Origin of the sequence: Pantoea sp. A4, assembly GCF_000295955.2 — a bacterium.
Classification (GTDB): domain Bacteria; phylum Pseudomonadota; class Gammaproteobacteria; order Enterobacterales; family Enterobacteriaceae; genus Pantoea; species Pantoea multigeneris.
In genome coordinates this window covers 1-57,671 of record NZ_ALXE01000023.1, presented here as the reverse complement: position 1 = coordinate 57,671, position 57,671 = coordinate 1, and the positions used below count along the sequence as shown (strand labels likewise).

Genomic DNA, 57,671 nt, shown 5'->3' with positions numbered 1-57,671 from the left:
GTCTCATTAATGTCTGTTTCTACTAAGGCTAATCAGTTAAATGGCGTTGAGCAGGCGTTTGTCGCAATGGCGACAGAGATGAACAAAGGCGTCCTGAACAATCTTGGGCTGATGACGCCTGAGCTGGAAGCTGCACGCAATGGCGACCTGATGATTATCATCAAAGGCCACAGCGATGAGGCTAATGAAGAGAATCTGCTGGCAATCGAAGCGCTGTTCACCCAGAAAGGGGGCAACAGCGGCAGCCATGAAGCAAGTTTTGCCACTCTAAGCAGCGCAAAAGCGCATAACCCAGACAGTAATCTTGCGGTTATCGCGGTGAATGGCCTGTTTGCGGCCCGTGAAGCCCGCCTGGCGCTGGAAAACGATCTCAACGTCATGCTGTTTTCTGACAACGTCTCGCTGGCTGACGAATTGGCCCTCAAACAGTTAGCCCACGAAAAAGGCTTATTGATGATGGGGCCAGACTGCGGCACAGCCATTATCAACGGTGCTGCACTCTGCTTTGGCAATGCAGTACGCCGCGGCAACATTGGTATTGTGGGCGCTTCCGGCACGGGTAGTCAGGAGCTGAGCGTACGTATTCATGAGTTTGGCGGCGGTATTTCACAGCTCATCGGTACCGGTGGACGCGATCTCAGTGAGCAGATCGGCGGCCTGATGATGCTGGATGCCATAGCAATGCTGGAAGCCGACGCGCAAACCGAAGTGATCGTGCTGATCTCCAAGCCCCCTGCCCCAGCAGTGGCAGAGAAAGTGCTGGCTCGCGCTCGCCTGTGCCATAAGCCGGTGGTGGTTTGCTTCCTTGGTCGTCAGCCACAGCCTGAAGATGAAGTGGGCTTACAGTTTGCCCGTGCCACCAAACAAGCGGCACTGAAAGCGATTCTGCTGACAGGTGTTAAGGAATCCAGTCTCGATCTTCATCCGTTGAATCTGCCACTGATTGAAGAGGTGCGTGCGCGTCTGACCCCACAACAGAAGTACATCCGTGGCCTGTTCTGCGGTGGCACGCTGTGTGATGAAGCGATGTTTGCTGCCATGGAAAAACATCCAGAGGTTTACAGCAATATTCACCCCGATCCCGCCTTCCGCCTGCAAGACGTCAACCAGAGCCAGGGGCACACCTTCCTTGACTTCGGTGATGATGACTTCACCAACGGCAAACCCCATCCCATGATCGATCCTACCAATCGCATCAGCCGCCTGATCCAGGAAGCGCGCGATCCCGAAGTCGCCGTGATCGTGATGGATTTTGTACTCGGTTTTGGATCGCACACCGATCCGGTCGGCGTGATGATCGAGGCGATCCACGAAGCAAAAGCGATCGCCGCAGCGGATCAACGCCCACTGGAGATCCTCGGTTACGTGCTCGGCACCGACCTGGATACCCCGTCTCTGCACCAGCAGTGCCAGCTATTAACCGATGCGGGTGTTATCTGGGCCAGCAGCAGTACCAATACCGGTCTGCTGGCGCGTGAATTTGTCTGTAAAGGGGAGAACGCCTGATGAGCCAGACACTGTTTAATCAACCACTAAACGTTATTAATGTCGGCATCGCGCTGTTTCGTGACGATCTGAAAAGCCAGCATATTGCTGTGACACATCTCGACTGGACACCGCCAGGTCAGGGCAACATGCAGGTGGTTGAAGCGTTGGATCAAATCGCCGATCCCCGCCTTGCGGATAAAATTGCGGCCGCGAACCAGCAGGCGCTGGAGCGGATTATCCAGTCTCATCCGGTTCTGGTGGGTTTTGACCAGGCGATCAACGTGGTTCCAGGCATGACGCCTACCACCATTTTGCACGCCGGGCCTCCCGTCAGTTGGGAAAAAATGTGTGGTGCGATGCGCGGAGCTGTGACCGGGGCGCTGGTGTTTGAAGGACTGGCGCAGAATGTGGAAGAGGCGGCTATCCTGGCAGCTTCGGGGGCAATCACCTTCTCCCCTTGCCACGAACATGACTGTGTAGGGTCAATGGCGGGCGTGACCTCCGCTTCAATGTTCATGCATATCGTGGAAAACAAAACCTACGGCAACCGCTCCTTCACCAACCTCAGCGAGCAGATGGCCAAAATCCTGCGCATGGGTGCTAACGATCAGAGCGTTATCGATCGTCTGATTTGGATGCGTGATGTGCTTGGCCCAATGTTACGTGATGCCATGAAACTGGCAGGTGAAATCGACCTGCGTCTGATGCTTTCTCAGGCCCTGCACATGGGTGATGAGTGCCACAACCGTAACAATGCGGGCACAACGCTGCTGATTCAGGCATTAACGCCGTGGCTGATTCAGACCGGTTATCCGGTCGCACAGCAGCGCGAAGTGTTTGAGTTTGTTGCCAGCAGTGACTACTTCTCTGGCCCCACCTGGATGGCAATGTGTAAAGCCGCAATGGATGCAGCACACGGTATTGAATACAGCACCGTGGTCACCACCATGGCGCGTAACGGCGTGGAGTTTGGCTTGCGTATCAGCGGTTTGCCAGGCCAGTGGTTTACCGGCCCCGCCCAGCAGGTGATTGGCCCGATGTTTGCGGGCTATAAGCCGGAAGATTCAGGCCTGGATATTGGCGACAGCGCCATCACCGAGACATACGGCATTGGTGGGTTTGCGATGGCAACCGCGCCAGCCATTGTGGCGCTGGTGGGAGGAACAGTGGATGAAGCGATTGATTTCTCGCGCAAAATGCAGGAAATCACGCTTGGCACCAATCCGAACGTCACGATCCCCCTGCTCTCCTTTACCGGTGTGCCTACCGCCATCGATATCACTAAAGTGGGCAGCAGCGGCATTTTGCCGGTGATCAACACCGCTATCGCCCACAAAGATGCCGGGATCGGCATGATCGGCGCGGGTATTGTCTACCCACCGTTTGCCTGCTTTGAACAGGCTTTGTTGCACTACCGCGATCGCTACTGCCAGTAAGAGCAGCCGGGGCGATAACACGCCCCTTTTATAACGCATCGCGCATGTTGTTCACCTGCAGGACCGGGTTAACCGCCCGGCACATATGACCCTGTGAAGGACACTCTTTCATGAACCGTTTAAAACTCCAGTGGACACGAGGCGATTGGGCGGGCTATTTCGGCCTGATGACCAATAACCTCACTAACTTGCTGACGATGATGGGACTGCTGATTTTTGTGGTCGGCATTCCAACTGAGATCGTCTACGGCCGTATTGCGCCTGCCTTTGGTCTGGCCGTAATGACAGCGGCGATTTGCTACACCTGGTTTGGTATCCAGATGGCAAAACACACCGGCCGCAGTGATGTGACCGCACTGCCTTCCGGCCCAAGCGCACCCTCCATCTTCACCGTTACGTTTCTCGTGTTGATGCCGGTGTATCAAACCACTGGTGATGCTGAGTTTGCGATCCAGATTGGTCTGGTGTGGTGCTTTGTTGAAGCGCTGATCCTGATCGGGGGATCATTCCTCGGTGAATCGATCCGCCGAATGATCCCACGTACCGTGCTGCTCTCTTGCCTGTCTGGTCTGGGCCTGCTGCTGCTGGCGATGAACCCGATGCTCCAGGCCTTTGAAGCACCGACTGTTTCTTTCATCGTACTGCTGCTGATCTTCATCAACTGGTTTGGTAAAAAGCCGATATTTGCCCGCATCCCAACCGGGCTGCTGCTGCTGATTGCCGGTGCGGCGTTGGCCTGGATTTCTGGCCTGCAAAGCCCGGAGGCGATTAAAGCCTCTATTGCTTCATTTGGTTTCCATCCACCTACAATTCAGATCTCCAGCTTTATGGATGGCTTACCTCATGCGTTGCCTTATCTCGCTTCTGCCGTGCCTCTGGGTCTGGCGAACTATATCTTCGATCTGGAGAACATTGAGAGTGCACATGCCGCAGGGGATGAGTACAACACTCGTAACGTGATGTTAACCAATGGCTTAGCCTCAATTCTCGGCTGCCTGATGGGCAATCCTTTCCCGGTCACGGTGTATGTCGGCCATGCCGGATGGAAGCAGATGGGCGCACGCATCGGTTATACCCTGGCTTCTGGTGTGACGATGTTTATCGTACCGCTGTTTGGCCTGGGCGCCTTTATGCTCTCCATCATCCCGATGACCGCCATCGTGCCGATTCTGGTATTTATCGGCGTGGTGACCGCCAATCAGGTGGTACGGGAAACCCCGAAAGCAGAAGTGCCGGTGATCTTTATCTGTCTGTTCCCGTGGATTGCTAACTGGGCGCTGACCATGATGAAGAGCGTACTGAGTGCCGCGGGCACCTCTGCCAGCGAAATCGGCACCGATGTGCTGCACAGCAAAGGCGTCTACTGGGATGGCTTAGTGCATCTCGGCAGCGGTGCCCCGCTGGCCAGTATGCTCTGGGGCTGTATCGCTATCTTCGCCATCATGAATAAACCACTGCGTGGCGCAATTGCTGCGGCTTGTGGCGCCTTCCTCGCGCTGCTCGGCATTATTCATGCGCCTGCTTTGGGCCTGGCCCAGGGGACTTCCATGCTGTTTGTGATCGCCTATCTGATGATGGCCGCCATGCTGGTCGTAAAACACTTCCTTGATAGCCGTGAAACCGCTGTCACACAGCCCGCTGATAAAACCGCATAACACCTCGGGCGAGCTCATGCTCGCCCCAGTACTGGAAACAGAGATGAAACAACTCGTTGTGGTTGCCATTGGTGGCAACAGTATTGTGAAAGATAACCAGAGTCAGTCGGTTGCTCACCAGGCCGAGGCCGTCAAACAGGTGGCGGATACCGTGCTGGAGATGCTGGGCAACAATATTGATGTGGTGTTGACCCACGGTAACGGCCCACAGGTGGGGCTGGATCTGCGTCGCGCCGAGCTGGCACATCAGCATGAAGGTCTGCCTTTGACGCCACTCGCCAACTGCGTGGCTGATACTCAGGGCGGCATTGGTTATCTGATCCAGCAGGCCCTGAATAATCGCCTCCAGACACTCAACGGTAAAAAAGCCGTGACGGTGGTCACTCAGGTCGAAGTCGATGCCGAAGATGCTGGCTTTATCACCCCAACCAAGCCGATTGGGGCATTTTTCACGGCCGAAGAGCGCGATGCTTTACTAGAAGCCAACCCCGACTGGCACTTTATTGAAGATGCCGGACGCGGTTTCCGTCGCGTGGTCGCTTCGCCGCAGCCACAGCGTATTGTGGAAGCCGATGCGATCAAAGCTCTGGCGCAACAGGGCTTTGTAGTGATTGGCGTGGGCGGCGGCGGTATTCCCGTGCTGCGCGCTGCCAATGGCGATTACCGCAGCATCGATGCCGTGATCGACAAAGATCTCTCCACGGCCTTGCTGGCAGAAGAGATCAAGGCCGATGTGCTGGTGATCACCACTGGCGTAGAAAAAGTGTGCATACACTTTGGCAAGCCAGAGCAGCAGGCATTGGGTGAAGTCACCGCGAGCGAAATGCAACGCTACAGCCAGGAAGGACATTTCCCACCAGGCAGTATGCTGCCAAAAATCGAGGCCAGCCTGGCCTTTTTACGGCAGGGTGGAAAACGCGTCATCATCACCACGCCGGAATGTCTGCCAGCCGCACTACGTGGTGAAACCGGCACGCATATTGTGATCGGTTGATTTTGAAGCGGTAGAAAAATGGCAGTTGGCCGGGTTCCTGAACGTAATCCGCAGACTGCCAGACATGAAAAAACCTCGTCCTGTGAGGTTTTTTCATGTCAATCATGGTCACGCATAAGAGTTTATCAAAGGTGTTTGTGTGCTGTTTCTTTCGCTTTCCACAGGGCAAACAGCGTGATGGCCAGCGCCAAACTGACATACAGCGACACCCACAGCGTGCTACCCATTTCCTTAAACAGCGTCGTGATAATCAACGGTGCAAAGCCACCACCGATAATGCCAGCCAGGGTATAGGCCAGTGACGATCCGGCATAACGCACATGACTGGGGAACTGTTCAGTGACAAAGGCTGCCTGCGGACCATACATCATCGCATGGATCAGCAACCCGCCGATGACCGCCAGCACAATCAATACCGGTTGGGTGCTGTCGAGCAATACGAAGAACACAAACGACCAGACAATCGCCAGCAATGCCCCGGTGATATAGACCGGACGGCGGCCCCACTTATCTGACAGCGCGCCAAACATCGGTACAGTAATTGCGTTACCGATCGCCCCCAACATCGTTGCCATTAATGCCAAAGGACGCGGCAGTTCTAGTACCGTGGTGACATAAGTCAGGGTAAACACCACCACCAGTGCGTAGAGCACATCAGAACCAATACGTGAACCACCGGCAATCAGCAGCTGTTTCGGATAACGCACAAACACCTCTTTTAACGGGGTATGCGTCGTTTTCTCCGCAGCCTGCATAGCGACAAAAGTCGGCGTCTCTTCCACACCGCGACGCAGCCACAAACCAAACATCACCAACAGCAGGCTGAGCAGGAAGGGAATGCGCCAACCCCAGGCCTGGAACTGCTCGGCACTCATCAATACCGTCACTAAGGTAATAAAGCCCGTCCCAATAAGCGTTCCGCAAGATGGCCCAACTTGCGCAAAGGAGGCATTGCGCCCGCGCTTGTCAGGATCGCCATGCTCCATCGAAAGCAATACCGCACCTGCCCATTCGCCCCCTAACGCAATACCTTGCACAAAACGCAGCGCGACCAGCAGCACAGGACTCCAGATCCCCCAAACGGCATAGCCTGGCAGTAATCCCATGAGCGCGGTGGTCACACCCATGATCACCAACGTGATGATCAGCACCGCTTTACGACCGGCCACATCCCCTAAATGACCAAAGACAAATCCACCAAGCGGACGTGAAATGTAGCCAACCGCATAGGTCGAGAAAGCCAGAATGGTACCGACCAGCGGATCGAAGCTGGGGAAAAAGACATGATTGAACACCAGGGCTGCCATGATGTTGTAAACCGTAAAGTCATACCATTCCAGCGCGGTTCCAATCGAACTGGCCGCAGCCAGTCGACCGGTTTTCGAAGTGGTGCGCTTAGCGCGCACCGTCTGCTGCAAAGAGGAATCTGTATTAGCCATGTGCCAACTCCTGTTTAGTGAGCTGCCAGCTCAGGGCATAACGTTGACTTACGCCTGAAAGTGCTGCGGCTGCGGTCGTCGCCAGTTGATCACAAGTTTGCGCGTCACTGCAGTGAATCAGCAGCATGGGGAGCATCTTACGCGGTGTTTTGGGCTCCATCGGCAAAGGTGAGCTGAGTTCAGCATCCGGGGTCAGTAAGCTGGACGAGATATAGCCTGGCGTCTGGCTGACCTGTTGCTGCCATGCGATTAACATGTCGCTATCGAAGCTGCTTAACGTCACCACCGCCAGATTATTGCCACTACCCTGACCATGGCGATGGGTAACGGCACTGACCCGGCGCATCGGGTTCACCATTTTTTGCAGATTTTTCACGGACCACTCAGTTTGGCGAGTGAACGCCGCGTGATAGTCCGCGCTGGTGAACGCTTCCAACGATTCGGTTTCATACAAGCCAAGATATTTGCGCTCAGCGTTGATCGCCTGATAGCGCGTTCCACTTAAGAACCCACTGATCGCCACGCGCTCTTCAACGTGTTCATGGTCATACCACTGGTTAAAATCAGCTTCATCTTCAGCGCTAATGTTAGTGGCGACAAACAGCATGCCGTGAGGTTGAGTCATTATCAGGATCTCCAGTTGAGGGCAGTTTCCACGGCAAGAGACCAGCTGATTAAGCGGGCATCGTCACCATGAACAGAAGCAAGGCTTAGGCCAACCGGCGCACTGCCGGCGGTGTGGCAAGGTAAAGAGAGCGCACAGCCATCCAGCATGTTGATTACGCTGGTGTTGCGCAGCATCAGGGCATTGATCTCCATGTAACGCTGTGGGTCATCCAGTGAAGCAATGCCAGGCGCGATACAGGGCACCGTTGGCATCAGTAAAGCGTCAAAGCCGACCAGGGCAGCATTTACACGGCGCTGCCAGGCTTGCCGTTGTTGATAAAGCACTTCCGCATCCTGAGCGGTGAGATGGCTGCCCCGCTGTACGCGAACCAGTACTTGAGGATCGTAAGCTTCCGGCTGCGCCAGCGCGGTTTGTTGGTGCCACTGCCACGCCTCATACGCCGTAATACCGCCACGGGCATTCATGCTGTTCAGTTCATCCAACTCAGTGAGTGGAACATCGATTAGCGTTGCGCCTGCCTGCTGCAGGGTGTGAATTGCCTTTTTCCAGGCATCAGCCACATCGTTATCTAATCCGTCCAGTACACGCGTCTGTGGGATAGCAAAGCGCGCTCTGTGCAAATCAACCTCTTGCATCTCCAGCGGCTGTTGCGCAATGACGCTATCGAGCAGCCAGCAGCTGCGAACGTCATGGGCAATCACGCCAATACTGTCGAGAGAGGTAGAGAGCGGCAAAGTTCCTGCCTGATTTATCCGACTGGCTGTAGGTTTAAAGCCGGTCAATCCGCACAGTGCAGCAGGGATGCGCACCGATCCCCCTGTATCCGTGCCAATTGCGCCGAGACACATGCCATCAGCTACGGCGACGGCCGCACCGGAGGAAGATCCGCCCGGAATACGTTGTTCTGCTCGCTTCCAGGGATTAGCCGGTGTGCCGAAATGTGGGTTGATACCCAGCCCTGAGAAGGCAAACTCGGTCATATTGGTTTTGCCAACCACCGCGGCACCCGCCTGTTGCAGGCGATCGACCACACTGGCGTTAGCCACGGCTGGCGCTGCATTCAGGAGAAGATGAGAACCCGCCGTCGTTGCCTCGCCCTGAACATCAAAGAGATCTTTGATACTGACAGGTAAACCATCAATTGCACTGCGAGATTGCTGCTTCTGCCAGCGCTGTGCCGCGTCAGTCGCCTGTTGTGCTGCCTGAGATACATAGCGCCTGGTAAAAACGCGTGCGCCCTCTTTCGCCGGATCTTGTGCTGCATGCAGTGCCGATGCGGTGAAGCTTTCAGGACCCGTTTCACCGGCCAGCAGTTGCTGACTGGCTTGCCAGAGTGTGGTCATCAGCGAGCTCCTTATGCCACCACCGGCAGTGCACCGGTTTGATAAGCGTGTTCCAGCGTGCGCTTCAACACGGGATCGTGCAGAGACATACGGAATTCACTGGCTGGGCGAATGCCGCCAATAGCCCCTAAGGTGCCGCAGGACATCGCCATTCCTTCTCTCGCTTCAGCTCCCTCCAGATAACGCGCCAACAGGTCCTGTGGCGTAAGCAGTGAGGCAAGCGTACCTTGCTGATAAACCACCCACTCATCGTGCTCTTTAATCCATGAGGTCAGCACCAGTGAATCCCAGTGCTCAATCACCTCCGCCATACGCCAGGCAGTGCGGGCAACGGGTTTAATACAGGCTTGCTTGGAGAGCGCTACGCTAAATGTCTCCAGATAGCGGTCAGTGTGGTCAGAGGTGAGAGAAACCCACCACTCTCCGCGATGGAAGAACACGAAAGGCTCGGCTTCACCGGAGGTTTCATTTCCCACCACTTCCAGCTGCTGCAGCTGACTTAGCTGGTTAGTTGCAACACGATAGAACAGAGGCACTGCACCAGGAGCGGGCACGCCTAAGGCCTCAAGTTCCCTGATGTGGTGCAAAACAGCGTCTTTATCGCGTCCTGCCCAACCCGCAATAATGAAATGAGTAACCTCAACATCGAGGGTCGTGGCGGTTTGATCGCCGAGAGTGAACTGAAGGTGCATGCGATAATCCTCTCTTTAAAAATCACAGTGAAATTTCACAGTGTTTTCAAACTAGCGATTTTCATGCCACTTTTTTGTGTAATATGTCTCACAGGCAAAAAAAGGAATGTCGTGATGAGTGAGTCAGTTACTGAAAGTGTGAACCCGGCCAACCCAGAGAAGAGTCTTTCGTTAAATGAACAGGCCTATCTGGCGTTCAGATACCGGCTGACCACCCTGCGTTACAAGCCCGGGGAATATTTAAATACTGCTCAAGTCATGGATGATTTAGAAATGGGACGCACCCCCATCAACCAGGCGATTCACCGTCTGGCAACCGAGGGGCTGTTGCAGATCATTCCACGTAAAGGCGTAATGGTTGCCCCTCTGTCGATTGACGATGCGTTGGAATTGATTGAGGTTCGATTGGTAAACGAGACGCTCTGTGCTGAGCTTGCCAGCCAGAAAGCCAGCGAGTCACATATTCAACAACTGCGTGACCTGAATCAGCAAATTGCTCTGGCAGGTAAGTCACGTAACCGCGAAAAAATGATGTTATTAGACCGCGAGTTTCATCAGGTACTGGCTGATATCGCAGGCAATCGCCGTCTCTCAGATATTCTTAGCGTCATACATGCTCAGACCCAACGTTTCTGGGCAACGACCCTGTCTAATCGTGACCATATTGATGAAGTGATTGATGAGCATAACGAGATTATCAATGCACTCGCTTCCGGTGATAAACAGCACGCAGCCAGCGCTACCCAGGCACACATTTTTTCCTTTAAGCGCGCGCTAATCCTCACTTAATGTTGAGGAGTGCCCTCGCTTTGATGGTAATTGTTATGTTACCTCCCGGCTACTGACGCAGAGTCCACAGGCTGTAGCGCAGCACATTGTTTGAAATCGCAGTCCTCGCTTTTACAGCACTCGCGCAATAAACATTCACGCAGGCAGCGGAAAATAAAAAAGCCCTGCGAATGTTGCACACTCGCAGGGCTCTAAATTGCTTTTTCTTTTAAAGACAACCGGTTAAAACATTACATCAAGCATGATTTAACGGCGGTGGCTTTATTCCACTCAGAATGGAATGTCGTCATCAAAGTCCATCGGCGGTTCGTTATTCGCCGGGGCACTCTGCTGTTGTGGCTGCGGACGAGACTGCGCGCCGCCGCTGAACTGATTGCCGCCCTGTGGCTGCTGTGGCTGGCCCCAACCGTTGTTGTTGTTGCTCTGGCCCTGACCGCCGCCCATAGGAGCGCCTGCGTTACCGCCCTGCTGACGGCCGCCCAGCATCTGCATGGTGCCGCCAACGTTAACCACGACTTCGGTGGTGTATTTTTCCTGACCGCTCTGGTCCTGCCATTTGCGGGTACGCAGCTGGCCTTCAATGTAAACCTGTGAGCCTTTACGCAGGTATTCACCGGCTACTTCGGCTAACTTGCCAAACAGCACAACACGGTGCCATTCGGTGATCTCTTTGTTCTCACCGGTTTGCTTGTCACGCCAGCTTTCTGACGTTGCCAGCGTAATGTTCGCCACCGCGCCACCATTTGGCATGTAACGTACTTCCGGATCCTGACCCAGATTCCCGACTAGAATCACTTTGTTAACGCCACGACTGGCCATGTTGGTGTCTCCCGATGAGTTGATGCTTAAAGTCTAAACCGTGAATTCTACCACGTCACACGTGGAGTTCCCACTTTCCGAGCAGGGTTCCATTTTCGCCTGGTTTGTCACCAAATTGCAAAGAGTACTGGATATTTATTCAGCTTTTTTTTTGTGCCATAATGATGCGTTCTGCTGGTCATGTCAGCAAGGCATGGCGAGTGTTGCTAATCCGGGAAATGTGAATGGATAAGATCGAAGTTCGCGGTGCTCGCACCCATAATTTGAAAAACATTAACCTGACCATTCCGCGTGACAAACTGATTGTGATCACCGGTCTGTCTGGCTCAGGAAAATCCTCGCTCGCCTTCGATACCCTGTACGCTGAAGGCCAGCGCCGTTACGTAGAATCGCTCTCTGCGTACGCACGTCAGTTTCTGTCGCTGATGGAAAAACCCGATGTAGACCACATCGAAGGGCTCTCTCCTGCCATTTCCATCGAACAGAAATCCACGTCGCACAACCCACGCTCAACCGTGGGCACCATCACTGAAATTCACGATTACCTGCGCCTGCTGTTTGCACGCGTGGGTGAACCCCGCTGCCCGGACCACGACGTCACGTTAGCCGCACAGACGGTCAGCCAGATGGTCGATCAGGTCCTGGAGCAGGATGAAGGCCGCCGCCTGATGTTGCTGGCACCGGTGGTGAAAGATCGCAAAGGTGAACACACCAAGACGCTGGAGAATCTGGCATCTCAGGGCTACATTCGCGCCAGGATCGACGGCGAAGTGTGCGATCTCTCCGATCCCCCTAAGCTCGAACTGCAAAAGAAGCACACCATCGAAGTGGTGATTGATCGTTTCAAAGTGCGTGACGATCTGGCAACCCGCCTGGCCGAATCTTTTGAAACTGCGCTGGAGCTGTCTGGTGGCACCGCGATTGTGGCCGATATGGACGACAAAGAGGCAGAAGAACTGCTGTTTTCGGCCAACTTTGCCTGCCCGGTTTGCGGCTATAGCATGCGTGAACTGGAACCTCGCCTGTTCTCCTTTAATAACCCAGCCGGTGCTTGCCCAACCTGTGACGGGCTTGGCGTGCAGCAATATTTCGATCCCGATCGCGTGGTACAAAACCCAGAGCTTTCGTTGGCTGGCGGCGCGATTCGCGGCTGGGACCGTCGTAACTTTTACTATTTCCAGATGCTGCGCTCACTGTCTGAGCACCTCAATTTTGACGTTGAAGCGCCGTTCAACAGCCTCGACGATAAAACCCAACAGGTGATTTTGTACGGTTCTGGCAAAGAGAGCATCGAGTTCAAATACATCAACGATCGCGGCGATACCTCGGTCAGACGCCATCCGTTCGAAGGCGTACTGCATAACATGGAGCGCCGCTACAAAGAGACTGAGTCTGCCGCCGTCCGCGAAGATCTGGCGAAATACATCAGCAACCGCTCCTGCACCAGCTGCGAAGGCACACGTCTGCGTCGTGAAGCGCGCCATGTGTTTGTCGAGAACACCACGCTGCCGACGATTTCAGATATGAGCATCGGCCATGCAATGGACTTTTTCCGCAACCTGAAACTCAGCGGACAACGCGCCAAAATTGCCGAAAAAGTCCTGAAAGAGATTGGCGATCGTCTGAGCTTCCTGGTCAATGTGGGCCTGAACTACCTCTCAATGTCCCGCTCGGCAGAAACCCTCTCCGGCGGCGAAGCGCAGCGTATTCGCCTTGCCAGCCAGATTGGTGCTGGCTTAGTCGGCGTGATGTATGTGCTGGATGAGCCATCGATTGGCCTGCACCAGCGCGATAACGAACGTCTGCTGGAAACCCTGATTCACCTGCGTAATCTCGGTAATACCGTGATCGTCGTGGAACATGACGAAGATGCCATTCGCGCCGCAGACCATGTGATTGATATTGGCCCAGGTGCCGGGGTGCACGGCGGGCAAATCGTTGCAGAGGGTACGGTGCATGAAATTATGGCGCAAGAGGCTTCGCTGACGGGCCAGTTCCTCAGCGGCAAGCGCGAGATCGCCGTTCCCCAGGAGCGCGTTAAAGGTGATCCGAGCAAAGTCCTGAAGCTGAGCGGCGCGCGCGGTAACAACCTTAAAGATGTCACTCTGACGCTGCCCGTCGGCCTGTTTACCTGCATTACCGGCGTATCCGGCTCAGGCAAATCGACCTTGATCAACGATACGCTGTTCCCGATCGCTCAGCGCCAGCTTAATGGCGCAGTGAACAGCGAACCGGCTCCATATCGCGAGGTCTCCGGGCTGGAACACTTTGACAAAGTCATCGATATCGACCAAAGCCCGATTGGCCGTACACCACGTTCCAACCCGGCCACCTATACCGGCATTTTCACCCCGGTGCGTGAGCTGTTTGCCGGTGTGCCTGAATCACGTTCGCGCGGCTATAACCCAGGGCGTTTCAGCTTTAACGTGCGCGGCGGACGTTGTGAGGCCTGTCAGGGTGATGGCGTGCTGAAAGTGGAAATGCACTTCCTGCCAGATATCTACGTTCCCTGCGATCAGTGCAAAGGCAAACGCTATAACCGTGAAACGCTGGAGATCAAATACAAAGGCAAAAGCATTCACGAAGTGCTGGAGATGACGATTGAAGAAGCACGCGAGTTCTTCGATGTGGTGCCAGCACTGGCGCGTAAGCTGCAAACGCTGATTGACGTGGGCCTGTCCTATATTCGCCTTGGGCAGTCCGCCACGACGCTGTCCGGTGGTGAAGCACAGCGTGTGAAACTGGCGCGTGAACTGTCCAAGCGCGGCACCGGTCAGACCATCTATATTCTGGATGAACCGACTACCGGCCTGCACTTTGCCGATATTCAGCAACTGCTGGAAGTCCTGCATCAGCTGCGCGATCAGGGTAATACCATCGTGGTGATTGAGCACAACCTCGATGTAATCAAAACCGCAGACTGGATTGTCGATCTCGGCCCAGAAGGCGGCAGCGGCGGTGGCCAAATCCTGGTGGCTGGCACACCGGAAACCGTTGCCGAGTGTGAGCAGTCACACACGGCACGCTTCCTCAAACCGTTGCTGAACAAAGCGTAAACCGTTCTCCTGTATCTGTTTCTTCTCGCCTGTTTCCCCGCAGGTGTGGAGAAACAGGCAAGATTTCGACACATACAGGCATATACGCTATGCCGCTCAGTGACTATCCTTTCTCCTGTTCCCCTTTGGCACGCTACTGGCGTTGCCGCGTTTTGCGGTGATCTCTCACCGCCTACTCTTCGAAGATACTCACGACACATCAAACTGGAGACACCATGAATATTTCGCACGCCTATGCCGCTCAGGATGCTAAATCTGCGCTGGTACCGTTTGACTACAAGCCGCGTGAACTGCGCGCCCATGATGTACAAATTGAAGTGTTATTCTGTGGCGTCTGCCACTCGGATCTCCACCAGGCTCGCAATGAGTGGAAGAACACCATTTTCCCTGTAGTGCCAGGCCATGAAATTGTTGGTCGTGTTACCGCTGTAGGTGCACATACCGGTAAATATAAAGTGGGCGATCTGGTGGGCGTTGGCTGTATGGTCGACTCTTGCCGTAGCTGTCCAAGCTGCGCTCAGGGACTGGAGCAGTACTGCGAGAATGGCTTTGTTGGCACCTATAACGGTGAAGATCGCGAAACGGGCGCTATCACCTTCGGCGGCTACTCCACTTCTATCGTGGTCGATGAAAACTTCGTGCTGCGCGTCCCGGAGAATCTTGACCTCGCGGGTGTAGCTCCCCTGCTGTGCGCCGGTATCACCACCTACTCACCGCTGCGTCACTGGAACGTTGGCCCAGGTAAAAAAGTGGGTATTGTTGGACTGGGTGGCCTTGGTCATATGGGCGTGAAAATTGCCCATGCGATGGGCGCGCATGTTGTGTTGTTCACCACTTCGCCGGGCAAAATCGAAGATGGTAAACGTCTGGGCGCAGATGAAGTGGTTATCTCTAAAGATGCCGCTCAAATGGCGGCTCATGCCAACAGCTTTGACTTCATCCTGAATACGGTTGCAGCACAGCATGACCTGAACCCGTTTATCACCCTGCTGAAACTGGATGGCAACATGACGCTGGTGGGTGCACCAGAGCACGATCACCCAGCACCGCAGGTGTTTAACCTGATCTTCAAACGCCGCAGCATTGCAGGCTCGCTGATTGGTGGCATCGCGGAAACGCAAGAGATGCTAGATTTCTGCGGCCAGCACAATATCGTGTCGGATATTGAGCTGATTGATATGCAGCAAATCAATGAAGCCTACGAGCGCATGCTGAAAAGCGATGTGAAATACCGCTTCGTGATCGATCTCGATTCACTGCGTAACTAATCCCCGGCGGGCGGGTCACTGACCTGCCCGCAGTTCCGCCTCTTTAGCCGCCACCGCCTGCTGATATGACGCTTCTGCCAGCGCGTAGAGCTGAGAATCCTTTAACGATCCATCCAGATAGACGGTACTCCAGTGCGCCTTATTTAAACGCTGGCTGGGAAGTACATCGCTGTGCTGTTCCCGGAGCAGATCGGCCAGGGCTTGCGTCGATTTCAGCGATACGGCCGGGCGTCCTTCCACTTCATGTACCATGGCAAACAGTATGCCATCATACTGAATTTGCGTGGCTTTCCAGTCGTTGTGCACCTGCTGTTCTGCCCCAGGTTTCGTCATGCAGTACGAAAGCAAATCCGAAAGCGTCATTCTTCTTCTCCTTGCAGCGTTGCCACAATGCGCCGTGCTCCGCCACGAATACGATGTTCACCTAACCAAATGCCTTGCCAGGTGCCCAGCTGGAGCTTGCCCCGACTAACCGGCAAGCACAGTGAAACACCTAACAGGGAAGACTTGATGTGTGCAGGCATATCATCCCGCCCCTCATAATCGTGCTCATAGGGCGCATTTTCTGGGACGTAGCGCAAAAAATGTTGTTCCATATCGCTGCGTACCGTGGGATCACAATTTTCATTCAGCGTTAAAGAAGCAGACGTGTGCTGGAGCAGCAGATGGAGCAGCCCGGTTTTTACCCGTGCCAGATGCGGTAGCTGACTGACAACTTCATCCGTCACCAGATGAAAACCGCGCGATTTGGGGCTAAGACTGAAATGGGTTTGAAGCCACATAGATTTTTCCTGTTTGCATCACCTCGCTTAAGTGTGCAGCAACACAGGAAAAGGTAAACCCACCGATAAAATTAATGCGACGGTGAAACCCACCGCCGCATTATCTACCGGTTAATCCTGGAGTTTTTCTGCCATTGCCGCGATGGTTTTAATGTCATCTTCAGTCGCGCGGGCTAGCCGCTCACCATACTCCTTGTCGGCTTTATAGAAGTAAGACAGCATGATCTGACGACTGGTGCTGTCTGCGGTCGCTAATGAACTGCCAAGTGAGCCAATCAGATCGGCCCGCTCTTTCTCATTGAAAGAGCGATATAGCTCACCGGCCTGTTTGAAGTTTTGTGGTTTATGAATCACTTTCTGCTGGGTGTGCCCGGAAATCGCCAGTTGGCTATAGCGTGCGCTTGCCAGTTCTTCGCGTGGATAACTGCGGCTGGGCTGATAATTCACACCTTGCGTATCAGTCACTGCGCCATTCATTGCCCCATCCTGATTACCATTGTTCACTGCAACTTTAGGCGCGTTGATCGGCAAGGCGAGGCCGTTGGTGCCAACCCGATAGATTTGGGTATCCGCGTAAGCAAAGAGCCGCCCCTGTAACAGACGATCTTCTGAAGGTTCAATTCCGGGTACCAGGTTAGACGGTGACATGGCGACCTGTTCAGTCTCCTGGAAATAGTTAGCCGTGTTGCGATTAAGCACTAACTGCCCGACTTTAACTTCCGCAATACCCGGCCAGATTTTAGTGGCATCTAGCGGATTAAAATCGAACTTATCCAGCTCGCTGGCTTTGATGGTTTGAATGTAGAGATCCCACTTAGGGAATTTTTTCTCGTTGATCGCTGCAACCAGGTCTTCCGTCATATGGCTGAAGGTGGTGCCCTGAATCTCTGCGACTTGTTTGGGGTCGAGGTTTTTTTCTCCCTGTAGCGTTTTCCAGCGAAACTTCACGTAATGTACTTCGCCTTTGGCATTGATGAACTTATAAGCATGCACACTGTTACCGTCCATCTGCCGATAGCTCGCTGGCGTTCCCATATTAGAGTAGAGCCGTGTCAGACCATGAGTGGATTCGGGAACGTGGGAAAAGAAGTCAAACCGACGCGCGTCATTCCCCAGATTCGTACGTGGATCGGGCTTAAACGCATGTGCCATGTCCGGGAACTTAATCGCATCACGAATAAAGAAGACTGGCAGGTTATTCGATACCAGGTCCCAGTTACCTTCAGCCGTATAGAACTTGGTTGCGAAGCCGCGAGGATCGCGCAGCGTTTCAGGTGAATGCAAGCCATGAACGACCGATGAGAAGCGTACAAACACCGGCGTTACCGTTCCAGGCTTGAACACGCCGGCTACGGTTAACCCGCTAATATCCTTACTGGCTGTGAACTCACCATGCGCGCCCGTGCCACGAGCATGCACGACCCGCTCGGGGATTCTTTCCCGGTCAAAGCGCTGCAACTTCTGAATCAGCTGTGAGTCCTGTAGCAGAACGGGGCCAGTGTCGCCTGCGGTTTGCGAGTTCTGGTTGTCTCCCACCGGTGAACCATTATCACGCGTCAAAACCTGGCTATAAGCTGGCGCGCTTAGCACAACAGCCAGTATCAAAGTGAGGGGTTTAAGCTGTGGCAGACGGCTATTGCAGAGAGAAGATACGGGCATAAAAAGTTCCTCATAGGATGACGGCGTCGGTTGCGCCTGTTCTTTCCCGTCCACTCTATGAAGCTGCTAATAGGCATAAATACAAGACTTTACCCGGTTCCCTGCGCTTGATGATGAAGTGTGACCTCCTCTGCTGTTTCTCGATTGTCTGTTAACAGCAATAAAAAAACCGCCGTACAAAGACGGCGGTTTTCAGTTACGGCAAGGTAACAATTACATCACGGCAGCAAAGGCTTCAGCGACCTGATGAACGTTGTTGCTGTTCAGGCCAGCGACGCAAATACGGCCACTGCCAACCAGATAAATGCCGAATTCATTACGCAGACGATCAACCTGCTCTTTGCTCAGGCCGGTGTAGCTGAACATACCGCGCTGCTGGAGCAGGTACTCAAAGTTTTTGCCTGGCAATGCTTCGCTCAGTACTTTAACCAGCTCATGGCGCATCGCGATGATGCGGGTGCGCATCTCTTCAACTTCTGCCAGCCAGCTTGCTTTCAGGGCATCATCGTTCAACACGCGCGCCACAACCTGCGCACCAAAGTTCGGTGGGCTAGAGTAGTTACGACGTACGGTAGCTTTCAGCTGGCCCAACACGCGGTTAGCTTCTTCGGCATCTGCACAGACGATGGAAAGACCACCCACGCGCTCACCGTAGAGAGAGAAGATTTTCGAGAATGAGTTGCTGACGAAGGCTGGCAGGCCCGCGGCTGCGATGGCGCGGATTGCATACGCATCTTCTTCCATGCCTTCACCAAAGCCCTGATAAGCGATATCCAGGAACGGAATCAGCTCCTGTGCTTTCAGCACTTCAGTGACTTCATCCCACTGGGCGTTAGTCAGATCTGCGCCGGTTGGGTTATGGCAGCACGGGTGCAGCAGCACGATGCTCTGTTTTGGCAAGGTTTTCAGCTTGCTGATAAAGGCAGCGAAATTCACGCCTTTGGTTTCTGCGTCATACCATGGGTAGGTTTGCACTTCGAGGCCTGCGCCGTTGAAGATGGCAATGTGGTTATCCCAGGTTGGATCGCTGACCCAAACGCCAGATTGCGGGAAGTAGCGCTTCAGGAAATCCGCACCCACTTTCAGCGCACCTGAACCACCCAGAGTCTGGATAGAGGCAATACGGCCCGCTTTCAGCATCTCGTGGTCGCTGCCAAACAGCAGTGGCGCAATCGCGTTACGATAAGAGACCAGACCTTCCATTGGCAGATACAGTGATGCCTGCTGTGGCTCAGCGTGCAGTTGTTCTTCCGCTGCAGCAACCGCCTGCAGCTGAGGAATGATCCCCTCTTCGTCATAATACAGACCGATGCTCAGGTTTACTTTGTTAGCACGCGGGTCTTGTTTGAAGGCTTCCATCAGCGACAGAATTGGATCGCCTGCATAGGCATCAACGTTTTGAAACACGGTACAGATCTCCATGATTGTTCGTAATATTTTAGTAAATTGCCACTATCAGACCGTATAACGTCCTGGGCGATGGTTCATGGCGATGATCAGATTCAGGATCACCGCGCCAGCGATAGAGACGATAAGCATCTGCCAGCTAACCACAAACAACGACGCTAACACCACACAGGTGTCGATCCCCATTTGCAATTTGCCAGCACGTAAACCAATGCGATCCTGTAGCCAGAGCGCCAGAATATTGACGCCGCCGAGGCTAGCCTTGTGGCGAAACAACACTATAAACCCAATCCCGGTGATGACGTTACCGAACAATGTGGCGTAGATCGGATTTAGCGTAGAGAAATGCATGTACATCGGATGCAGGTGCGTAAACAGTGACACCAGCGCAACGGCACAGAAGGTTTTGATGGTGAATTCCCAGCCCATACGCTTTACCGCCAGCCAGTAGAATGGCAGGTTAATCAGGAAAAACGCGCTACCAAAGGAGAGCGGGGAAACATAGCTGATAAGAAACGCAATCCCGGCGGTGCTGCCGGTTAATGCGCCAGCCTGTTTCATCAACATCACGCCAAAAGAGACCATTAAGGTCCCCATGACGATGGCTAATGCATCTTCTATACGCGAATGTGGGATTTGTGCAGGTTGTTGTACAACGTTATCCATGGTCTTGTCTCAGTGCAAAATGATGCGGCTAAGATGCAAAAAACGCACCACACACTCAGCATTACGCTGCTGAAGTCGTGGCGTTCGCGTTTATCCCATTGATAATTAACACACTTTTGAAATGTTTTTTTTATGCAACTCGCCATCAAAACCGGCAAATCACGCATTAATCAGGAATTTCACGCTTGTTTTTTGCATTCATTTTATAAAAACCGCACCACATTAGCACAGAGCGCACATTTTTGGCGCATTTTGTGCACTTACGACATCACTAATCCATTCTCTTTTAAACGGCCTAACACCACGGATGTTTTGACATGCGCTACGCTCTGATGGCCCGCCAACAATTGGCTGATCAAGGCGCTTAGGGAAGCAAGATCGGCGACCGCGACTTTTAACAGATAATCGGCATCGCCGGTGGTTTTAAAGGCATCCACAATCGCGGATTCTCGCTCCACCATACTGTGGAAACTTTCGACGTATTCTGCCGTGTGATTAATGAGGCGGACTTCGATTAAGCCCACCATACCCAACCCCACCGCTTCCGGTGACAGGCGGGCATGATAGCCAAGAATCAAATTTGCCTGCTCAAGATTAATACGGCGACGCGAACATTGTGAGGCGGAAAGCCCCACTAAATCGCTGAGTTCCTGGTTGGTCAAACGGCCATTGGCCTGAAGGAGTGTCAGTATTTTTAAATCGTAATCATCAACTTGGGTCATTTCGCTTCCAGCGCGTAGTCGGGCACTGGTAACAGATAACCTGAGAAGTAGCGTGGTTGTCCAACACTATTTCTTAATGGCGTGATACTGATGCACGAATCGTGCATCGTTACTCATCGTCATACTGCGGTCCGGCATAGTTATCAAAACGTGACCACTGACCATTGAAGGTCAAACGGACAGTACCGATCGGGCCGTTACGCTGTTTACCCAGAATAATCTCCGCAATCCCTTTCAGATCGCTGTTTTCGTGGTAAACCTCATCGCGATAGATAAACATGATCAAATCGGCATCCTGCTCGATAGAGCCTGATTCGCGCAGATCGGAGTTAACCGGTCGCTTATCAGCACGCTGCTCCAGTGAGCGGTTAAGCTGCGAGAGGGCAACTACCGGCACATTCAGCTCTTTTGCCAACGCTTTTAATGAGCGCGAGATCTCGGCAATTTCAAGCGTACGGTTGTCAGAAAGCGATGGCACACGCATCAACTGGAGGTAGTCGATCATGATCATGCTGAGGCCGTCATTTTCACGGAAAATACGTCGCGCACGTGAACGGACTTCGGTTGGCGTCAGGCCGGAAGAGTCATCGATATAGATGTTCTTTTTCTCCAGCAAGATGCCCATCGTACCTGAAATACGTGACCAGTCTTCATCATCCAACTGACCGGTACGAATTCTGGTTTGATCGACGCGTGACAGCGACGCCAGCATACGCATCATAATCTGCTCGCTGGGCATCTCCAGGCTGAAGATCAACACCGGCTTATCCTGAAGCATCGCTGCGTTTTCGCACAGGTTCATGGCGAAAGTGGTTTTACCCATTGATGGACGCGCCGCGACAATGATCAGATCCGATCGCTGCAAACCGGCGGTCTTTTTGTTCAGATCCTGATACCCCGTATCAACGCCGGTAACGCCATCATGGGGTGTTTGGTAAAGCGACTCGATACGCGATACCGTGGCTTCGAGGATCTGCTCGATATTTTTTGGGCCATCATCTTTATTGGCGCGCTGCTCTGCAATTTTAAAGACGTTGGATTCGGCGAAATCCAGCAGCTCTTCACTGCTGCGGCCTTGTGGATCAAATCCGGCATCCGCAATCTGATTAGCCACCACGATCATCTCACGCACTACCGCACGTTCACGCACGATGTCTGCATAAGCGCCGATGTTAGCTGCACTTGGCGTATTTTTTGCCAGTTCAGCCAGATAACCAAAGCCGCCCGCCATCTCCAGCTCACCACGGGTTTCCAGCGATTCGGACAAAGTGATGAGGTCGATTGGCTGGCTGTCTTCCAGCAGGCGCTGCATTTCAGAGAAGATCAGACGGTGTGCGCGGTTATAGAAATCCTGCGCCACAACACGCTCGGAAACGCTGTCCCAACGTTCGTTGTCCAGCATCAACCCGCCCAGCACCGATTGCTCCGCTTCCAGCGAATGCGGTGGCATTTTCACGCCTTCCAGCTGTTGGTCGCGCGGTTCGTTCGATTTGTTGAAGGGTTTATTTCCTGCCATAGTGAGTGCAATACCGATCTTAAAGGGGGACGCACCAGTATACCCCAGGATACACCTTTAAAGGAGCCAGCATGGCAAAGCGTATTCAGTTTAACCAGAATGGCACACCCGATGTGCTGCAATGGGTCGATGTCGAAGTCGCAGATCCCGCCGAACAGGAAGTCCAGATTGAGAACCGTGCCATTGGCATTAACTACATCGATACCTATATCCGTAGCGGCCTGTATCCCACGGCCACCTTCCCCTCTGGGCTAGGCACTGAAGCCGCCGGCGTGGTAAAGAAAGTCGGAAAAGGTGTGACCCGATTTAAGCCAGGCGATCGGGTGGTGTATGGCCAGTCGGCGTTGGGTGCCTACAGTGAGCTGCATAACGTTGCCGCCGATCGTCTGGTAGCGTTACCGGATTCCATCTCCTTTGAGCAGGCAGCAGCGCTGTTTCTGAAAGGTCTGACGGTACAATATTTGCTGCGTCAAACCTATGTGGTGCAACCGGGCGAGACCTTTCTGTTCCATGCCGCCGCAGGGGGTGTTGGATTGATCGCCTGTCAGTGGGCCAAAGCGCTGGGTGCGCATCTGATTGGAACTGTCGGCTCAGCGGAAAAAGCGCAGTTGGCAAAAGAAAATGGTGCCTGGCAGACCATCAACTATCGTGAAGAAAATATTGCTCAGCGCGTGAGTGAATTCACCGAAGGCAAAAAAGTGTCTGTGGTGTATGACTCCGTGGGCAAAGATACCTGGGAAGCCTCGCTGGATAGCCTGCGCCGTAAGGGGCTGATGGTGAGTTTTGGTAACGCTTCCGGTCCGGTGACCGGTGTCGACCTGGGCATTCTGAATAAAAAGGGTTCGCTGTTTGTGACGCGCCCTTCGCTGTTTGGCTACATCACTAACCTTGAAGAGCTGACCAGCGCCAGCAGCGAGCTGTTTGCCCTGATTGCCAGCGGGGCTGTTCACGCCGATGTGCCAGACCAGCAAAAATTTGCCCTGAGTGATGCGGAAAACGCACATAAACTGCTGGAAAGCCGTGCCACCACCGGCTCCTGTTTACTGATCCCTTAAATGCAAACGGGGCTTCCCGTAGGAAGCCCCTTTCTTTCTTCTTTTTTATAGTTCGCGCTGGGTGTAGGGTCAGCGGCGATGAATTCGTTTGCACAACTGAATTCATACTCGCAGAAAACATAAGGAAAAAATATGTTTAATTGCGGAAAACGCATGAGCAATCCTCCACTCTGTGATCTAAACCGCATTTAACGCCAGCTATTGCGATCTAACCTACTGATTTTACGCCTCAAGGCCGCCAGCTTCCTGTCGTCCGAGTGCTGAAAATAACGCCAGGCCCATACCGCGACCACCGCCAGTAGCAACCAGGGCAGAAGTTTGAACACCAGAGTAAACAGCCCACCGACAAACATCACTACCGTCGCCACCACCAGCGCTGCAATAACGCCAAGTAGCGAAACGCCGGTCAGCAGTAACATCAGGAAAAAGCCGAGTACGAACAGGATTTCCATTTTTGATCCTCAGAACAGTATTTCTTCAATGTATTACAAGAAACATGCCAACATCATAAGGTTATGATTTGTATCAAAATAGAGAATGGAAGCTTAGCGAATTTAGCGGAAAAGCCCATTTTATGGCGTAAAAAAAACCAGCCGAACGGCTGGTTTTTTATTGAACATGATTAAGCTTCCTGCGGAATCTTATCCGCGACCAGCTTCAGTGCGGCTTCGACTACGCTGATCCCTGCGCCTGGCTTATGGGCATTTTCGCTCAGATGACGTCGCCACTGACGTGCGCCAGGAATGCCCTGGAACAGGCCCAACATATGGCGTGTAATGTGGCCAAGCCAGGTCCCTTTCGCCAGTTCGGCCTCAATATAAGGGTACATGGAACGCACCACCGCCACGGTATCGACCTTCAGCGTTTCACGACCAAACAGCTCACGATCAACATCTGCCAGGATACCGGGATTTTGGTACGCTTCGCGCCCCATCATCACACCATCAAGATGCTGCAAATGCACCTTAGCCTCTTCCAGCGTTTTAACACCACCGTTGATGGCCATGGTCAGATGTGGGAAATCACGCTTTAGTTGGTACACACGCGGATAATCCAGCGGTGGGATTTCGCGGTTCTCTTTCGGGCTCAGACCCGAAAGCCAGGCTTTACGCGCATGGATAATAAAGGTATCGCAATTGCCGCGCTCGGCCACCGTACCGACGAAATCGGTCAGAAATTCGTAGCTATCAAGGTCATCAATGCCAATTCGGGTTTTCACTGTTACCGGGATCGATACCACATCACGCATCGCTTTAATGCAGTCGGCAACCAACGTGGCCTCAGCCATCAGGCAGGCACCAAAACGGCCATTCTGTACCCGATCGGATGGACAGCCCACATTGAGGTTAACTTCATTGTAGCCGCGCTGTTCCGCCAACTGTGCACACTGTGCCAGTGCAGCCGGATCGCTACCCCCTAACTGAAGCGCCAGAGGCTGCTCGGCCTCACTGTAGGCCAGGTAATCGCCTTTGCCATGAATGATGGCACCGGTGGTCACCATTTCGGTATACAGCAAAGTTTCACCGGTCAGTTGGCGATGAAAATAGCGACAGTGACGGTCGGTCCAGTCGAGCATTGGAGCAATGGAAAAACGTTGCGAAGAGAAGGTAGCGCTCATGAACAGCAGATATTCCAGAATAGATTGACGATAATCTGCGCGATGATACCACAAAACAAGCCAGACCGTCAGCCGCCCCGCAGGCGGCCGACGTCAGCGGTTAAAATCAGAAGTTAAATGCCAATTGCACCACTCCGCCCACGGTATTGTTATTACCCACCGAGCCTGCGACATCGAAATGCACTTTGTTGTTAAACGGAGAGAAGCCTACACCGGCGGTGAACACATTCTCATCGGTGCCTTTCACATCCGCACGATAACCGGCACGCAGCTGCATCCAGCTCAACAGCCGGTACTCTGCACCCACGCCGATGTACTGGCTATCTTCCTGGGATTTGAAACGCTTGGTTGAGGTGAGATCCACATCACCGGTCACGGTAAATGGCCCCTGATCCCAGGCTAAACCGGCCGTGGCCAGCGGGCGGATTTGATAGGTATCACGGTAACCGCTGATCTCTTTAGTATCATAATCTTGTGCAATCAGGTTCTGCCCGGTCAGCCCGAACGTCAGGTGATCGCCAATATTGGTTGCCATCCCGACATCCAGGTTAAAGCCGGTATGTGAGTTGCGGTACTCGCTACTCCTGACATTGCTCTTATCAAATTCGTAAATCTTGGTCGTATAGTTATACAGCCAGACCTGCTGCATTTTTGGCGTAATACCGAAGGAAACGGCATGTCCTGCGACATTAAACTGGCGGGCAAAGGCTACGCCATAATCCGTGACCAATGCGGCCAGACCATTGCCGGTGGAGAGCAAGCGATCCTGATCGCCGGGCAGAGGAATGATCGTGCCGTTTGAAACGCCACGCAGATAGGTAATGTCATCTTCGCTGATGTTAGAGCGTAGATGTACGGTGCCATAAGCTTTAGTGACGAAGGCGAAAGGTAACGTCTCATTGGGCACAGTGACAGCCAGCGCCGCGCCACCATTGGCATTTACCTGGTTACCGCGCAGATCGCTCAGCTTATTGGCCATATCGCCAGCCGCTGCTTTTAACTCTGGATACCCGCTCAGAAGATCGGCAAAGGTCAGCGAGTTAATCGTGTTGCGAAGATTATCCACGGTATTACTGATGTCATCGATCTTATCGACCATTTTGTCTTTATCAGTAACCTGTAGACCTACGGACGGAAGAATCACACTGACGCCATCTTCCGGTTTAGCTTTGGTCATTAAAGCCGGGTTAGCCAACACCGCCGAGCCATAACGAGAAGCTGCAACACCTGCCCCGCCCATCGCATCATTGCGGGCGTCATACCATGTCCCTGCGGCGACAGCTGAAGAAGAGACTAACAGCGAAGTAAGAGCAATTGAATAACCCAGGACCTGACGCGAAATTATGTTCTTTACCATTTGCCTGCCACCATCGAAGTGTCTTTAGAATTCACAACCAACATGAGTAATAGCGTCCATTTTGGAACGCTAACCGGCGTGTTATTGCTGTGAATTTAAAGCCAACAGCAGTGCTGTTTGCAGGATTGAACAAAAAACATACAGAATATTCTTATTGTGAATGGCGTCTATTCTGGGTCAAAGGATCTTCAGCACCCGATTTATCTTAAGACAAGCTAAACATTATTCAAGAAAGGTAAAGAATGCAAATAAAACGCAATTTTTTATCACACGCTAATCAGCCTGGTTCTGACGCATTTACTGGTGAGATTTAGAGCAAAAATTAAGGCGTACTTTTCATGCTGTTACTTCATTTTTATTACAGCTTTATCCTGCCCAGCGCGGAAAACTTTTGTGTGATAACATAACGTCTCATTTGCAGCGGAGAGTAACCATGTCGACGATGATGCCTGAACAGATCATGACCCAGGCGGAAAAACTTTGCCTACAGCGCGGTGTTCGCCTGACCACCCAGCGTGCTGAAGTGTTGCGCCTGATGGCGGAACAGCAAGGTTCGATCAGTGCTTACGATCTGCTGGATCAACTCCGTGTCAGTGAGCCGCAGGCAAAACCACCCACTGTTTATCGGGCACTGGATTTTTTGCTGGAACAGGGGTTTATTCATCGCGTTGAATCAAACAACAGCTATGTGGTGTGCCATCACTTTGAGGCACCTGCCCATACCTCAGTGATGCTGGTGTGTGATAACTGTGCTGCGGTGACTGAGCAACAGGCGCAAGGCGTAGAGAAAATCATCACGTCGCTGGCGGCGCAGGCAAAATTTACCTTACGACACAGCGTGATTGAAGCACATGGGTTGTGTGTGAAGTGTGCGGAAGTCGATGCCTGCGATCAGCATGATCATTGCGATCATGACCACCAAGTCGAACCAAAAAGGCGCGGTAGAAAGAGTTAATACACATCCTTGTGTCGGGCCGCCCATGAGCCAATGGGCTGGTTCCTGTGGGTTCAGTCAATAGCGCTGGGCTTACCAGCGATAATCGCTATTGTGGGATTCCCAATCCTTCACTTCCTCTTCAGCCCGTTCTTTGGCGTAGCCATAACGTTCCTGAATTTTACCCACTAACTGCTCACGTTTACCTTCGATAACGGTGAGATCGTCATCGGTCAGTTTGCCCCATTTTTCCTTAAATTTGCCTTTGAACTGTTTCCAGTTACCACTGACTTGATCGTTATTCATCACTGACCTCCTGGTCATGGTTGCCGTTTCGCTTAATTAATCAGTGAAAAGTAGTGATTAACACTGACTAATTGCCGTTAGTTAAGTTAATTATAGCGATGAATACGGAGCAGGCAGAAATAATGGGAACTATCTTAGTTTACCGGCGATCAATGCACGAACCAACGCTGCTGCTGCCACAGCCGACGCCAGATGATCCACAGCGTTAATCCACGTAAGCCGAGGAAAACCGTTATGGCCAGCCACAGAGCATGGTTCCCTAACCAGGGCGTCAGCAATACGGTCAGCATGAAGCCCAGCGCAGCCAGAGCCATACTGTTACGCATCTCCCTGCCGCGCGTTGCACCGACAAAAACACCATCAAGCAGGTAACACCAGACACCCACCAGCGGAATAATCGCTTGCCACCCTAAAAAGTGGTGGGCTAACTCACGTAACCCCGGCAGCGTGGTCAAATGGGCGATGATGGCATCTCCCGTGAGCCAATAAATAATGGCGAAGGCCGCAGCGACGATCCCCGCCTGACGACAGGCCGCTTGCCACACCAGCAGCAGCTGCTGGCTGTCTTTAGCTCCGAAGGCCTGGCCGGATACCGCTTCTACCGCGTAAGCAAAGCCGTCTAACGCATAGGCGGTGAAGGTGAGGAACATCAGCAATACGGCATTCACTGCCACGATTTCAGCGCCCATTCGCGCGCCAATCAGGGTAAGAGAAGCAAAGCAGATTTGCAGTAGCAGAGAGCGCAGCATGATATCGCGGTTTAAACGCAGTAGCCGCGAAACATCCTGCCACCATCCCTGCCACAGCATGGCAACTGGAATCTGATTTTGTCGTAATGCACGCCAGACCAGTGCGATGCCCAAAGCAAAAGTGACATACTCCGCGACCGCGGTAGCGGTGGCCGCCCCCGCCACCTGCCAGCCAAGTCCGACGACCAGCCAGAGATCGAGTAACAGGTTAACCAGGTTTCCAACCACCAACAGAATGACGGGCGCTCGCGCATATTGCACCCCCAGCAACCAGCCGAGAATCACCAAATTCGCTAGCGTGGCCGGGGCACTGAGCCAGCGGATATGAATGAAAATACGCGCCTGCTCCAGTACGGACTTATCGCCGCCAATCAGATACGTCGCCAGTTGCGTGATGGGTTCACGACACAGAATAAACAGCCCACCAGCAACGATAGCCAGCAAGAGCGGCTGCATCAACGCGCGTGCCAGTGCTGCGCGATCGCCCGCGCCAAATGCCTGCGCCGTCAGCCCGGTGGTGCTCATGCGTAAAAACAGCAGCAGCATAAAGATAAAGCTGGTGATGGTCGTGCCAATCGCCACACCGCCCAGATAGATCGGGCTATTAAGGTGCCCTATCACTGCGGTATCGACTAAGCCCAGCAGCGGCACGGTGATATTGGACAAAATCATCGGTAACGCCAGCCGCCAGAGTCGCTGGTCAGTGGCAGAAAAAAGACGCATCAGCTGTGTCATGGTTTTGAAGGCGTTGTTTGGCAAGAAAGCAATGTTGCCGGAGGAGAAGACACGCCGGCAACAGAGAGAAAATCAGGGAGCAGAGAGAATTAGATCCATTCACCGTTACGCACGATGCCAACAGCAAGACCTTCCACCGTCAGTGATTGTACGCGGGTATCGATTTCAATTGGTTTGAATTCGCTGTTCTCAGGGAGCAGATACACCATTGAGCCCTGCTTTTTCCAGCGCTTCACAGTCACTTCTTCATCGATACGTGCCACGACGACCTGGCCGTTGTGCACGTCCTGGGTTTTATGCACGGCAAGCAGGTCACCATCCATAATACCGATATCTTTCATTGACATACCGCTGACGCGCAGCAGGAAGTCCGCTGAAGGCTTAAACAACGCAGGATCAACCTGATAATGCGTTTCGATGTGCTCTTCTGCTAACAGAGGCTCACCCGCAGCCACCCGCCCAATCAGCGGCAGGCCTTCAGGCTGTTCTTCTTCCATGAGCAACCGAATGCCGCGCGATGCGCCGGAGACGATTTCAATCACGCCCTTTCTTGCCAGCGCTTTCAGGTGTTCTTCAGCCGCATTAGGTGAGCGGAACCCGAGCTGCGCGGCAATTTCTGCGCGTGTCGGTGGCATACCGGTCTGGTTGATATGGTCGCGAATCAGATCATAGACCTGCTGCTGCCTTGTAGTTAACGCTTTCATCCCGCCCCCTGGTTGTTTATACAGTCGCTGTGAGTATATACAGGTATCTGATAAATGGGAACCGAAACAGAGGAAAAAACAGCCATTTGTCCGGTTCTGGAAGCGCTATCGCAGTTAGCGCCACAGCAACATGACCCAGACGAAAACAGCCAGTAGGATGCTGACCAATACGGCGGCTGAGCCCAGGTCTTTGGCTCGACCTGCCAGGGGATGTTGCTCTTCACTTACCCGGTCAACAACGGCTTCAATGGCGCTGTTAATGATCTCCATAATCACGACCAACACCACGGAACCGATGAGCAAAATACGGGAAACCCGATCAACATCCAGCCAGAAAGTGATAATAATCGCGATAATGGCTACGATACTTTCCTGGCGGAATGCGGCTTCATGTCGCCAGGCGGCATTCAACCCCTGCCAGGAATAACGCGCAGCGCGCAAAATACGGATCAATCCCGTACTGGTGTTTGCCATAATGTGGAACCCTTTGTAAATATTGACGTCACTGTCTGGGTGGATTGCGTATAGCGCCACCACAGATCTTCGCTGCGCTTTCTGTTATGCTTGCGGCGCTTTGCTAACAAGAGGCTTCATGTTGTCTATGTCAGGTTGGCGTAAACTCTATTACAAATTACTTAATTTACCACTCTCTTTGCTGGTAAAAACTAAGTCTATCCCTACAGATCCCGTTTCCGAGCATGGTATTGATCCCAGTCGTCCGGTGATGTATGTGCTGCCTTATGATTCTAAGGCGGACCTGCTGACGCTGCGTTCGCAGTGTCTGAAGCACCATCTCCCTGACCCGCTGGAAGCGCTGGAAATTGACGGTGTGGTGTTGCCGCGCCATGTGTTTATTCATGACGGACCACGGCTGTTTCCTTACTACGTGCCCAATCAGGAGTCAGTGAAACTCTTCCACGACTACCTGGATCTGCACCGTAGCAATCAGGAACTGGACGTGCAGATGCTGCCGGTCACTGTGATGTTTGGCCGCGCACCAGGCCGCGAGGTTCCTGGTGACGAAGCGCCGTATTTACAGGTACTTAACGGCCTGCAGAAGCTTATCGCTATTCTTCGGCATGGTCGAGACAGCTTTGTCCGTTTCTCCCCTACCGTTTCGCTGCGTGACATGGCTAACCAGCACGGTACGGATAAATCTATCGCCCATAAACTGGCGCGCGTTGCACGTATTCACTTTGCTCGTCAGCGCCTGGCCGCAGTTGGGCCGCGTTTGCCAGCTCGCCAGGATCTGTTCAATAAGCTACTTCAGTCGAAAGCGATTGAAAAAGCAGTTGAAGATGAAGCGCGCAGCAAAAAAATCTCCCACGAGAAAGCGCAGCAAAATGCGGTAGAAATGATGGAAGAAGTCGCGGCTGACTTCTCATACGAAGCCATCAAACTCACTGACCGTGTGATGAGCTGGACATGGAGCCGCCTCTACCAGGGCATTAACGTGCATGGTGCTGAGCGCGTCCGGCAGTTAGCGCAGGACGGCCATGAAATTGTCTATGTGCCGTGCCACCGCAGCCACATGGATTACCTGCTGCTTTCGTATGTCATTTATCACCAGGGCCTGGTGCCGCCGCACATTGCCGCTGGCGTCAATCTGGACTTCTGGCCGGCAGGCCCGATTTTCCGCCGCCTGGGTGCCTTCTTTATTCGCCGTACCTTTAAGGGCAATAAGCTCTACGCGACCGTGTTCCGTGAATACCTGGGTGAACTGTTCAGCCGCGGCTACTCGGTGGAGTATTTCGTTGAGGGAGGACGCTCACGTACGGGCCGTCTGCTTGATCCGAAAACCGGTACGCTGGCTATGACGCTGCAAGCCATGCTGCGTGGCGGCAATCGACCTATCACACTGGTTCCGATCTATATCGGCTATGAGCATGTGATGGAAGTCGGGACTTACGCCAAAGAACTGCGTGGCGCGGTAAAAGAAAAAGAGGGCTTTTTGCAGATGGTGCGCGGGTTACGCAAGCTGCGTAATCTCGGTCAGGGCTACGTCAACTTTGGTGAGCCGTTACCGCTGGTCAATTATCTCAATAAGCGCGTGCCAGAATGGCGTGAAGCGATTGATCCCATTGAACCGCAGCGTCCGGCATGGTTAACCCCTACCGTAAATGACATCGCGGATAAGCTGATGGTGCGCATCAATGAAGCAGGCGCAGCCAATGCGATGAACCTCTGCGTCACGGCACTGCTGGCCTCTCGTCAGCGCTCACTGACCCGCGAGCAGCTCACGGAACAGCTCACCTGCTACATTGAACTGTTGCGTAACGTGCCTTATTCGCCGGAAGCCACAGTGCCGGATATGTCAGCAGAGCAGATGCTTGAACATGCAATGAGCATGAACAAGTTTGAAACTGAGAAAGACAGCATTGGCGATATCGTGATTTTGCCACGCGAGCAGGCGGTCTTAATGACTTACTATCGCAACAATATCCACCATATGCTGGTCATGCCTTCATTAGTCGCCGCGATTGTGCAGCAGCACACGCAGCTGGAAGAGGCAGAATTGCTGCGCCAGGTGCGTCTCATCTATCCGATGATGAAAAGCGAACTGTTCCTGCGCTGGAATCAGGAAGCGTTGCCTGGAGTGATCTCTGCACTTTGCCAGGAGCTAGCGCGACAGGGACTGGTTAGCATTGAAGGGGGCCAGATTCGCGTCGTTGCGGCTCGCCACCGGACATTGCAGCTACTGGCCTCCGGCGTGCGTGAAACACTGCAACGCTATGCCATTACGTTCTCCATTCTCAGTGCGAAACCGACGATCAACCGTGGGACGCTGGAGAAAGAGAGCCGTACGCTGGCACAACGTCTGTCCGTCCTGCACGGCATTAACGCCCCAGAGTTCTTCGATAAAGCCGTATTTGCCACCCTGGTTCTGACCCTGCGTGATGAAGGCTATATCAGCGATAGCGGCGATGCGGATGCCACACAAACGGCAGCCACCTGGCAGATTCTGGCAGAGCTGATCACCAGCGATGTACGCTTAACCATTGAGAACGCCACAGAGCAAGAATAATCGGCTGTGGTACAACAAAAAGGGCAACCCACTGGGTTGCCCTTTTTTTCATTCGCTTGTGACCATTACCACCAGTGGCTAAACGGTGCCGTGCTGAGCAGAATGCCAATAAACAGCGCCATACCGACATAGTTGTTATTCAGGAAGGCCTGGAAACAGGCGTCTCGCTCACGCTGAGCAATCAGTTTCTGCTGGTGCACAAACAGCACCGCCGCCAACAGTAGCGACCAATAAAAAGCACTGTTCAGGTGCTGCAAAATACCGACGGCCACCATCAACAACAAAGTTGCTAGCTGTAATAGCCCAACAATCAGCTTGTCATAGCGGCCAAACAGGATCGCCGTGGATTTGATACCGATTTTCAGGTCATCATCACGATCGACCATCGCGTACATCGTATCGTAAGCGACCGTCCAACATATGTTTGCCAGGAACACCAACCAACAAACCAAAGGTAAGGACTCACTTACTGCCGCCCACGCCATGGGAATGGCCCAGCCGAAAGCAGCCCCGAGCACCACCTGTGGTAAATGGGTATAACGCTTCATGAACGGATAAGTCCATGCCAGTGCCAGACCAACGACGGAGAGCAAAATCGTCATCAGGTTCATTGTTAGCACCAGTGCAAAAGCCACCAACGCCAGCCCGACAAACAGGACTTTGGCTTCCTTTGCACTCACCGCACCACTTGGTAAGGGGCGCTGATGCGTGCGTTTCACATGCCCATCCACTTTGCGGTCAGCAAAATCGTTTATCACACAGCCTGCGGCGCGCATGATGAAAACACCCGCGGTGAAAACAATGAACACCAGCAGTGGCGGATGCGCCATATCTGAGAGCCACAAGGCCCAGAATGTCGGCCAAAGCAGAAGCAGCGTACCAATGGGTTTATTGATACGCATCAAGCGGCTATAAGCCTGTAGTTTTGTCCTGGAGAGAATTGATTGCACAGTTATTTACCCTGGGAAAGCTGGCTGTAGACCGGCGCAGCGGGAAGAAACAGCTCAGTCAACAGAAACGGTTTATCTGACAGTCGCAGGCGCGAACGGCGTCCCCACAGCCCGTCAATCTGACCAATGGTAATAAAGTCGCGGCTGAGTGTCGAAGACGAGAACAGATAACGACCCAGTGGCCGTGTCCCCATCTGGCTCAGCATGGCTTCTGGCCCATCCAGTGTGCTTTCAGGCACCAGCGTGCGCCCGGCCAACCACGGAACCCCATCCCCTGACAGAATGATTTCACGCAGCCAGAAACGCGCTTCATCCGGCAATTGTGCCCGTTCTTCTTCACTGAGTTCGGCGGAAGTAATAAACCCTTCCCGGTAAGGCTGTACTGTCACTTGCTGGCAGTGGCGCTCGAAACGTAGCGTCATCGAGTCTTCTTCCATCAACCAGTCAAGTGTAAACGTTGAAGGCTGTGCCGACCCTGTCCAGCACAGCGCATGCAGAAGCGTTAGCGCATCTTGCGGCATAACGTTGATCCCTAGCATCGGTCAAAGGGCAGTAGTTTACCTTACTGATGCCAGGGAGGCTGTGCTTATTCGCGCTTTAAGCGATTGCTGTTTGCCAACCATAGAGTGATCACCAGAATCAGAATCGCTGAGGAGTAGCACAGCGTATCGAACGGATTTTTATGGTCAACAATGATCAGACGGATAATCGCCGTAATCCCGATGTAAACAAAATAGCGCAGCGGGAAGTGATAGCCTGACTGGAAATACTTCACAATCAGCGCGATAAACTCGAAATAGAGAAAATAGATGACAATGCCTTCAATCAGCAAATAAGAAGACGCCTGCTCACCGGTACTGAACAGTACGGTCGCCAGATGAATCGTCTCTTTGCCAAGAAAGACCACTAAAATAATCGCTAAAATCACCAAGCCAATGTTAAGCACCCATTGCAAAACTGTGGCGATATGTTGCCCGCCTGTTGTTTTTTTATGCACAATAAACCCCTGAATATCAGTCAATTACCGTTATTCATCATGCTCTAGCCTCCGAGAAATCACAATATCGTTGCCGTGCTTTCCTGCGGGCTTTCTGTTGCATTGTTTGTCCTGATTTTTCCGCCTTCACACCCATTTCAGCGCCATTGCGGCGCGTGTCTGCACTATGACAGTTCAATGACACTTCGCCTAAACCACCAAAAATATCCGTCTTTGTGCCCCCGGACGGGCAGTCATAAAAATGTCATCGCTGCTGGCTACATTGGCTCGGTTCTTGCTGGTCTGTATTCGCCAGGCCAATTCACTCATACCCGGAGCCTTAATAATGAAAGCGTTACTCGTCTCTGTTATTGCCAGTGCCGTTCTGCTTGCGCTCCCTGCTGCGCAAGCGGCGGATAACGATATGGCCGCACTGGAAAAAGCGGCTCGTGCGGAAGGTCAGGTCAACAGCGTTGGTATGCCAGACAGCTGGGCCAACTGGAAAGGCACCTGGAATGACATCAGCAACACCTATGGCATTAAACACAGCGATACCGACATGTCTTCAGCCCAGGAGCTGGCTAAATTCAACGCGGAAAAAGAGAATGCCAGCGCGGATATTGGTGATGTCGGTGCCGCATTTGGCCCGATCGCTGTGAAAATGGGCGTTGCACAGCCCTTCAAGCCGACCCACTGGGATCAAGTGCCCGCGTGGGCAAAAGATCCGGCGGGTAACTGGATGCTGGCTTACACCGGTACCATCGCTTTCCTGATAGATAAGCAGCAGGTCAAAGATGTTCCACACAGCTGGGCCGACCTGAAAAAAGGCAAATATGTGGTCACTATCGGTGATGTTGGCGTGGCCGCTCAGGCCGCGAACGGCGTGCTGGCCGCCAGCTATGCACTGGGTGGCGACGAGAAAAACCTGAAACCGGCACTGGATTTCTTTGCTGATCTGGCGAAGCAGGGCCGTTTAGGGGTTACCGATCCGGTGATTGCCAATATTGAAAAAGGCGAAATTCAGGTTGCCGTAGTGTGGGACTTCAATGGTCTGAACTACCGCGACCAGATCGATAAAAACCGCTATGACGTGGTGATCCCTTCCGACGGCTCGGTGATTTCGGGCTACAGCACCATCATCAACAAATACGCCAAACACCCGAATGCCGCCAAACTGGCACGCGAATACATCTTCTCCGATGCCGGGCAGATCAATCTGGCTCGTGGCTATGCCCGCCCGATTCGTGCTGAACACCTGACATTACCGGCGGATGTCCAGGCCAAGCTCCTGCCGCAGGATGAGTATAAGAATGCTCGTCCGATCAAGGATCAGGCTGCGTGGGATAAGACCTCGAAAGCACTGCCGCGTCTGTGGCAGGAAAACGTCATCATTAATATGAAGCAGTAACAGGCTCGGAGATAAAGCATGAAAACGATCCTGGTGGTACTGGATGGCCTGAGTAACCAGGTAGCGCAGTTTGCAATGGGCTACCTGCACGCAGAGTGCGCTCAGGGCAAAGGGCACTACTACTCACTGACCTGCGAGCTGCCTTCGCTGTCACGTCCCTTGTATGAGTGCATCTTGACCGGTGTCCCACCGGTTGAGAGTGGCATCATTCACAACGGCGTTGATCGGCTAAGCAAAGAGCGCAGCGTGTTTCACTATGTGCAGGAGGCAGGGCTAAAAAGTGCCGCCGCCGCCTACCACTGGGTGAGTGAGCTTTATAACCGTACGCCGTTTGTTCCGGCGCGTGACCGCCATACGCTCGCGCCGGAATTACCGATCCCCTATGGTCACTTCTATTACGATGACGGCTACCCCGACTCGCATTTGTTTGAAGATGCCGAGAGCCTGCGGTTGCGCTACGACCCGGACTTTCTGCTGATCCACTCAATGAACATTGATGATTGCGGCCATAAGTTTGGCCTCTCTTCCACGCAATATCGTAACCGGGCGCGCATGGCGGATGGCTATCTGTCCCACTGGCTACCGGGCTGGCTGGCTGCGGGTTATCAAGTGATTGTCACTGCCGATCACGGCATGAACGACGACCACTCCCACGGCGGCAATCTGCCGGAAGAGACGCAAGTTCCGCTGTTTGTCTTTGGCCGCGCCTTCTCGCGCCACGCCGATGCGACACCGCGTCAAACCGAGCTATGCGGTACGGTGTGCGAGTTGCTGGAAGTTGCACATGATAAACCCTGGTGCCAGGCACTGTTGGCGGAGCCGCGTGGATGAATAAAAAGCTCGTCGCGCTACTGCTGCTGTTGCCGTTTACGGTGTTTTGGCTGGCATTTCAGTTCGCTCCCTTGCTGTGGATTGCCATCAACAGTTTCTGGAGTGACACCAATGAACGCTGGGGCTGGGATAATTACAGCGACATTCTGACTTCTGCGTTCTATCAACAGGCGTTTGGTCTGTCGTGGGATATTTCGTTCTGGTCGAGCGTTTATGGCCTGCTGATTGCTCTGTTCTGCGGATATTCTCTGCATCAAATTGGTAGTGGGCGCTTACAACGGTTTATGATGTCCTTCACCAACATGACCAGTAACTTTGCCGGTGTCCCGCTGGCATTCGCCTTTATTATCCTGCTCGGCCTGAACGGTTGCCTGACGCTGCTACTGAAGCATTATGGCGTGATGCAGGGCTTTCGCCTGTTCTCGCGCGACGGCATGGTGCTGGTCTATACCTGGTTTCAAATCCCGCTGGGCGTGCTGCTGCTCTACCCCGCGTTTGATGGTCTGAAACGAGACTGGCAAGAGTCTGCCGCACTGCTGGGGGCCAGCCGCGCACGCTACTGGTGGCACATTGGCTTACCGATCCTGTTCCCGGCGCTGCTGGGGACTTTCGTTATTCTGCTGGCCAACGCACTGGGGGCTTATGCCACCATTTATGCCCTCACGACAGGTAACTTTAACGTGGTGCCGGTACGCATTGCGGCCCTGGTGTCTGGCGATATTTCCCTCGATCCCAACACCGGTGGGGCACTCGCCATGTTGCTGGTCTTACTGATGGCCTTTATTACTCTGGTGCAACAGTATCTGATGCGCCGCAGTTACCTCAACGCCAGACCGTCCTGACAGGAGCGACACGTGGAAAAGATTTATCATCGCTTTATGGTCGGGCTGCTGCTGTTGATTCTGGCACTGCCGCTGGTGGCAACGCTGCTGTATGGCCTGTCCAGCGAATGGAGCAACACGATTCTGCCGCAAGGTTATACCTTGCAATGGTTCATTGAACTGTGGAGCGACGGCCGTTTCCTGAGCGCATTAGGCCATTCACTGCTGATTTGCTTTGGGGCGCTGTTGTTTTCACTATTGCTGGTGCTGCCAGTAATGTTTGTGATCGCTTACTTCTACCCGAAGCTCGATGGCGTGATGAACGTATTGATTCTGATGCCGTTTGCCGTGCCCCCGGTGGTCTCCTCCGTTGGCCTGTTACAGCTCTACTCTAGCTCACCGCTGATGCTGACCGGCACACCGTGGATCTTGATCGGCTGCTACTTCACGATCGCACTGCCCTTTATCTATCGCGCGATTGCTAACAACATGCAGGCGCTGAATCTTAAAGAGTTGATGGATGCTGCCCATCTGCTGGGGGCCAGTAGTTTTCAGGCCGCACTGTGCGTGGTGCTGCCAAACCTACGCAAAGGGATGTTGATCGCCGTACTGCTGTCGTTCTCCTTCCTGATTGGCGAATTCGTCTTTGCCAATATGTTGGTCGGCAACCGCTACGAAACGCTACAAGTCTATCTTTACAATATGCGCAATGGCAGTGGTCACTTTACCAGTGCGCTGGTGATCTCTTATTTCCTGGTGGTACTGCTGGTAACCTGGCTGGCGAATGCCCTGAATCGTGAACGAGGCTGAGAATGAGCTATCTGCAAATTAAACAACTGAATAAGAGCTACGGCCCTACAACCATTTTCCAGCATATCGATTTCAGCGCCGAGGAGGGTGAGTTTGTCACCCTGCTTGGCCCCAGCGGCTGTGGTAAATCAACCTTACTGCGCTGCATGGCCGGGCTGACCAGCGTCGATAGCGGCGAAATCCTGCTGCAAGGACAGAATCTGGTGCCGCTCTCCCCCCAGCAGCGCACCATTGGCATGGTGTTTCAGAGTTACGCCCTGTTCCCGAATATGACGGTAGAAAAGAATGTGGCCTTTGGCCTGAAAATGCAGAAACTGCCCGCCAGTCAGATTCAGCAGCGCGTGATGGAAGCGCTGGAGTTAGTCGAACTGACCGAGTTCGCCAAACGTTATCCTCATCAACTCTCTGGCGGACAGAGCCAGCGCGTGGCCCTCGCCCGCTCATTAGTAACACGCCCGCGCCTGCTGCTGCTGGATGAACCGCTTTCTGCACTGGATGCGCGCATTCGTCGCCATCTACGCGAACAGATTCGCCGCATTCAGCAGGAGCTTAAGCTCACCACGCTGTTTGTCACCCACGATCAGGAAGAGGCGCTGACCATGTCAGACCGTATCGTCCTGATGAACCGGGGTAAAATTGTCCAGAACGGGGATGCAGAGTCTCTCTATACCCAACCCGCCGATCTGTTTGCCGCCGGTTTCATTGGTAACTACAACCTGATCAGTGCTGAGCAGGCACAGCGTCTTACCGGGCAGGTCTTCTCCGGGCAGGTGGCCATTCGCCCAGAGTCGATCCAGTTCTGCGATATCAATGCCGGTATTCCAGCGGTGATCCTCAGCCATAGCTTGCTGGGCAATGTCATTCGCTATCGTGTACGGGCACAGGATGTCGAACTTTCCGTGGATGTATTGAACCGATCGCGTGCAGATTTGTACCCTAATGGCAGCCAGACTGGTCTACAGTTAGCATTGTCTACACTGCGCGAAGTGGCTTAAAACACACAATAAATTGCGCAGTGAGGTGCGTCACTCCTCACAGTTAATGCTTCTCGCCAGGCGAGCTAACTGTGTTATCACAGGCCTGGCGGAGAAGAGGTGTGACAGGTGTTAACGTTACTTAATTTGCTGTCGGCGGTTGCCCTGTTGGTGTGGGGAACACACATTGTGAGAACCGGGATTATGCGCGTCTATGGCGCGGATTTACGCCGGGTTCTGAGCCACAGCATTGAAAAAAAACCGCTGGCTTTTGTTGCCGGGATTGGGGTGACAGCGCTGGTGCAGAGCAGCAACGCCACCACGCTGCTGGTCACGTCTTTTGTCGCACAAAACCTGGTGGGGCTGACGCCAGCACTGGTTGTCGTGCTGGGCGCGGATGTCGGGACCGCGATCATGGCCCGAATCCTGACGTTCGATCTCTCCTGGCTCTCTCCGCTGTTTATCTTCTTTGGGGTCGTGTTTTTCCTTGGCCGTAAGCAGACGCGCGCCGGTCAGCTTGGCCGTACCAGCATCGGCCTTGGCCTGATCTTGCTGGCGCTACAGCTGATTGTGACGGCGGCGAAGCCCATCACCCAGGCGGCGGGTGTCCAGGTGCTGTTCTCCACCCTGACCGGTGACATCGTGCTGGATGCCCTGATTGGTGCCATATTTGCTATCGTCAGCTACTCCAGCCTTGCCGCGGTACTGTTAACCGCCACCCTAAGCGCTACCGGAGTGATCTCCTTCAAAGTCGCACTCTGTCTGGTGATCGGTGCCAATCTGGGTAGTGGATTGCTGGCGATGCTGAGCGCCAGCAAAACCAACGCCGCAGGGCGGCGCGTGGCGCTGGGTAGCCTGCTGTTTAAAACCATCGGGATGGTGTTAATTCTGCCGTTTGTTAACCAGCTGGCAGACCAACTCGACAAACTGCCGATTAATGATGAAGAACTGGTGATCTTCTTCCACGTGTTCTACAACCTGATTCGCTGCATTGTCATGGTGCCGTTTGCTTCTGCCATGGCGAACCTGTGTACCCGTCTGATCAGTGATGATGTGGTGGACGATCAGAAAGTAAGAGCGCGCCATCTCGACAGCAGCGCACTGGATACGCCCGCGCTGGCGCTGGTCAATGCTGCGCGTGAGGCACTACGAATGGGAGATGTGCTGGAGCAGATGCTGGAGAGCTTCCATAAAGTCATGCATGGCAATTTACAGGAAGAGCGTCAGGTACAGCGACTGGATGATGACGTTGATACACTCTACACCGCCATCAAACTCTATCTGGCGCAGATGCAAAAAGAGGAGCTGGCAGAAGAGGAGTCGCGCCGCTGGGGCGAGATTATTGAGATGTCGCTCAATCTTGAGCAGGCTGGCGATATTATTGAACGCATGTGCGTGGATGTGGCGGGAAAATCACTGACCGCCCGGCGGGCATTCTCCGCAGAGGGCTTACAGGAGTTAGAAACGCTGCAAACTCAGCTGATCAGCAATTTGCGTCTCAGCCTGTCGGTGTTCCTTTCGCACGATCTCAACAGTGCTAAACGCCTGCGTCGTGCCAAACATCGCTTCCGCATCCTGATTCGCCGCTACTCTCATGCGCATGTGGATCGGCTGCACCAGCAAAATGTCCAGAGTATTGAAACCAGCTCGCTGCATCTCGGCTTGCTGGGGGACATGAAACGTCTTAATTCCCTGTTCAGCGCCGTTGCTTACACCGTACTGGATCAGCCAGATGACGAACGCGAGCTGGATTAAGCCATAAAAAAAGGCCGCTCACGCGGCCTTAATATTATTCGCTATCCGTTGGTTTTTTAATTGGCTTGCCTGACCAGTATCCCGCCAGCAGCGAGCCTGAAAGGTTATGCCACACCGAGAACAGCGCGCCTGGCAGTGCCGCCAGCGGTGAGAAATAGAGCTTGCCCAGAGTCGCCGCCAGGCCGGAGTTCTGCATGCCCACTTCCAACGCCAGCGTACGGCAGGTGGATTCGTCAAAGCCAAACAGCTTCCCGCCCCAGTAGCCGCCCAGCAGACCAATGGCGTTATGCAGGATCACGGCCGCGATCACCATAAGACCCACAGAGCCGATAAAGCTCTGGCTGCCCGCCACTACCGCGCTGATGATCAGTAAAATGCACACCATAGAGAATGCCGGTAGATAAGGCTCAACGCGACGGACGACACCGTTCAACGAGTGATGGACAATCAGGCCCAGCCCAATCGGAATCACCACAATTTTTACGATGCTCAGCAGCATCCCAACCACATCCACCTGAATATGAGTATCTACGTACAGTTTGGTCAGTAATGGCGTGGCAAAAACGCCAACCAGCGCAGAGACAGAAGAGATGGTCACTGACAGTGCAACATCACCTTTCGCCAGATAGATCATCACGTTGGATGCCGTACCACTGGCAACGCTGCCTACCAGAATCATGCCCGCAGAGAGATCCGGTGGCATATGGAACAGTTTCGCCAGGCCCCATGCCGCCAGTGGCATCACCAGGTAGTGCAGGAAAGTCCCGGCAATCACCGGCGCTGGGCGCACCAGGACGCGTTTGAAATCATCAATGTTTAGCGTTACGCCCATGCCGAACATGATCAGCATCAGTAGCCAGGTCACCCAAGGACCAATAGCGAGGAACGTAGAGGGCGTGTAGTACGCCGCAACAGAGAGCAGCACTGCCCACAATGGGAACAGGCGAGTAATTTTGGCGAGCATAGCCAGTTATCCTTATAAGAATGTTTGTTTGATGGCCGCAGATGGAGCGTCACGCAGGAACGACTGCGTAAACAGGCGCGGGATCATAACATTTCGTTATTGTAATGTGCTCAGAAGAGAGCCTGGCAGGGGAAAATGCGGATCGACTGCTGCCGGTCCGCATGAAAGGCATTAAATAACTCTGCTTTTTGCCGCAATGGCAGAAGGATCGCTCCCGCCATTGCCGTTAGGCGTTACTCGAACAGGTTTTTATGCAGGGTGCGAACCACTTCATCAGCATCATTGCCTGGTACGAGGAAGCAGAGGTTATTGCTGCTGGCACCGTAGCAGATCATACGCAGATGGAAGGGTTCCAGTACGCCAAACACCTCTTTACCCATCCCACAGGCTTTGGACAGATTGTTGCCGATCAGGGCAACCAGCGTCAGACCCTCTTCCACTTCAACACGGCACAGTGAAGAGAGTTCGGTCAGCAGCGCCTGAGTCAGCAGGCTGTCACCGGTAGAGGTTGAGCCGGTTGCATCCAGCGTCAACGCTACGCTGACTTCTGAGGTGGTGATCAGATCAACCGAGATGTTGTGACGCGCAAGAATGTTGAACACTTCCGCAAGGAAGCCACGCGAATGCAACATGTTCAGGCTGTGCAGCGTCAGCAGAGTCTGCTTACGGCGCATCGCCAGCGCACGGAACAATGGCGGATTTGGCGTCTCATTGCACACTTCAGTGCCACCCGCAGCCGGATCTTTACTGGAACCGACAAAGACCGGGATATCGCTGCGTACAGCTGGCAGCAAAGTCGCAGGATGGAGAATTTTGGCACCAAAGGTTGCCATCTCGGCCGCTTCTTCGAAGGAGATCACGTCAATACGTTTAGCGGTTGGCACCACGCGTGGATCGGTGGTGTAGATGCCCGGAACATCGGTCCAGATATCGACACGTGAAGCGCTCAGAGCTTCACCGAGCAGCGCCGCAGTATAGTCACTGCCACCGCGACCCAGGGTCGTGGTGCGGCCTTTCTCTTCACTACCAATAAAGCCCTGGGTCACCACCAGTGCTTCCTGCAGACGCGGCTGAAGCAGCGCCTGGCTTTGTTCTTTTAACGTTGCAACATCAGGTTCAGCACGACCAAAACGGTCGCTGGTGCGCATGACTTTACGCACATCGAACCATTCCGCATTCACGTTACGTTCACGCAGGATCTCCACAAACAGCAGCGTGGACATCAGCTCACCGTGACTTACCAGTTCATCCGTCAGTGCGGTTGAGGTAGCCAGTGCTGCCGCTTCGGACAGCATGGTGATGTTTTCCAGCATGCGATCAATCTCTTCGCGAATCACAGTTTGATTTTGCAAAGAGTCGATAATGGCATATTGGATACGGCGAATTTCATCAAGCAGGTACGCGCGTTGCGCCTGCTCCTGCCCTTCGGAAAGGGAAACCAGCAGGTTAGTCACACCAGCAGATGCGGAAAGGACTACCACACGGGTATTAGCATCAGACAGCACCACGTCGGCGCTGCGGTTCATGGCTGCAAAATCGGCAACGCTAGTGCCACCAAATTTCGCAACAATCAGATTTTGAGACATGAAATGACCTCGAGTCAGGTTACCTCGCTCCCGCAATAGCGCGGAGAGCACATCATCAGCCTGGGCACAAGGAAGGGACGAAAGGGCAGACAAGATCGGAAGACGAGTCACCCAGAAGCGCCCCACCCTCGCGGAACGTCCGACTGCGGACGATCCTGGTGACAACCCAGGGGATTCAGCCCCTGCAGCCGACAGACAATCACCCCGCGCGATTGTCCACCTCGGCGTCGCTCCCCCTATGTGTTTTCACTGGATACGGATCCTCCAACACACGACCTGGGCGACGCGCCTCTTCTGGCTTGCGCAGCGTGGCGCAAGTAGCCGCCTAGAAATACAGCGCAATCGCTTTTGTGTCAATGTTTGTCGCCCCTTGAGGGGGAATTTTCCTGAATTTTTTCCCTGCGCACCGTAAAACAAACCCGAATCGCGGTTGAGGGCTAGAGTGCTGGCAGTGACAAAATTTTTCCTTTCAGAAACAACTGTGGTCATACTGAAACCCGAAGCGGGTAATATACGCCTGGATGGAAAGCCGGTTCTTAATTCAACAAGAGTGTTGCTATGAAAAATATCAATCCGACACAAACCGCGGCCTGGAAGGCGCTGGAACAGCATTTTGACCAGATGAAATCGGTAACCATTGCCGAGCTGTTTGCACAGGATAACGAGCGTTTCGCGAAGTTCTCCGCGACTTTTGACGATCAGATATTGGTCGATTTTTCCAAAAACCGTATTACCCAGGAAACGCTCGATAAGCTGCAATCACTGGCGAAAGAGACGGACCTGAGCGGCGCGATTAAATCTATGTTCTCTGGGGAGAAGATTAACCGCACCGAAGACCGCGCAGTGCTGCACGTTGCGCTGCGTAACCGCAGCAATACCCCAATTCTGGTCGATGGCAAAGATGTCATGCCAGAGGTCAATGCGGTATTGGCTAAAATGAAAGGCTTCTCTGAGCGCATCATCAGCGGCGAATGGAAAGGCTACACCGGCAAGCCCATTACTGATGTGGTTAACATTGGTATCGGCGGTTCTGATCTCGGTCCATTCATGGTGACCGAAGCACTGCGTCCCTACAAAAACCACCTGAACATGCACTTTGTTTCTAATGTGGATGGCACGCACATTGCCGAAACAGTGAAAGATCTGAACCCGGAAACCACCCTGTTCCTCGTGGCCTCCAAGACGTTCACCACTCAAGAAACCATGACCAACGCCCACAGTGCGCGCGACTGGTTCCTGCAAACTGCCGGTGATGAACAACACGTTGCTAAGCACTTTGCCGCACTCTCTACCAACGCGAAAGCGGTGGGTGAGTTTGGTATTGATACCGACAACATGTTCGAGTTCTGGGACTGGGTCGGTGGCCGCTATTCCCTGTGGTCAGCGATTGGCCTGTCGATCATTCTGTCGGTTGGCTTCGAGAACTTTGAGCAGCTGCTGAGCGGCGCACATGCGATGGATCAGCACTTTGCGAACACGCCTGCGGAGCAGAATCTGCCGGTATTGCTGGCACTGATTGGCATCTGGTACAACAACTTCTTCGGCGCTGAAACTGAAGCTATCTTGCCGTACGATCAGTACATGCACCGTTTTGCTGCCTATTTCCAACAGGGCAACATGGAATCCAACGGTAAGTATGTTGATCGCGCGGGCAATCCGGTGGATTACCAGACGGGTCCAATTATCTGGGGTGAGCCGGGCACTAATGGTCAACACGCGTTCTATCAGCTGATTCATCAGGGCACCAAGCTGATTCCTTGTGACTTCATTGCGCCAGCCAACAGCCATAACCAGCTTGGCGACCACCATCCGAAACTGCTGTCTAACTTCTTCGCGCAAACCGAGGCATTGGCCTTTGGTAAAGCACGCGAAGTGGTGGAAAAAGAGTTTGCCGATGCGGGTAAATCTGCTGAGTCAGTCGAACACATCGTGCCGTTCAAAGTGTTTGAGGGCAACCGCCCAACGAACTCTATTTTGTTGCGTGAGATCACCCCGTTCAGCCTTGGCGCATTAATCGCGCTGTATGAGCACAAGATCTTCACGCAAGGTGCCATCCTGAATATCTTCACCTTCGATCAGTGGGGTGTTGAATTAGGTAAGCAACTGGCTAACCGTATTCTGCCAGAGCTGGAGAATGAAGCGGAAATTGCTTCACACGATAGCTCAACCAATGGTCTGATTAACCGCTACAAGTCCTGGCGTTAATCCTAAGCACTTGCATTAAGGGTGGCACTAGTGCCGCCCTTTTTTTGTTTTTCTGCTCTGAATTTGCATGGTACTAATCTTAAAAAAGCCTGACATGGCGCATTTTATTACGAATACTCCTGGTTATTCACAGGGATTATTTTGGCACCAATAACAACGGAGACTATTATTTATTCATTTAAATACATGGAGTTAATGTATGTCTATATTGAGGTAATTCTGATATTAATGTAAAAATCACAAAAGAAGTAAAATACAGAACATTATTCGTTGATTTGTTAATTATGACTAAAAACAACATTCAGTCATTAATTAACCCCCATTAAATAAGTGACATATTCTCTATTTTAACCCCTCTAAAGCCGTTAATTGGTGCTTTTAACTGCCCTTTTCCCCTCTATGAAGTCTGCTAATTTGTTGCCATATACTGAATGCGCCCAACCGGGTAGATCCTTCATTCCTTAAATGCAGGAAATTGTTATGAAAAAAACTCTGGTTGTTCTCGCAACCTTGTTAACCGCAGCCACCACCAGCGCGGCATTTGCTGCACCTGGCGATCGAGGTGCTGCACAAAGTGCCGGCCCATTTGCGGCGGCACAGGGCGCTACAGCGTTCAGCGCTCCACAAAATGCGGCGTCCTTTAATGCACCGCAAGGTGGCGGAACCGCAGCTGGCGCTCGCGCAATCTCCGCTTCAGCAGGCGCTTCGGCACCTGCTGGCGTCGGTGTTGCCGGTGCGTTAGTGGGCGCAGGTGTCGCGGCGGCGGGCGGGGGTGATGGTGCCAATACCGGCACCACTACCACCACCACCACAAGCACCATGCGTTGATATCACCGCCTTAACCATAACCACACATTTGTGTGGTTATTCTGCTTCAGCCTGAACCTTGACGGAGCCTCAGTGCGTCGACTTACTCTGCTTCTCAGTTGCCTGCTTTTACAGGCCTGTACCCAAACCGAACAAGGGCTGCAACAGTCGCTGGTAAGCGCTGTTACCGGGCCGCAAGATATCACTCTGACGCCACAACAGATTGCTGATACACCATATGCGAGCCTGTATGCGCGCATCAATCACGGTCCACGTATTTTTGTCGTGCTGGCATTTAACGAAGCAGGCAGCCAGAAATGGGTCACTGCCGATGAAGCTATGCTGGTCACTGTGCATGGCCGACTGGTGAAAACCCTCGGGCTGAAAGATAACCTGCAAGATGTGAGCAATTTAGCGCAAGACCCGCTGGCACAGGGGCTGACGCTGGCCGAAGGTGCCCAGTGGACGCGCATTATTCAGTGGCAGGAGCAGGGAAAAGTGCGCGCGGATACCGCCACCTCACGCTTCCACCGCCTTGCCGATAGCACTCTCGATATCGCTGGGCAGCAGGTTCCCTGCAGGGTTTGGCAGGAATCCGTCACGCTGTCAGCCACTCAGCGCCAGTGGCACAACACCTTCTGGATCGATAACCGCAGTGGCGAGGTGGTCCAGGCGCAACAGACCCTCGCCGCAGATGACTTCCCGGTGGAAACCACCCTGCTTAAGCCTGCAAAATCATGATGATAAAAACGATCATAGCCAGCCTGATGCTGTGTGTCGGCACGGCCTACGCCAGTGCTGAGATCCAGATCCATCAGCAACCCGTCCTGCAACTTAGCCACATCAACGATTTGGCACAGCTCGTCACCCAACCGGCACTACAACAAAACTGGTGGCCCGGTACGGTGATTGCCGATCCCGCACGCAACGTGGTGGCCCAGCAGCAATATCAACAGACGCTGGAACAGATCCAGCACTGGCAGCGTAACAGCAGCGCGGACTATGCAGAGACGGCACAAGCGCTCCTGCGACAGCTTGGTCAGATCCGGGTGACGGGACGCCTGTTTACCTCGTTAGACCCGGATACTGTGCGTCTGTATGCCGCCGCTAACCGTACGCTGGCAGGCAAGTACGATCTCTATCCGGCCCATCGGCCAGACACCATTCTGCTGCTTGGCGCGGTAGACGGGGCGGGAGCGATTCCCTGGCAGCCGGGCTATAGCGTGCGTCAGTACCTTGCACATCATGCCACGCTAGCCGGAGCAGATAAGAGCTACGCCACGGTGATTGCACCCGATGGGAGTGCAGAGCAGGTGCCAATCGCCTACTGGAATCAACGTCATGTTGAGGTGATGCCAGGCAGCATCCTCTGGCTCGGTATTGATCCCTGGCATCTGTCCGGCGAAGACCGATCTCTTAACCAGCACATTGTTTCTCTTCTGACTAAGCGGATCCCGGACTGATGAAAAAACCGTTGCTTCTCAATCTGCTGGCGCTGTCTGTTGCCACAGCTTTTCATGCTCAGGCTGACACCTTCCCCGATCCCGTTGGCCCATCGCAGTCAGACTTTGGTGGTGTTGGTTTAATGCAAACGCCCACCGCGCGCATGTCCCCGGACGGCGAATTCAGCCTTAACTATCGCAATAACGATCAGTACCGCTTTTACTCTGCTTCACTGCAACTGCTGCCCTGGCTGGAAACCACCGTGCGCTACACCGATGTGCGCACCCGGCAATACAGTAGCAATCCCGGATTCAGCGGCTCACAGAGCTATAAAGATAAGTCGTTCGATTTCAAACTGCGCCTGTTAAACGAGAGCTACTGGCTTCCAGCGGTGGCCTTTGGTACCCGCGATCTCGGCGGTACTGGCCTGTTCGACAGCGAATATCTGGTTGCCAGCAAAGCCTGGGGTCCACTGGACTTTACCTTCGGTATTGGGTGGGGATATTTGGGCAACAGCGGCACGCTGACCAATCCCTTCTGTTCAGCCAGCGAGAGCTACTGCAAACGCCCAAGTGGCGGCACGGCAGGTGCAATCAACGGCTCACAGATGTTCCACGGCCCGATGGCCCCGTTTGGCGGCGTAGAGTATCAAACGCCGTGGCAGCCACTGCGGTTAAAGCTGGAGTATGAGGGCAACGATTATCGGGGTGATTTTGCCGGTAAGCTGAAGCAGACAAGCAAACTCAATGTGGGTGCCGTCTACCAGCTGAACAGCTGGACCGAGCTAAATGCCAGCTATGAACGTGGCAATACCTTCATGTTTGGCGTGACGCTGCACACCAATTTTGATGCAATCCAGCCCGGTCACGTTGATAGCCCGAAACCGGACTATCGACCCGATCCCCAGGATGCGATGCTGGAGCCGAGCGTGGTAGCCAGCCAGTTGGGCGATCTTAAGTACAATGCGGGGCTAAATGCGCCACGGATCCAGACTCAGGGATCGACACTGTATGTTTCCGGTGAGCAGGTGAAATACCGTGATACGCGCGAAGGGATCGATCGCGCCAATCGGATCATCATGAATCATCTTCCCGCCGGGATCGACACTCTGGACGTGACCGAATCTCGCGCCAATATGCCACAGGTCACCACCCGTACAGATGTGGCCAGTCTGCGGCAGGATCTGGCGGGTTATCCCCTTGGGCAAGATCGTCCCCTGCGCCAGCAAAGAGTCGATCCGGTTGATCCAGGCACAACCGAACAGGGCTATTTCATTCGCAAAAGTCGTTTCAGCTATTACCTCTCACCGGTACTCAATCAGTCGATTGGCGGCCCTGAGAGCTTTTACATGTACCAGCTCGGCGTGATGGGCGGCGCAGATTACTGGCTCAGCGACCACCTGTTGGTCGGCGGCAGCGTGTTCGCCAATCTCACCAACAACTACAACAAATTCAACTACGACGGTCTGAGTGCTTATCATGGCCTGGCCCGCGTGCGCACCCACATCCGCCAGTACGTCGAGAACAAAGCGTACGTAAACGACCTCCAGGCGAACTATCTCGGCTACCTTGGTAATGGCTTCTACGGACAGCTGTATGGCGGCTATCTGGAAACCATGTATGGCGGCGTAGGGGGCGAAGTATTGTATCGCCCTATCGACAGCAACTGGGCATTTGGCATCGACGCTAACTATGTGCGCCAGCGTGACTGGGATGACATGATGCGTTTCACCGCTTACAAAGCGCCAACCGGACATCTCACCGCCTACTGGCGGCCATGGTTTATGCAGGATGTGCTGGTGAAAGCCAGCGTTGGGCAGTATCTGGCGAAAGATAAAGGCGCAACGGTGGATATCTCCAAACGCTTTGACAGCGGTGTGGTGGTGGGTGCCTACGTGACTAAAACCAACGTTTCGGCGGAAGAGTACGGTGAAGGTGATTTCACCAAGGGCTTCTATATTTCCGTACCGCTTGATCTGTTCACCACCACGCCAAACCGTGGACGTGCGCAAATTAACTGGGTGCCGCTCACCCGCGATGGCGGACAGATGCTGGCGCGTAAGTACCAACTCTACAACCTCACCAGCGATCGGGACGATCGATTTAATTGATCCCGATAAAACACGCCATGGGGTAAGCAGGACCGGGCGTGTTTTTTTCTTCAACTGGAAACATGCAGGAAATGCAGGCCTGCATGTGCCCTCCCGGCATCATTTACTTTCACGCGGATTAAAACGAAAATGGTTTCCAGAATCGGTCACCAAGGAGCCTGTTATGGCCACCCCCGTAGCCGCAAAACGCGGTAAGAAACCCCGTGCTGTTGCGGCGACTGCTAGCCCCACGTCCACTGGCGGCCAGGTACAGTCACTGACCCGAGGCCTGACGTTACTGGAGCTGATCGCAGCGTCGCACGGCAGTGTCGCCCTGACCGACCTGGCACAACAGGCAGGTTTGCCCAACTCCACCACGCATCGTCTGCTCACCACCATGCAGCAGCAGGGCTTCGTGCATCAGGTGGGTGATTTAGGTCTCTGGACCATTGGCGCTCATGCTTTTGTGGTCGGCAGTAGCTTTCTGCAAAGCCGCAATTTGCTGGCGTTAGTCCATCCGGTACTACGCCAACTCATGGAAACCTCGGGTGAAACCGTTAACCTGGCCGTGCTGGATTTGGGCGATTATCAGGCAGTGATTATCGACCAGGTGCAGTGTACGCAGTTGATGCGCATGTCCGCACCGATTGGCGGCAAGCTGCCTATGCATGCATCCGGCGCAGGCAAAGCATTCCTTGCCCATCTTAGCGATGAACAAGTTACAAAACTGCTGCATCAGAAAGGCTTGCATCACTACACGCCGAAAACCCTGATGTCACCACAAAGCCTGAAGGCCAATCTGGCGCAGGTACGTAAAGCTGGCTTTTCCTTTGATGATGAAGAACATGCGCTAGGCCTGCGCTGTGTTGCCGCGCCGATCTACGATGAACATGGTGAGCCTTTTGCCGCACTGTCGATTTCCGGCCCGCTGGCACGTATGACGGATGACCGCATCACGGAGTTAGGCGCGCTGGTGATTCGTGAAGCGCGTAAAGTCACGCTGGCTTTTAGTGGTCGCTGATTATGCTAATGCGTTGAGATAACGCACGCTGAAGCGCTGGCTGTGCCGCCAGGCCATCACTTCTTCAATATGCCCCTGCGCAATCCGTTGTTGCAGGGCGCGCCACCAACTGGGATCAAACAGTTCAGGGTGTAGCCGCAGCAGCAGTGCTCCGGTAGCGGCTTCGCAGCACAGCACCGGACGGAATGTCGCCGGGAAAACGTCATCCGGCCCGACGCTGTACCACGGCTCCGCGCTGAGCTCATCCTCCTCGTAGCGGGCCGCAGGCACATCACGAAAACACAGTTCGCTCATCGGGCGGATCTCATCGTAATCATAAAACACCACCCTGCCGTGGCGCGTCATGCCGAAATTTTTAAACAACATATCGCCTGGAAAGATATTGGCAGCCGCCAGCTGTTTGATGGCATTACCGTACTCTTCAATCGCGTGCTGCTGTTGTGCGGGTGTCGCCTGTGCCAGCCACAAGTTGAGCGGCTGCATTCGGCGTTCGAGCCACAAATGGCTGATGACCAGGCTTTCTCCTTCAATGCGTAACTTCTCTGGAATTGCCCGCTGTAGCTCGGCCATTAATGCAGCGGGAATACGGGCCAACGGAAGGGCAAAATGGCTGAATTCTTGCGTATCCGCCATGCGGCCTACGCGATCGTGCTCTTTTACCTGCTGATAGCAGGCTCGCACCTGCTGTGGCGTGACCTCTTTTTGTGGCGCGAAAGTGTCACGCATCACCTTAAAGACGCGATCAAAACCGGGCAGCACAAAGACCAGCATCACCATGCCCGGTACACCGGGTGCGATCTCAAAGGGTTGGGTGCTGTGCTCCAGCGCGTGCAAATATTCGCGAAACGTCTCTGTTTTCCCGTGCTTCTGGCAGCCAATCGCCATGTAGCGTTCTGCCAGGGTTTTGCCCGGCAAAATCGGTTGTAGCCAGGCGACCAGGGCGGCAGGCACCGGGGCATACACCATAAAATAGGCACGGGCGAAGCCAAATACGATGCTGGCATCGTTGCTATCGGTCAGGCAGGTATCAATCCATAGCTTCCCACCTTCGTCACGTTGTATCGGCAGCAGGAACGGTTGAATCCCCTGTGGCAAATGCAGACGAGCGACTAACCAGGCCGTTTTGTTGCGATAAAACAGTTCACTGGAGACTTCCAGCGACGCAGAGCCTAACTGTGCTTCGCTGAACTGTTCATGCAGATGGCATAAGATATGGTGTGCATCACGCGGCAGATCGCGCCATGCCAGCGAGAGTGGTACATCATGCAGAACTTGCTGTATTAGCCTCAGCCAACCCGTTTGTGGATGATAGCAACGCGCCAGGGGCCGAAGCGGCTGCGTGTCTCCAGCAGGCACGGAATGGCTGGCAATAAACAGGCGCTCTGGATGTAAGTGCCGATGCCCATACAATCGGCAGTAGACGGAGTTAAAAAAGCTTTCCGCAATCTCATGGCGAGGATAGCCCGGCAGCAAGGTTTCATAGTGCGCTTTCACTTTTAGCCAGAAATTCTCATCCCAGCGGCTGGCGTCACTCAACGCGCGTAGCTGATCGGCCACCAGCCCTACATGGTGATCATAAAGATGAATACGCGCTTTCATCGCCTGGCCTACGGCCTGCCATTCAGCCTGTTCAAAACGTTGGCGAGCGCCTGCTGTGACATCCAGAAAGCGACTGTATTGCGCATCAAAACCTTGCAGGATGGTGTGAGAGATTAGGGCAATGGCAGAGGACATAGGCCGCTCCTGAAAAAGCCCTCTGGTAGCCAGAGGGCGGAGAACTCAGAACTGATGGGCTTCGGTGGAGTTATTCATCGCCGTCACTGAGGAGTTGCCTCCCTGGATAATGTTAGTGACCTGATCGAAGTAGCCAGTCCCCACCTCCTGTTGATGCGAGGAGAAACTGTAGCCACGTTCACGCGAAGCGAATTCCGGTTGCTGCACTTTTTCCACGTAATGGCGCATTCCTTCGCCCTGCGCATAGGCATGGGCCAGATCGAACATGTTGAACCACATGCTGTGAATGCCCGCTAGCGTAATAAACTGGAACACGTAGCCCATCTCACTCAGTGCCTGCTGGAAGTGGGCAATGGTGCGATCGTCGAGATTCTTCTTCCAGTTAAACGACGGTGAGCAGTTATAGGCCAGCAACTTGCCCGGATACTGCGCGTGAATCGCATCCGCAAAACGCTGTGCCAGTGCCAGGTCTGGGGTTGAGGTCTCACACCACAACACGTCAGCGTAGGGCGCATAGGCCAGTCCACGACTGATCGCTTGTTCGATACCCGCGCGAGTGCGGTAAAAGCCTTCAGCCGTGCGCTCTGGCAGAATAAATGGCCGATCGTTAGCATCGCAGTCTGAAGTGATTAAATCCGCCGCATCCGCATCTGTCCGGGCGATTAGCACGGTGGGCACGCCCATGACATCCGCCGCCAGACGTGCGGCAACCAGTTTCTGGATCGCTTCCTGAGTCGGCACCAGCACTTTGCCTCCCATGTGTCCGCACTTTTTCACCGCGGCCAGTTGGTCTTCAAAGTGAACGGCAGCCGCCCCGGCTCGAATCATTGATTTCATCAGTTCATAGGCATTCAACACTCCGCCAAAACCGGCTTCAGCATCAGCCACAATCGGCAGGAAAAAGTCGATATAACCGGCATCGCCAGGGCTACTGCCATTGGCCCACTGAATCTGATCGGCGCGTTGAAAACTTTGGTTAATACGTTCAACCACGGCAGGAACGGAGTTCACCGGATATAAAGACTGATCCGGGTACATTTCCCCAGCCAGATTGGCATCTGCCGCGACCTGCCAACCAGAGAGATAGATCGCTTCAATGCCTGCTTTGGCCTGCTGCAATGCCTGCCCGCCGGTTAATGCGCCCAGGCTGTTGATGTATCCTTTTTGGGAACCGCCTTGCAGCAGATGCCACAGTTTTTCTGCGCCTCGCGTCGCCAGCGTACAGGCAGGTGAGACCGAGCCGCGCAGCTTCACCACATCACTGGCGCTATAGGGGCGTTCAATGCCCTGCCAGCGTGCTTCATCACGCCACTGTTGTTCAATTTGAGCAATTTGTTGAGTACGCGTCATGGGTGTTCTCCTCATTTCAGGGAAGCAGGCGGTAGCCCGGTAAGGTCAGAAAAGCGATAAGGTCCGGCTGTAGTGTGATGTCCTCCATTAATTTCGCGGCCTGTGCAACGGGATTGGGATTGCCCGCAGATTGCAATACCTCTAGCTCCTGTTGCAGCATCTCGCGGAATAGTGACTCTGTGACTTGCCGTCCGTCATTTAGCGTCTGCTGGTGATGGATCCACTGCCAGATTGAGGTACGCGCGATTTCAGCGGTTGCCGCATCTTCCATTAATCCCTCAATGGGTACACAGCCATTGCCATTGATCCACGCCGCCAGATAACAGAGCGCCACACGAATATTGGCGCGCATGCCTGCTTCCGTTCTTTCACCTGTGCAGGGTGCCAGTAACTCAGCGGCAGTGATGGGAGCATCCTGTTCGCGTCGAATGTGGAGCTGATTCTGTGCCGTGCCCAGCACCTCTTTAAATGCCGCCATTGCAGTGTCAGCCAACCCAGGATGCGCAACCCAGGTGCCATCGTGGCCGTTGCGCGCTTCCCGCAGTTTGTCTTCTTTAACCCGCTGTAAAACCCACTGATTTTGTTCGGCATCTTTACTTGGGATCAGCGCTGACATGCCGCCCATCGCAAAGGCTCCACGCCGATGACAAGTGCGCACCAGGAGACGGGAGTAGGCATCAAGGAACGGCTGTGCCATCGTGACCTGCTGGCGATCCGGCAGGATGCGATCGGCATGCTGGCGCAGCGTTTTGATGTAGCTGAAGATGTAATCCCAGCGGCCGCAGTTAAGTCCAACGATGTGATCGCGCAGATGCCAGAGGATCTCATCCATTTGAAAAACCGCCGGCAACGTTTCGATCAGGACCGTGGCCTTGATCGTGCCACGCGGCAGATCAAAATGATCCTCGGCATAGCAAAAGATGCGGTGCCACCAGGCCACTTCCTGCCAGCTCTCGGTTTTTGGCAGGTAAAAGTACGGACCACTCCCCTTAGCCAGCAGCGCCTCAGCGTTATGGAAAAAATAGAGCGCAAAATCAAACAGCCCAGCGGGAATGGCTGCCCCCTGCCAACGCACGTGTTTTTCATCCAGGTGCAGTCCGCGTACGCGGCACATTAAGATCGCGGGATCTGCCTGCAGTTGGTAGATTTTTCCGTCCGGACTCTGATGCCGCAAAGTACCGCGTACTGCTTCCCGCAGCGTTTGCTGCCCCTCAATCAGCTTCTCCCACGTAGGGGCGAGTGAATCCTCGAAATCAGCCATGAATACATTGACGTTGGCATTCAACGCATTGATCACCATTTTTCGATCTGGCGGGCCTGTGATTTCCACCCGACGATCGCGCAGTTCCCCAGGAATACCGCGAATTTCCCACTCGCCGTCTCTTATGGAAATAGTTTCCGATTCAAAGTCAGGGAGTTCTCCAGCATCCAACTTCTGCTGACGTAACTGGCGAGCATACAGCAACGCTCCACGATCCTCGCTGAAACGCATGACCAATTGCTGTAAGAAGTTCACCGCTTCCGGCGTTAGAATTTGCTGATCTGACGGGGATAAATCACGATCAAACTGAAGATCGGTATCAATCGCTGAATCTGTCATCGAGGCTTACTCCTGTGATCGTTGAGATCGATATGGCGCGATCCGATGTAGGGTGTTTTTTAAGCTACTGGATCTCAGGATAAACATTTAAATTTCAAAATCAAAAACTATTTCCATTTTTATTTAATTATCATTATAAACACATGATTAAAATGGATTTATTTTTTTTATTAAAAAGGCAATTATTTTCAATGTTTCTTCGGCATAAAAAAAACCGCAACAGTTACCTGTTGCGGTGCATTGTGGCGGCCTACTGCGAATTTTCTGGGTGATTACTCTAACGTCGGATTCATTTTACGCAGATCAAATGGTGTGATCTGATAGACATAGTAGTTGAGCCAGTTGGAAAACAGCAGATTGCCGTGGCTACGCCAGGTAGCACTTGGCGTCAGCAGTGGGTTGTCCTGTGGGAAATAGTTATAGGGTACGAGTGGCTCAAGTCCGGCATCCGTATCACGCTGGAACTCCCCAGCCAGCGTGAAGGCATCGTACTCCGGGTGGCCTGTGACAAATGCCAGGCGCTTGTCTTTACTCGCCATCAGATAGGCACCGGTCTGCTCAGAATCAGCAAACAGCTCTAAATCGGTGTAATCACGGATCAGCTGAGTGGGGAAATCTGCATAGCGTGAATGTGGTGCAAGGAATACATCATCAAAACCACGGGTCAGCAACGCGTGTGGATGCAGCGTTTGATGTTCAAACACGCCTGCCAGTTTAGTCTGTCGTGTCTGTTTCGGAATACCATAGAGAATATTCAACGCCGCCTGTACGGCCCAGCAAACAAATAGCGTAGAGGTCACATGCTCTTTTGCCCAGTGCAGTACACGCTGGATCTGTGGCCAATAGGCGACGTCATTAAAATCCACCAATCCCAGCGGGGCACCCGTGACGATCAATCCATCAAAATTATCGTGTTCAATATCTTCAAAGTTGCAGTAGAAATTGTTCAGGTGCTCAGTGGGCGTATTGCGGGATTCCCGGCTGTCGATGCGAAGTAACTGCACATCAATTTGCAGCGGTGAATTCGACAGTAAACGTAGAAACTGATTTTCAGTCTCGATTTTTTTCGGCATCAGATTAAGTATCAAGACCTTCAGAGGACGAATTTCCTGCACACTGGCACGTGAGGACGTCATAACAAAGACATTCTCATGACGTAAAAAATTCACAGCGGGTAAATCGTCGGGAATTCTGATCGGCATAACCTGATAACCTCTTACAACCGTATAAACGTTTAGACATCCAGATGCCTGACATTATCCTGGCATGATAAAAATGTCGAGCGCTCATGCGATTTATGAAAATGTTTCAGCTTAAAGCGGGATTTAATGGGCATAATCGGTCGATATTGCCGCATTTCAAAGTGAATAACAGCGTTCTATATGCATATTCCACATATAGAAGATAGCAGAGGCTGAGTAAATAATGCCTGAGCGAGTGCTTAATAAAGAGATTATTCGGCTGCCGAGCGATGAGAAGAGGGGATTTTTATGTGCCGCAAACGC

General features: G+C 53.4%; 49 protein-coding genes, 1 pseudogene and 1 riboswitch (1 of these 51 running past the window's edge). Of the genes and pseudogenes, 22 read left to right on the top strand and 28 right to left on the bottom strand.

Features of this window, described 5'->3' with window-relative positions; genetic code table 11:
* The 4 genes from fdrA to B880_RS0110140 form a co-directional block, all read left to right on the top strand.
* Positions 1–1,506 carry the 3' portion of an acyl-CoA synthetase FdrA gene (gene fdrA, locus B880_RS0110155; protein WP_026042549.1) on the top strand. 45 nt of this gene lie to the left of the window's left edge, so the window shows 1,506 of its 1,551 coding nt (coding positions 46–1,551); its start codon lies beyond the left edge, outside the window; it ends in the stop codon at positions 1,504–1,506.
* Complete coding sequence (locus B880_RS0110150; RefSeq protein ID WP_017347295.1) at positions 1,506–2,924, top strand: DUF1116 domain-containing protein; 1,419 nt, start codon at positions 1,506–1,508, stop codon at positions 2,922–2,924. Before fdrA ends, B880_RS0110150 begins: the two co-directional genes overlap by 1 nt.
* A 110-nt stretch (positions 2,925–3,034) precedes the next feature.
* On the top strand, positions 3,035–4,579 hold the full coding sequence (locus B880_RS0110145; RefSeq protein ID WP_017347294.1) for a hypothetical protein: 1,545 nt from the start codon (positions 3,035–3,037) through the stop codon (positions 4,577–4,579).
* Between the two features lie 43 nt (positions 4,580–4,622).
* Entirely contained in the window at positions 4,623–5,573 is a 951-nt protein-coding gene (locus tag B880_RS0110140; protein ID WP_017347293.1) for a carbamate kinase family protein, read from the top strand.
* Between the two features lie 125 nt (positions 5,574–5,698).
* On the opposite strand, the gene B880_RS0110135 is transcribed toward B880_RS0110140, so the two are convergent.
* The 4 genes from B880_RS0110135 to B880_RS0110120 are packed head-to-tail and all read right to left on the bottom strand — an operon-like array spanning position 5,699 to position 9,675.
* The gene (locus B880_RS0110135) at positions 5,699–7,012 is read right to left on the bottom strand and encodes an MFS transporter (RefSeq protein ID WP_017347292.1); all 1,314 of its coding nucleotides are present in this window, start codon (positions 7,010–7,012) and stop codon (positions 5,699–5,701) included.
* Entirely contained in the window at positions 7,005–7,637 is a 633-nt protein-coding gene (locus tag B880_RS0110130) for a DUF4286 family protein (RefSeq protein WP_026042548.1), read from the bottom strand. Before B880_RS0110130 ends, B880_RS0110135 begins: the two co-directional genes overlap by 8 nt.
* Before the next feature lie 2 nt (positions 7,638–7,639).
* On the bottom strand, positions 7,640–8,983 hold the full coding sequence (locus B880_RS0110125) for an amidase (RefSeq protein ID WP_017347290.1): 1,344 nt from the start codon (positions 8,981–8,983) through the stop codon (positions 7,640–7,642).
* Between the two features lie 11 nt (positions 8,984–8,994).
* A complete protein-coding gene (locus B880_RS0110120; protein ID WP_017347289.1) occupies positions 8,995–9,675 on the bottom strand; it encodes a DUF2848 domain-containing protein in 681 nt (226 codons plus the stop codon).
* Between the two features lie 114 nt (positions 9,676–9,789).
* On the opposite strand from B880_RS0110120, the gene B880_RS0110115 reads away from it, so the two are divergent.
* Positions 9,790–10,464, top strand: coding sequence for a GntR family transcriptional regulator (locus B880_RS0110115; protein ID WP_017347288.1), 675 nt, complete (start codon positions 9,790–9,792; stop codon positions 10,462–10,464).
* Between the two features lie 270 nt (positions 10,465–10,734).
* On the opposite strand, the gene ssb1 is transcribed toward B880_RS0110115, so the two are convergent.
* On the bottom strand, positions 10,735–11,283 hold the full coding sequence (gene ssb1 / locus B880_RS0110110) for a single-stranded DNA-binding protein SSB1 (RefSeq protein WP_017347287.1): 549 nt from the start codon (positions 11,281–11,283) through the stop codon (positions 10,735–10,737).
* Positions 11,284–11,507: 224 nt separating this feature from the next.
* Here ssb1 and uvrA point away from each other — a divergent pair, with 224 nt between their 5' ends.
* Positions 11,508–14,339 carry an excinuclease ABC subunit UvrA gene (gene uvrA / locus B880_RS0110105; RefSeq protein ID WP_017347286.1) on the top strand — a complete coding sequence of 944 codons (2,832 nt, stop codon included), beginning with the start codon at positions 11,508–11,510 and terminating at the stop codon, positions 14,337–14,339.
* A 215-nt stretch (positions 14,340–14,554) separates the two neighbouring features.
* The gene (locus B880_RS0110100) at positions 14,555–15,607 is read left to right on the top strand and encodes an NAD(P)-dependent alcohol dehydrogenase (protein WP_017347285.1); all 1,053 of its coding nucleotides are present in this window, start codon (positions 14,555–14,557) and stop codon (positions 15,605–15,607) included.
* A 15-nt stretch (positions 15,608–15,622) separates the two neighbouring features.
* Here the strand turns inward: B880_RS0110100 and B880_RS0110095 are convergent, their stop codons facing one another.
* The 7 genes from B880_RS0110095 to dnaB all read right to left on the bottom strand — a co-directional run bounded on the left by B880_RS0110095 (position 15,623) and on the right by dnaB (position 22,359).
* Entirely contained in the window at positions 15,623–15,970 is a 348-nt protein-coding gene (locus B880_RS0110095; RefSeq protein WP_017347284.1) for an MmcQ/YjbR family DNA-binding protein, read from the bottom strand.
* On the bottom strand, positions 15,967–16,389 hold the full coding sequence (locus tag B880_RS0110090; protein WP_017347283.1) for a secondary thiamine-phosphate synthase enzyme YjbQ: 423 nt from the start codon (positions 16,387–16,389) through the stop codon (positions 15,967–15,969). The genes B880_RS0110095 and B880_RS0110090 overlap by 4 nt, the downstream gene beginning before the upstream one ends.
* Before the next feature lie 111 nt (positions 16,390–16,500).
* Positions 16,501–18,048, bottom strand: a complete 1,548-nt coding sequence (locus tag B880_RS0110085) for a catalase (RefSeq protein WP_017347282.1) — start codon at positions 18,046–18,048, stop codon at positions 16,501–16,503.
* Between the two features lie 213 nt (positions 18,049–18,261).
* Positions 18,262–19,455: an amino acid aminotransferase gene (locus tag B880_RS0110080; protein ID WP_026042547.1), complete on the bottom strand. Its 1,194-nt coding sequence runs from the start codon at positions 19,453–19,455 to the stop codon at positions 18,262–18,264.
* 48 nt (positions 19,456–19,503) lie between these two features.
* Positions 19,504–20,121, bottom strand: coding sequence for a YitT family protein (locus tag B880_RS0110075; protein WP_017347280.1), 618 nt, complete (start codon positions 20,119–20,121; stop codon positions 19,504–19,506).
* 260 nt (positions 20,122–20,381) lie between these two features.
* The gene (locus B880_RS0110070) at positions 20,382–20,843 is read right to left on the bottom strand and encodes an Lrp/AsnC family transcriptional regulator (RefSeq protein WP_017347279.1); all 462 of its coding nucleotides are present in this window, start codon (positions 20,841–20,843) and stop codon (positions 20,382–20,384) included.
* A gap of 109 nt (positions 20,844–20,952) precedes the next feature.
* On the bottom strand, positions 20,953–22,359 hold the full coding sequence (gene dnaB, locus B880_RS0110065; RefSeq protein WP_017347278.1) for a replicative DNA helicase: 1,407 nt from the start codon (positions 22,357–22,359) through the stop codon (positions 20,953–20,955).
* Positions 22,360–22,430: 71 nt separating this feature from the next.
* On the opposite strand from dnaB, the gene B880_RS0110060 reads away from it, so the two are divergent.
* Positions 22,431–23,414, top strand: coding sequence for a quinone oxidoreductase (locus tag B880_RS0110060; protein WP_017347277.1), 984 nt, complete (start codon positions 22,431–22,433; stop codon positions 23,412–23,414).
* Between the two features lie 188 nt (positions 23,415–23,602).
* Here the strand turns inward: B880_RS0110060 and pspG are convergent, their stop codons facing one another.
* The 3 genes from pspG to B880_RS0110040 all read right to left on the bottom strand — a co-directional run bounded on the left by pspG (position 23,603) and on the right by B880_RS0110040 (position 26,389).
* Positions 23,603–23,866 carry an envelope stress response protein PspG gene (gene pspG / locus B880_RS0110055; protein WP_017347276.1) on the bottom strand — a complete coding sequence of 88 codons (264 nt, stop codon included), beginning with the start codon at positions 23,864–23,866 and terminating at the stop codon, positions 23,603–23,605.
* Between the two features lie 170 nt (positions 23,867–24,036).
* Positions 24,037–25,032, bottom strand: a complete 996-nt coding sequence (dusA, locus tag B880_RS0110045) for a tRNA dihydrouridine(20/20a) synthase DusA (protein ID WP_026042546.1) — start codon at positions 25,030–25,032, stop codon at positions 24,037–24,039.
* 106 nt (positions 25,033–25,138) lie between these two features.
* Positions 25,139–26,389 (bottom strand): conjugal transfer protein TraF, encoded by a 1,251-nt coding sequence (locus B880_RS0110040; protein WP_026042545.1) that lies wholly within the window; start codon positions 26,387–26,389, stop codon positions 25,139–25,141.
* 433 nt (positions 26,390–26,822) lie between these two features.
* Between B880_RS0110040 and zur the strand changes: the two genes are divergently transcribed.
* Entirely contained in the window at positions 26,823–27,344 is a 522-nt protein-coding gene (gene zur, locus B880_RS0110035) for a zinc uptake transcriptional repressor Zur (protein WP_017347272.1), read from the top strand.
* A 72-nt stretch (positions 27,345–27,416) separates the two neighbouring features.
* Here zur and B880_RS0110030 read toward each other — a convergent pair whose 3' ends face one another.
* The 4 genes from B880_RS0110030 to B880_RS0110015 all read right to left on the bottom strand — a co-directional run bounded on the left by B880_RS0110030 (position 27,417) and on the right by B880_RS0110015 (position 30,291).
* Entirely contained in the window at positions 27,417–27,629 is a 213-nt protein-coding gene (locus B880_RS0110030; RefSeq protein ID WP_017347271.1) for a CsbD family protein, read from the bottom strand.
* 149 nt (positions 27,630–27,778) lie between these two features.
* On the bottom strand, positions 27,779–29,101 hold the full coding sequence (dinF, locus tag B880_RS0110025) for an MATE family efflux transporter DinF (protein WP_026042544.1): 1,323 nt from the start codon (positions 29,099–29,101) through the stop codon (positions 27,779–27,781).
* A gap of 101 nt (positions 29,102–29,202) precedes the next feature.
* Positions 29,203–29,817, bottom strand: a complete 615-nt coding sequence (gene lexA, locus B880_RS0110020) for a transcriptional repressor LexA (protein WP_026042543.1) — start codon at positions 29,815–29,817, stop codon at positions 29,203–29,205.
* 114 nt (positions 29,818–29,931) lie between these two features.
* Positions 29,932–30,291 carry a diacylglycerol kinase gene (locus B880_RS0110015; protein ID WP_017347269.1) on the bottom strand — a complete coding sequence of 120 codons (360 nt, stop codon included), beginning with the start codon at positions 30,289–30,291 and terminating at the stop codon, positions 29,932–29,934.
* Between the two features lie 127 nt (positions 30,292–30,418).
* On the opposite strand from B880_RS0110015, the gene plsB reads away from it, so the two are divergent.
* Complete coding sequence (plsB, locus tag B880_RS0110010; RefSeq protein ID WP_017347268.1) at positions 30,419–32,842, top strand: glycerol-3-phosphate 1-O-acyltransferase PlsB; 2,424 nt, start codon at positions 30,419–30,421, stop codon at positions 32,840–32,842.
* Positions 32,843–32,907: 65 nt separating this feature from the next.
* Here plsB and ubiA read toward each other — a convergent pair whose 3' ends face one another.
* The 3 genes from ubiA to psiE all read right to left on the bottom strand — a co-directional run bounded on the left by ubiA (position 32,908) and on the right by psiE (position 34,789).
* Positions 32,908–33,792, bottom strand: a complete 885-nt coding sequence (ubiA, locus tag B880_RS0110005) for a 4-hydroxybenzoate octaprenyltransferase (protein WP_026042542.1) — start codon at positions 33,790–33,792, stop codon at positions 32,908–32,910.
* A 2-nt stretch (positions 33,793–33,794) separates the two neighbouring features.
* A complete protein-coding gene (ubiC, locus tag B880_RS0110000; RefSeq protein ID WP_026042541.1) occupies positions 33,795–34,313 on the bottom strand; it encodes a chorismate lyase in 519 nt (172 codons plus the stop codon).
* A 65-nt stretch (positions 34,314–34,378) separates the two neighbouring features.
* Positions 34,379–34,789: a phosphate-starvation-inducible protein PsiE gene (gene psiE / locus B880_RS0109995; protein ID WP_017347265.1), complete on the bottom strand. Its 411-nt coding sequence runs from the start codon at positions 34,787–34,789 to the stop codon at positions 34,379–34,381.
* Between the two features lie 325 nt (positions 34,790–35,114).
* Between psiE and B880_RS0109990 the strand changes: the two genes are divergently transcribed.
* The 6 genes from B880_RS0109990 (at position 35,115) to B880_RS0109965 (ending at position 41,367) form a co-directional block, all read left to right on the top strand.
* Complete coding sequence (locus tag B880_RS0109990; protein ID WP_017347264.1) at positions 35,115–36,176, top strand: ABC transporter substrate-binding protein; 1,062 nt, start codon at positions 35,115–35,117, stop codon at positions 36,174–36,176.
* An 18-nt stretch (positions 36,177–36,194) separates the two neighbouring features.
* Complete coding sequence (locus B880_RS0109985) at positions 36,195–37,007, top strand: alkaline phosphatase family protein (RefSeq protein ID WP_017347263.1); 813 nt, start codon at positions 36,195–36,197, stop codon at positions 37,005–37,007.
* The gene (locus tag B880_RS0109980) at positions 37,004–37,849 is read left to right on the top strand and encodes an ABC transporter permease (RefSeq protein WP_017347262.1); all 846 of its coding nucleotides are present in this window, start codon (positions 37,004–37,006) and stop codon (positions 37,847–37,849) included. Before B880_RS0109985 ends, B880_RS0109980 begins: the two co-directional genes overlap by 4 nt.
* A gap of 36 nt (positions 37,850–37,885) precedes the next feature.
* A complete protein-coding gene (locus B880_RS0109975) occupies positions 37,886–38,638 on the top strand; it encodes an ABC transporter permease (protein ID WP_036645783.1) in 753 nt (250 codons plus the stop codon).
* 2 nt (positions 38,639–38,640) lie between these two features.
* A complete protein-coding gene (locus B880_RS0109970; RefSeq protein ID WP_017347260.1) occupies positions 38,641–39,633 on the top strand; it encodes an ABC transporter ATP-binding protein in 993 nt (330 codons plus the stop codon).
* A gap of 108 nt (positions 39,634–39,741) precedes the next feature.
* The gene (locus B880_RS0109965; protein ID WP_017347259.1) at positions 39,742–41,367 is read left to right on the top strand and encodes a Na/Pi cotransporter family protein; all 1,626 of its coding nucleotides are present in this window, start codon (positions 39,742–39,744) and stop codon (positions 41,365–41,367) included.
* 34 nt (positions 41,368–41,401) lie between these two features.
* On the opposite strand, the gene panS is transcribed toward B880_RS0109965, so the two are convergent.
* Together panS and lysC are read right to left on the bottom strand one after the other, a co-directional pair.
* Positions 41,402–42,331, bottom strand: coding sequence for a ketopantoate/pantoate/pantothenate transporter PanS (gene panS / locus B880_RS0109960; RefSeq protein WP_017347258.1), 930 nt, complete (start codon positions 42,329–42,331; stop codon positions 41,402–41,404).
* Between the two features lie 233 nt (positions 42,332–42,564).
* Positions 42,565–43,917, bottom strand: a complete 1,353-nt coding sequence (gene lysC, locus B880_RS0109955; RefSeq protein WP_017347257.1) for a lysine-sensitive aspartokinase 3 — start codon at positions 43,915–43,917, stop codon at positions 42,565–42,567.
* 107 nt (positions 43,918–44,024) lie between these two features.
* Positions 44,025–44,219, bottom strand: a riboswitch (Lysine riboswitch).
* Positions 44,220–44,475: 256 nt separating this feature from the next.
* Between lysC and pgi the strand changes: the two genes are divergently transcribed.
* The 6 genes and pseudogenes from pgi (at position 44,476) to iclR (ending at position 51,482) form a co-directional block, all read left to right on the top strand.
* Positions 44,476–46,122 (top strand): glucose-6-phosphate isomerase, encoded by a 1,647-nt coding sequence (pgi, locus tag B880_RS0109950; protein WP_017347256.1) that lies wholly within the window; start codon positions 44,476–44,478, stop codon positions 46,120–46,122.
* Positions 46,123–46,722: 600 nt separating this feature from the next.
* Positions 46,723–46,950: pseudogene (yjbE, locus tag B880_RS27090) on the top strand (exopolysaccharide production protein YjbE); the annotation flags it as partial.
* 72 nt (positions 46,951–47,022) lie between these two features.
* Positions 47,023–47,670 (top strand): YjbF family lipoprotein, encoded by a 648-nt coding sequence (locus B880_RS0109940; RefSeq protein ID WP_017347254.1) that lies wholly within the window; start codon positions 47,023–47,025, stop codon positions 47,668–47,670.
* On the top strand, positions 47,667–48,392 hold the full coding sequence (locus B880_RS0109935; RefSeq protein WP_017347253.1) for a capsule biosynthesis GfcC family protein: 726 nt from the start codon (positions 47,667–47,669) through the stop codon (positions 48,390–48,392). The genes B880_RS0109940 and B880_RS0109935 overlap by 4 nt, the downstream gene beginning before the upstream one ends.
* Positions 48,392–50,482 (top strand): YjbH domain-containing protein, encoded by a 2,091-nt coding sequence (locus B880_RS0109930; protein WP_017347252.1) that lies wholly within the window; start codon positions 48,392–48,394, stop codon positions 50,480–50,482. The genes B880_RS0109935 and B880_RS0109930 overlap by 1 nt, the downstream gene beginning before the upstream one ends.
* Positions 50,483–50,645: 163 nt before the next feature.
* Positions 50,646–51,482, top strand: a complete 837-nt coding sequence (iclR, locus tag B880_RS0109925) for a glyoxylate bypass operon transcriptional repressor IclR (RefSeq protein WP_017347251.1) — start codon at positions 50,646–50,648, stop codon at positions 51,480–51,482.
* Here iclR and aceK read toward each other — a convergent pair whose 3' ends face one another.
* From aceK to metA, 4 genes are all read right to left on the bottom strand, one after another.
* On the bottom strand, positions 51,483–53,216 hold the full coding sequence (gene aceK / locus B880_RS0109920; RefSeq protein ID WP_017347250.1) for a bifunctional isocitrate dehydrogenase kinase/phosphatase: 1,734 nt from the start codon (positions 53,214–53,216) through the stop codon (positions 51,483–51,485).
* 45 nt (positions 53,217–53,261) lie between these two features.
* Positions 53,262–54,566: an isocitrate lyase gene (aceA, locus tag B880_RS0109915; protein WP_017347249.1), complete on the bottom strand. Its 1,305-nt coding sequence runs from the start codon at positions 54,564–54,566 to the stop codon at positions 53,262–53,264.
* 16 nt (positions 54,567–54,582) lie between these two features.
* Positions 54,583–56,166 carry a malate synthase A gene (aceB, locus tag B880_RS0109910; RefSeq protein WP_017347248.1) on the bottom strand — a complete coding sequence of 528 codons (1,584 nt, stop codon included), beginning with the start codon at positions 56,164–56,166 and terminating at the stop codon, positions 54,583–54,585.
* Positions 56,167–56,438: 272 nt separating this feature from the next.
* Positions 56,439–57,368, bottom strand: coding sequence for a homoserine O-acetyltransferase MetA (gene metA, locus B880_RS0109905; protein WP_017347247.1), 930 nt, complete (start codon positions 57,366–57,368; stop codon positions 56,439–56,441).
* Positions 57,369–57,671 lie beyond the last annotated feature (303 nt).

Excerpts from the sequence above, each read along its gene's own strand:
- B880_RS0110150 (WP_017347295.1), top strand. The coding sequence starts at position 1,506 with ATGAGCCAGACACTGTTTAATCAACCACTAAACGTTATTAATGTCGGC.
- B880_RS0110145 (WP_017347294.1), top strand. The coding sequence starts at position 3,035 with ATGAACCGTTTAAAACTCCAGTGGACACGAGGCGATTGGGCGGGCTAT.
- B880_RS0110140 (WP_017347293.1), top strand. The coding sequence starts at position 4,623 with ATGAAACAACTCGTTGTGGTTGCCATTGGTGGCAACAGTATTGTGAAA.
- B880_RS0110135 (WP_017347292.1), bottom strand. The coding sequence starts at position 7,012 with ATGGCTAATACAGATTCCTCTTTGCAGCAGACGGTGCGCGCTAAGCGC.
- B880_RS0110130 (WP_026042548.1), bottom strand. The coding sequence starts at position 7,637 with ATGACTCAACCTCACGGCATGCTGTTTGTCGCCACTAACATTAGCGCT.
- B880_RS0110125 (WP_017347290.1), bottom strand. The coding sequence starts at position 8,983 with ATGACCACACTCTGGCAAGCCAGTCAGCAACTGCTGGCCGGTGAAACG.
- B880_RS0110120 (WP_017347289.1), bottom strand. The coding sequence starts at position 9,675 with ATGCACCTTCAGTTCACTCTCGGCGATCAAACCGCCACGACCCTCGAT.
- B880_RS0110115 (WP_017347288.1), top strand. The coding sequence starts at position 9,790 with ATGAGTGAGTCAGTTACTGAAAGTGTGAACCCGGCCAACCCAGAGAAG.
- ssb1 (WP_017347287.1), bottom strand. The coding sequence starts at position 11,283 with ATGGCCAGTCGTGGCGTTAACAAAGTGATTCTAGTCGGGAATCTGGGT.
- uvrA (WP_017347286.1), top strand. The coding sequence starts at position 11,508 with ATGGATAAGATCGAAGTTCGCGGTGCTCGCACCCATAATTTGAAAAAC.
- B880_RS0110100 (WP_017347285.1), top strand. The coding sequence starts at position 14,555 with ATGAATATTTCGCACGCCTATGCCGCTCAGGATGCTAAATCTGCGCTG.
- B880_RS0110095 (WP_017347284.1), bottom strand. The coding sequence starts at position 15,970 with ATGACGCTTTCGGATTTGCTTTCGTACTGCATGACGAAACCTGGGGCA.
- B880_RS0110090 (WP_017347283.1), bottom strand. The coding sequence starts at position 16,389 with ATGTGGCTTCAAACCCATTTCAGTCTTAGCCCCAAATCGCGCGGTTTT.
- B880_RS0110085 (WP_017347282.1), bottom strand. The coding sequence starts at position 18,048 with ATGCCCGTATCTTCTCTCTGCAATAGCCGTCTGCCACAGCTTAAACCC.
- B880_RS0110075 (WP_017347280.1), bottom strand. The coding sequence starts at position 20,121 with ATGGATAACGTTGTACAACAACCTGCACAAATCCCACATTCGCGTATA.
- B880_RS0110070 (WP_017347279.1), bottom strand. The coding sequence starts at position 20,843 with ATGACCCAAGTTGATGATTACGATTTAAAAATACTGACACTCCTTCAG.
- dnaB (WP_017347278.1), bottom strand. The coding sequence starts at position 22,359 with ATGGCAGGAAATAAACCCTTCAACAAATCGAACGAACCGCGCGACCAA.
- B880_RS0110060 (WP_017347277.1), top strand. The coding sequence starts at position 22,431 with ATGGCAAAGCGTATTCAGTTTAACCAGAATGGCACACCCGATGTGCTG.
- pspG (WP_017347276.1), bottom strand. The coding sequence starts at position 23,866 with ATGGAAATCCTGTTCGTACTCGGCTTTTTCCTGATGTTACTGCTGACC.
- dusA (WP_026042546.1), bottom strand. The coding sequence starts at position 25,032 with ATGAGCGCTACCTTCTCTTCGCAACGTTTTTCCATTGCTCCAATGCTC.
- B880_RS0110040 (WP_026042545.1), bottom strand. The coding sequence starts at position 26,389 with ATGGTAAAGAACATAATTTCGCGTCAGGTCCTGGGTTATTCAATTGCT.
- zur (WP_017347272.1), top strand. The coding sequence starts at position 26,823 with ATGTCGACGATGATGCCTGAACAGATCATGACCCAGGCGGAAAAACTT.
- B880_RS0110030 (WP_017347271.1), bottom strand. The coding sequence starts at position 27,629 with ATGAATAACGATCAAGTCAGTGGTAACTGGAAACAGTTCAAAGGCAAA.
- dinF (WP_026042544.1), bottom strand. The coding sequence starts at position 29,101 with ATGCGTCTTTTTTCTGCCACTGACCAGCGACTCTGGCGGCTGGCGTTA.
- lexA (WP_026042543.1), bottom strand. The coding sequence starts at position 29,817 with ATGAAAGCGTTAACTACAAGGCAGCAGCAGGTCTATGATCTGATTCGC.
- B880_RS0110015 (WP_017347269.1), bottom strand. The coding sequence starts at position 30,291 with ATGGCAAACACCAGTACGGGATTGATCCGTATTTTGCGCGCTGCGCGT.
- plsB (WP_017347268.1), top strand. The coding sequence starts at position 30,419 with ATGTCAGGTTGGCGTAAACTCTATTACAAATTACTTAATTTACCACTC.
- ubiC (WP_026042541.1), bottom strand. The coding sequence starts at position 34,313 with ATGCCGCAAGATGCGCTAACGCTTCTGCATGCGCTGTGCTGGACAGGG.
- B880_RS0109990 (WP_017347264.1), top strand. The coding sequence starts at position 35,115 with ATGAAAGCGTTACTCGTCTCTGTTATTGCCAGTGCCGTTCTGCTTGCG.
- B880_RS0109985 (WP_017347263.1), top strand. The coding sequence starts at position 36,195 with ATGAAAACGATCCTGGTGGTACTGGATGGCCTGAGTAACCAGGTAGCG.
- B880_RS0109980 (WP_017347262.1), top strand. The coding sequence starts at position 37,004 with ATGAATAAAAAGCTCGTCGCGCTACTGCTGCTGTTGCCGTTTACGGTG.
- B880_RS0109975 (WP_036645783.1), top strand. The coding sequence starts at position 37,886 with ATGGTCGGGCTGCTGCTGTTGATTCTGGCACTGCCGCTGGTGGCAACG.
- B880_RS0109970 (WP_017347260.1), top strand. The coding sequence starts at position 38,641 with ATGAGCTATCTGCAAATTAAACAACTGAATAAGAGCTACGGCCCTACA.
- panS (WP_017347258.1), bottom strand. The coding sequence starts at position 42,331 with ATGCTCGCCAAAATTACTCGCCTGTTCCCATTGTGGGCAGTGCTGCTC.
- lysC (WP_017347257.1), bottom strand. The coding sequence starts at position 43,917 with ATGTCTCAAAATCTGATTGTTGCGAAATTTGGTGGCACTAGCGTTGCC.
- pgi (WP_017347256.1), top strand. The coding sequence starts at position 44,476 with ATGAAAAATATCAATCCGACACAAACCGCGGCCTGGAAGGCGCTGGAA.
- B880_RS0109935 (WP_017347253.1), top strand. The coding sequence starts at position 47,667 with ATGATGATAAAAACGATCATAGCCAGCCTGATGCTGTGTGTCGGCACG.
- B880_RS0109930 (WP_017347252.1), top strand. The coding sequence starts at position 48,392 with ATGAAAAAACCGTTGCTTCTCAATCTGCTGGCGCTGTCTGTTGCCACA.
- iclR (WP_017347251.1), top strand. The coding sequence starts at position 50,646 with ATGGCCACCCCCGTAGCCGCAAAACGCGGTAAGAAACCCCGTGCTGTT.
- aceK (WP_017347250.1), bottom strand. The coding sequence starts at position 53,216 with ATGTCCTCTGCCATTGCCCTAATCTCTCACACCATCCTGCAAGGTTTT.
- aceA (WP_017347249.1), bottom strand. The coding sequence starts at position 54,566 with ATGACGCGTACTCAACAAATTGCTCAAATTGAACAACAGTGGCGTGAT.
- aceB (WP_017347248.1), bottom strand. The coding sequence starts at position 56,166 with ATGACAGATTCAGCGATTGATACCGATCTTCAGTTTGATCGTGATTTA.
- metA (WP_017347247.1), bottom strand. The coding sequence starts at position 57,368 with ATGCCGATCAGAATTCCCGACGATTTACCCGCTGTGAATTTTTTACGT.